Source organism: Apibacter sp. HY039, from assembly GCF_004023655.1.
GTDB lineage: Bacteria > Bacteroidota > Bacteroidia > Flavobacteriales > Weeksellaceae > Apibacter > Apibacter raozihei.
In genome coordinates, this window is sequence record NZ_SAYM01000006.1 from 57672 (window position 1) to 115342 (window position 57671).

Sequence of the window (57671 nt, forward strand, 5' to 3'; positions counted from 1 at the left end):
ATCATTTATTTCCCTAAGTAAACTTTTTCTAAAGATTCTTCTCTTTTGAGGTTTTTTGAAAACCCTTACCATCAAAAGAGAATATGAACCAATGTTTGATATCATCCCCATAACGGTGCGAAGTTACTACTTTTTTTTGTTTTTAATAATAATGTGATATTTTGTGAAAACAGAGTTATAAAATTTAAATTATTCGCAACAATTTCTTTTAGTTGTTTTCTGTTCTAGTTTTAAAGATTTATCTGAAGGAGATATCATATGTATACCTAATCCCATACCTCTTAGTATAAAAAGTATACCAAGCAATACTATAAAATAAGGAAATAGTCTCACAATTTTAGTTCTTATCTTAACTCCGATAAATTTTCCTGCTAAAACCGTAATAAACATAAATGGAAAAGTACCTATTCCAAATATAGTCATAAAGGTCATTCCCTGTATTATTCCTCCTGCAGCTATAGATGCAGCCAATGCAGCATAAACCGCTCCGCAAGGTAAAAAACCATTTAAAATTCCTGTAAAGTATCTGGATGTATTATCTTTTTTATGAAGGTATTGGCCTAAAAAAATTTTAACTTTAATCATTAGTTTGTTTACAGGCTTGAAGTTATTGCTTATTTCTGTTGTTTTACCAGGAAGTAAGACCATAAGAATTAGCAATACTCCTGCCAATATTGAAATATATTTTTGATAACCTGCTATATCAAAACTTTTACCAACTATTCCTAAAATACCTCCTAAAAGCGAATAAGTGGTTATTCTACCCAACTGATATAAAACATTTTGGGAATAAAACTTAAATTTATTATTAGCATCCAGTCCTAATGAAAATGCTATGGGTCCACACATACCTACACAATGAAATCCGGTCAACAATCCCAGAGATAATGCGTATATATAAATTCCTATTTCCATACGATAGGTATTTCCATTTGATATTTATCTTTATCTTTTTCCCAATATAGCTTTAAAACATAGTTACCTTTAACTAAGAGTTTAACTGGAATCAGAATTGAATTACCTGTCTCAAAGTCCAATGATTTTTTATTAATATCAAGGTCTTTTGAATTCGCTCTGAACAATTGAAACCTTCCAGTTGTATTTAATGAATTAAAATCTTTTGGAAAGGTTATTTTGATTCCCTGAGACTCTAAAATAGAAACCTGAGGTTTTTCTGCTAATTTTTGAGCCCTTTCTATGGCATCAATCTCCTTCTGAAAATAAATTTCGTCTTCGTAATAATCATCAGTTACTAAATCAAAGGAATTCTTTGAAAATTCTATGGTAAAAACCATATAGCTGATAAAAATAATAAAACTGGCTAATGCAATAATAATTCCATGAGCCCAGGTAAATTTAAATTTCATATGTTAAAATCTCTCTTTTAAAGGTCCTATAAAGTTGGTTTTATATTCATCTATTTTATTACCTTGGTCATCGAATACAGCAATAATTATTTCTTCCTTGGTATGCTTTAATAATGACTGCGGTATCTTGACTGTGGCTGTTCCTTTGATTGTCCTTTTAGAATCTATATATAAATGTGTACCATATCCCATAAGAAATATATCTGCATTTTCGGGCTTAAGTACTTTTACGTTTAATGTCTTTTTATCAGTAGTTTTATTTATAAATATAAATTGATATTCATTTATAACCTGATTATCTTCAATGGTAAACTGAGTACCTACTACTTTAAGAAATTTAGTTTCAACATTGGATCTTATAAACAGTAGGGACATACATACGGAAACCAAAATAAATAAGACAGCTGTATAAGCTATGATTCTAGTGTTAAATTTAAACTTGGTCCGTTTTTCAATCATGTCTTCTGAGGCATATCTGATTAGTCCTGTAGGCAGACCTATCTTAGTCATGACATCATCACATGCATCTATACAGGCAGTACAATTAACACATTCCAGTTGATTTCCATTTCTGATATCAATTCCTGTCGGACAAACTACCACACATTGACCGCAATCAATACAGTCTCCTTTGCCTAAAGCTTTTCTATCTTCATTTTTACGCCATTTTGATCTTCCGGCGGTTCCTTCTCCTCTTACAAAATCATAGGTAATATTGATTGTATCTTTATCTATTAATACTCCCTGAAGTCTACCGTATGGACAAACAAACGTACAAACTTGTTCTCTGAACCAGGCGAATACAAAATAAAAAAGTGCTGTAAATATGATCAAAGAAACAAATAGAGTCATATTTTTAGTTGGCCCTTCAACAATCATTTTTAGCATTTCCTTTTTACCAAAAATATAAGTAAGAAAAAGATTAGATACTACAAAGGAAAAAATGGCAAAAAGAGTCCATTTCAATAGTCTTTTTCTTATTTTCTCACTATCCCACTCTTGTTTTGAAAGGCGTATCTGCTTATTTCTATCTCCATCAACCAAAAATTCTATTTTCCTGAATACATGCTCCATGAATATGGTCTGAGGACAAATCCATCCACAGAATATTCGTCCGTAAATAACGGTAAAAACAATAATAAACACTACTGTAGTTACCAATCCAATCCCAAACAGATAAAAATCTGAGGGTGAAAAATAAGATCCGAATACATAAAATTGCCGGTTTAATATATCAAACTGGAAAATCGGATTACCTCCGGGAGTGGTAATAAATGGAAAAGCAAAAAGGAGTATAAGCAATGTAGCACTTACAATGTCTCTGTACCGTGTATATTTACCGTGTGGTTTTTTAGCAAATACCCATTTTCTTTTTCCGGATTCTTCGGCAGTGGCAAGACTTTCTCTAAAATCTTCAGTTTTCCCCTCTATAGTAGTTTTATTTTTATCTTCTGTTTCCTGAGACATTTTTTAAAATTTAAGATGTTGGGGTTCATACAAATTTACTGAACTTAAGTTTAAAATACAAATTATAAACCTAGTCAAATGTGATTGATTTTCAAACAGTCAGAAAGGTAAAAGGTCTGTTTAATTAGGAAATAAACAGACCTTCTTTTCCAAATATTTTATTATTATTTAGATGTAGATGCCGAATCAGATTTTGCTGTTCCAGCTGATTCAGATACTTTTACATCTTTTCCTTCAGATTTTGCTGCAGCAGCTTCAGATGATGCATTTTTAACCCACGGAGCAATGCTTCCCTGAGGAGCCTTCCCTGGAGTAGAACCGTCAGGATTTTTCTTAGTATTCGTATTTAAATAGTACAGATAACTAGCTACTTTAACAATATCATTCCCTTTAAGTTCACCTGTTGCGCCAAAAGGTCTCATGGTCGGATCGTTTTTACTCCCGTTCCATACCACTGAAAACATATTTTTGAATTCATCCTGTTCAACAATATTTATCCAATAATCATCGGTCTGATTAGGCCCTGATTGTCCGGTAGCACCTTCTCCATGACAAGTTTTGCAAACCTGTTCATATATTACTTTACCATCTTCCACCCAATCCGGATTATATTCAGCTGTTTCCAGAGTTGCTTGTGGAGCAATTTTTTCATATTCCGCAATCTCTGCTAATTGAGTTTTATATTCTTCGTCATACTCCGCATAGGGGTGTGCAAAATCCGTAAAGCTATATGCAATAAAGTATACGACACCGTATACAATGGTAACAGCAAATAACCCAATATACCACTTAGGAAGTTGGTTATCTAGTTCTTGAATACCATCATATCCATGATCCAAAATTCCGATTTCTCCAGATTCTTCTTCTTTACTTTTCTTAAAGGCATCTTTCCAGACTCTTGTAAAAAAAGGAGTTTTTAAAAGTTCTAAATATTCTTTTTTCTCCTCTTCAGAAAGTTGTTTGAACTTTTCCGCATCAATTAAAGAATTGAGGGAATTGTTAATTAGCAACAATACTATTGAAACTGAAATAGTAGCTAAAAATATAGGACTGGTTATAAAGTCAAAACTTTGCAAGAACATATTAAATGCTGCAGTAATTATAAAAACTGCAATCACCAGATTAACTACAAAGGGTGTTCTAGGTTTCATTTTTCTTATTAGTATTTTATTATTTTTCCTTATTATCTTCTTCTTCCAATGGCATATCGCTCATGTCTTTATAATAATCCTTTGGTTTTTTCATTACGACATAAGTCATGCCTATGAAAAAGAGAACAAAAAGCAGGAGTGCAGCGCTTTGATAAGCTACGGCATGGTCTGTTCCTGCAATTATTTTATTATAAAATTTGAGCATCCTTTATTTACTTGCTGTTTGTACTTCTGTTTTTTTGATATCAGTACCTAATCTTTGTAAATATGCAATTAAAGCTATTATTTCTCTCTTTTCCAATGGAACGAAATTAGCCCCATCTTCTTTCGCTGATTGCGCAAAACCTTCTTTGTAATCTGGCCTGTCAGCAAATATACTGGCAACAATTTCTTCTGCCTGAGTATTCATCCTTGATTGACAACTATCTATATCATTTTTCTGATCATAAGGCACACCAAACCAATTTTTCATTAATTCCAGTTTTTGCTTAGTTCTGGATACATCCAGTTTATTATAAATTAGCCAAGGATATCGAGGCATAATTGAACCTGGAGAAGTTTCTCTTGGATCCAACATGTGTGTAAAGTGCCATGAACTTGGGTTTTTACCCCCTTCTCTATGTAAATCGGGTCCTGTTCTTTTAGATCCCCAAAGGAAAGGTCTATCATAAATATATTCTCCGGCTTTAGAATAGTCTCCGTATCTAACAACCTCATCTCTGAAAGGACGAACCATTTGAGAGTGGCAGGCATTACAACCTTCTCTTATATATAAATCTCTACCTTCTAATTCTAAAGGTGTATAAGGTTTTACGCTAGTAATCTGAGGTATGTTTGATTTAACAAATATGGTTGGTAAAACTTCTACGGCTCCCCCTGCTGCTAAAGCAACAAAAGATAAAACAGAGAAAAATAAAGGCATTCTCTCTAACCATGAATGCGTTTTTTCATTAGCTCCTTTTTTATTAGAAAGCCTCAACGCTGGCGCTTCAGCGGCTTCATTTGCTTCAAAAGTACCTTTTCTGGCTGTAGCAATTATATTAATTACAAGCAATAAAGCTCCAGACAAATACAACAGTCCTCCAATAAATCTGAATATAAAGAAATATCTTAGTGAAGTTACGGTTTCCAAGAAATTTTTGGTAACCAAAGTTCCGTCCGGATTAAACTGTTTCCACATTAATCCTTGTGTAAACCCACTCATGTACATAGGGATTGCGTATAAAATAATTCCTAAAGTACCTAACCAGAAATGCCAATTCGCTAATTTAACTGAATATAATTTTGTTTTATATAATCTTGGAACAATAAAATAAATGATTCCGAAGATCATAAATCCATTCCAACCTAAAGCTCCTATATGAACGTGCCCAATTACCCAATCGGTAAAATGTCCTATTTTATTTAAAGTTTTTGTTGCTAATAACGGACCTTCGAAAGTAGCCATACCGTAACAAGTTACAGCAACTACAAACATTTTAAGAACCGGATCTTCTCTTACTTTATCCCAGGCTCCTCTCAGAGTTAACAATCCGTTAAGCATACCTCCCCAGGAAGGTGCTATAAGCATAATTGAGAATGAAGTCCCTAACATTTGAGCCCAACCAGGTAATGATGTATATAGTAAATGGTGAGGACCTGCCCACATATACACAAAAATAAGCGACCAGAAATGTATTATAGATAGTTTGTATGAAAACACCGGGCGATTCGCAGCCTTAGGCATATAATAGTACATTAATCCTAAAACCGGAGTTGTTAAAAAGAATGCTACCGCATTATGTCCAAACCACCATTGAACCATAGCATCCTGAACTCCTGAGTAGATTGAATAACTTTTAGGATTCAGAATATTTCCGTCTAATGGGATGGCTAAGTTATTAAACACCCATAATAAAGTAATACCTATCCATGTTGCTATATAAAACCAGATAGCAACATACATGTGGCTTACTCTTCTTTGAGCAATGGCAATAAACATTATTAATCCGAACAATACCCAGATAACAGCTACCAAAATATCTATCGGCCATTCATGCTCCGCATATTCTTTTGAAGTATTTAGCCCCATTAAGAATGTTACAACAACAAGAACAATAATTAACTGCCATCCCCAGAAATGTATCCAGGCAAGCAAATCATTAGTTCTGGTTTTCAGTAATCTCTGAGTTGAATAATAAAATCCTGTAAAAATTCCGTTACCTACAAAAGCATAAATTACTGCACTGGTATGCAGCATTCTTAGTCTTCCGTAACCTAGAAATCCGTGAGATTTTGCTAAATCGGAACCTCCACTTCCGAAAATAAATTCTGGTAATGTTGGAATAAATAACAACGCAGCAACTGTAAGCCCTACTATAAAACCAACAACACCCCAAAGTATTGTCGCATAAGCAAAAGCTCTTGTTATTTTGTTGTCATACGAAAATTTCTGTGTTTCCATCTTTATTGTGTAGTTACTTTAAATATTCTTTTTGTCTTCTTTTTTATCTGAATCTTCTTTAGGTTGATTTTCTTCCGAATCAAACAATATTCTAACTGCGGGAGATTCATCGTCATCAAACTGTCCTTTTTTCATCCCGTAAATAAAAAGAATTAAAAAAATCACAGCTAAAGACACACTGCATAATATCATTAAATATAATATTTCCATACCTATTGGACAAAAATACATTTTATTTGGTTGGAGTGATAATGATTTATATCATATTTGTGAATCTGGCACGAAATTTAGAATAATTCTAAATAATACATTATTAATGCTTTTGTTTTTTATTGACTTTTAAATGCCTTATAACCTACAAATAAAGTTGTTAAAGTCGTAAATGTAACTACGGATATAGAGCTTACAGGCATCAGAATTGCAGCTACCAGTGGAGATAATTTACCAGAAACAGCAAAACTTAATCCAATAATATTATAACAAAAACTTATAAAAAAACATAATACCACTATGGTCATTGCTGTTTTAGATAATTTTAAATAAACGGGTAAAAAAGTAAAGTTATTTCCATCTAAAATAGCATCTGAAGAAGGAGTAAAACTATTAACATCATCAGAAATAGCTACACCCACATTCGCTTGTTTTAATGCGCCCGCATCGTTTAATCCGTCACCCAGCATCATCACTTTTTCTCCTTTGAGCTGAAGTGCTTTTATGTATTCCAGCTTGTCTTGAGGTGATTGGTTAAATTCCATAGTGGTTCCTTCGGGAAATATATTTTCTAAAACCTGTCTTTCAGAACTATTGTCTCCGCTCAATAACGTAATAGGATATGAATGCAGGGACTGGATTGTCTGAGTTATTCCCGGTCTATATTGATTCTGAAAAACATAATATCCTTTGTTAACTCCATTGATACTTATATGAACGGAAGTTTCCTGCTGTAAGAGTTTTTCATCATTGACAAAACTCGATGAGCCTACCAACAAGTAATCTTTATCAATTTTCCCTTTGATCCCCTTCCCTAAAATTTCTTCATATTCTGAAACATTTGTATAGTCAGTAGCCACAGGTATAAAATCGTACAGACTTCGACTTAAGGGATGACTTGAATTTTGTAAAAGAGATTTTAATTTTTTTAACTCGGTTTCATTTAATTTTTCACCAATATAACTGATTTTAGCTGCTTTGTTAACAGTAAGAGTACCTGTCTTATCAAATACTATGTGACTAATTTTTGATAACTTCTCAATGGTAACAGCATCTTTGACGTAAAATTTTTTATTCCCGAATACACGCATCATATTTCCAATGGTAAAGGGTGCAGAAAGTGCAAGCGCACAGGGACATGCTACGATTAAAATTGCTGAAATCACCTGATACATTTGTGAAGTGTTTTTTTCTACAAAATACCAATATAGAGCACTTAAAACGGTAATAGTGAGAATTACTACTACAAAATACTTGCTAATATTATTGGTAATGGTATTAAGTACGGAATCTTCCTTTTTAAATGCTTCATTGTTCCACAAACGAGTAAGATAACTCTGATTCACTTCTTTAATGATTTCCAATTCTAGTGCTGTACCTATTTGCTTACCTCCGGCATAAATTTTCTCACCACTATTTTTCTCAATTAACCTGGATTCTCCTGTAATAAAACTGTTATCAATATAAGCCTGACCACGAATTAAGATTGAATCTGCGGGAATAATTTCATTATTCCTTATCAAAATTCTATCTCCAACATGCAGGTTTGATATTAAAACATTTTCTTGTTTACCTTTATCTATTCGGGTAACCGCTATAGGATAAAAAGATTTATAATCCCTGTCGAACGCCAAGGTTCTATAGGTTCTCTGCTGGAAATATTTACCTAGTAGCATAAAGAACAACAATCCGCAGAGCGAATCAAAATATCCGTTACTTAATCCTTCATATGCTTCATAACAACTTCTGAAAAATAATGCAAAGATCCCAATGACAATAGGTAAGTCAATATTTAAAATCCCATGTTTTAAGGCTCCCCAAGCAGATTTATAATAATCAGATGCACAATATAGCATCACGGGAAGGGAAAGTACAAACATCAAAATTCTGAAAAGATGATTGTATTGTTCTAACCAGGTATCTCCATTTTGCCCTAAAAATTCAGGAAAAGCTAAAAGCATAATATTTCCAAAGGCAAACCCTGCAATCCCTATTTTAATAATTAAAGTTCTGTCTATTTTTTCAGGTTTTTTATCAACTGTCTCCAGATTAATTATTGGTTTATATCCTAAATCAGTAAGAAAATTTGCAAGCTCGCTTAATTTGTAAGCCTCATGCCTGTAAGCTATCTGAACTGTTTTTGTAGTGAAATTTACAGTTGAATAAATAATATTTTTATTTATATTTTTAAGACTTTCTAATAACCATACGCAGGCGCTACAATGAATAACGGGAATTTTAAAAGTAACCAGTGTTATTCCGTCTTCAGAATAATCAATGATTTTTTCAAATATCTGAGGTGTATCCAGAAATTCAAAATGAGACGGAGCAGATTCAGGCTTGATTCCTGCTTTTGTATTCAGCTCATAGTAATTGGAAAGATTATTCTGATTTAAAATCTCGAAAACTGTTTTGCACCCATTGCAACAAAATATTTTTTGATCGAATTCAATTTTGACATCTTCAATTTTTTGTCCACAATGAAAACAATTCTCAGTCATAACTCTTTATACCATTAATAGATGTGTACAAAGTTATTGTTTTATTTAAAAATAAAACATTATTTTTGTAGTCAATTTTACTTAAAAATATGACTAATATCATGCCGAAACATTCAGTTGAGCTGATTATATCGGAATTGAAGAGCAAAGAAATTTTGAGTCAATTCACCAAAGAAGAACTTGAAATTCTTGACAAAGAGATGAAAGAAATTCATTATGAAAAAGGTCAGGAAATAATTCACGAAGGATACAAACCTACAGGAATTTACGGAATGCTTCACGGGACAGCCAAACTTTACAGAAGCGGTTTTAATGGAAAAGAACAAATTTTACGTTTTGTTAAGAAAGGAGATATTGTAGGATACCGCTCTTTATTGGGAGGGGAAACTTTCAGCGCATCCTGTACTGTTCTTGACGATGTTACGGTTGTTTACATTCCTGAAATAATTTTTCATAAATTATTAGAGGTAAGTTCCAAGGTATCTTTTGATGTTTTGAAAAAAATATCTCAGGATTTAGGAGAAGCCGGCAAAACTATTACCCTTCTTGCGCAAAAGACGGTTCGTGAACGATTAGCTGAGATCCTTTTGCTACTTGAGAACAAGTTAGGTATTGACAATGAAGGCTTTATAAAAATAAGCCTTACAAGGGAAGAAATGGCTAACTTAATCGGAACTGCAACTGAAAGTGCAATTCGTCTTATTTCCGAATTCAAAACCGATGGACTCATCGAGGTGGAAGGAAGAAGAATAAAAATTCTTGGCCACCGGAAATTGACCCGCTTGGGGCATGTTACCCTTTAACGGATTTAAAAAAAACTAACTGCGGAAAAAGAATTGCCTTTACTGAAGTGTAGAATATAATATTTACTAAATATCATTTAGTTCCAGCCATCGCATTTCTTTTTCCTCTAATTTTTCTACTACTTTTTCTAACTGCAAACTGATTTTCTGGATTTCTTTAAATTCTAAATCAGATATGGATAACTGATCTGTAAGCTTTTTCTTTTCATTTTCAAGTGATGGAATTTCTGTTTCTAAAGCCTCCATCTCTCTTTTTTCTTTAAAAGATAATTTTTTAGGCTTAATTTGCTCATCTTTAATTTTATTATCTTTTTTTACAGTTTCATTTTTATCTGTTGTTATGCTTGACTCATTTTCTTTTTTATCTAAAAAATATTGCGTATAATTACCTATAAACCATGATATTTCTCCTTCTCCTTCAAAAATCATTAATTCATCCACTACTTTATCCATAAAATATCTATCGTGACTAACTATTAGTAAACAGCCCTGATATTCGTTAAGGAAATTTTCAAGCACGGTTAATGTCGGTAAATCTAAATCATTGGTTGGCTCATCTAATATTAAAAAATTGGGGTTTTTATATAAAACAGCTAACAATTGTAATCGTTTTTTTTCTCCCCCGCTCAACTTTGAGATAGGAGTATATTGAGTTTCAGGCTTAAAAAGAAAAAGCTCCAAAAACTGACCTGCAAAAAGCTGTTTTCCATTTGAAAGAGGAAAATAATCCGCTATATCTTTAACAAAATCAATAACTCTCTGTTCTTCTTTAAATATAATACCTTCTTGTTTAAAATGACCGATATTAAGTGTTTCCCCCCACTCTATATTTCCACTATCAAACGACTCTTCTTGTTCCAGAATTTTTAAAAATGTTGTTTTTCCTACTCCATTTTTGCCAACAATGCCAATTTTGGCTCCTCTTGAAAAAACATGTGAAAAAGAGTTCAAAATCACTTTTTCTTTGAATTTTTTTGAGACTTTTTCCAATTCTATGATTTTATTCCCTAAACGGGTCATCTGTATATCCAAAAGTACCTGAGAATTATCAATCTTCTGCTTAGCTATATTTTCTGTTTTATAAAAATCAGATATACGACTTTTAGACTTGGAAGTTCTTGCCTGCGGCTGTCTTCTCATCCATTCCAGCTCTTTCCGGTACAGGTTTTTTGCCTTGTCTATTTGTGCTCCCTGATTTTCTATCCTCAAGGCCTTGTTTACAACATAAGTTTCATAATCTCCACTATGAACATAAATCATTTCATCTTCTAATTCCAGTATTTTAGTACATATTGCATCGAGAAAATATCTGTCGTGAGTTACTAATATAAGTGTTTTATTTTCCTTGTTCAGAAAATATTCCAACCATTCCACCATATCTATATCCAAATGGTTAGTAGGCTCATCCAGAATTAACAAAACATGACCTTTCTCAAAGCTTATGTCTATCAGAAATTTAGCTAATGCAATACGCTTTCTCTGACCTCCAGATAATTTTTTGATAGGCTGGGTTAAAAAATCTATTTTAAGTTTGGATATAATTTCCTGAATTACAGGCTCTACCTTCCAACCATCCCATTGATCCATTTTTTCTATCAAATCCATAAGTCCTGGATTCTCAGGATCTTGTTTTATCATTTTTTCATAATGATGAACCACATCCAAAACTGGATTTGAATGGGTAAATATATAATCTTCGGCAGTCAACTCTTCTTTGAAAGAATCGGATTGTTCGAACAAAATAACCTTAACATCTTTATTAATAATTACTTCTCCGGAATCCGGTTGTTCCTTTCCTGCCAATATTTTCAATAAGGTTGTTTTCCCACTTCCGTTTTTTGCAACTAATGCTATCTGTTCCCCTTCATTAACGTGAAAAGATACATCTGAAAATAAAGTTCTAATTCCGAAAGATTTACTAAGGCTATTTACTGATAAGTAATTCATAGCCCAAAAATAGAAAAAAAACTAATCGCTGCACCATATCCCATATAAAAAGAGTTATATCAATAAAGAAATCTAACATTTTAAATAAAATATTTGCACCCATTGAATGAGTTCGTGTTAAAATTCAAATCTTTACCTCCAATCAGTTTAAAGGCATTTTCTGCTATCAAAAGATTTATTCAATTTTTTTGAATGCTTGTTTTAGCATAACCGGAGTGGTAATAGTTGTAAATACTCCCATAAGAACCAAAATGGAAAATATCTCACTGGATATTAATCCTGCTTTATATGCAATGTTAGCTATAACCAGTTCCATTATCCCCCTTGCATTTAACCCTATACCTAAAGTCAAAGAAAAGTTTTTTCCATACCCTGCTAAAATGCCTCCGAAATATCCTCCGAATATTTTAGATACATAGGATACCAAAATGACAGAAACCAGCAAACCTATATTATGTATTGATGTAATTTCAAACTCCAGTCCGATTCCTGCAAAAAAAATGGGGGCTAAAAAGCCCATAGCCATATTACTGGTTGTTTTTTCAATTGATTTCAGATTACTTTTCCCTATCAGGGAATCGCTGATTAACATGGAGGCAAAAAAAGCACCGACTATGAAATGTAAGCCAAGTGTTTCCGTAAAAGTGGCAAAAAGTAAAACAAATACAAAAAATATAGCAAATAAAGGCTCTTTGCCTTTAAGTACAGATATAAGTCTGTCCAGTAAATCTTCTATATAATTGCTTTTATGAGTGAGCTTTTTAATCATTAAATAGGTGAAAGTCAGCAACCCTATAAAAACAAATAATTTAAGCAGAGATATTCCTCCTGCTTTGGTTACCGCAAGCATAGACATATCCGTATCTTTAATATTGAGCAAAACTCCTAAAACCGATAAGGCTAATACATCATCAAATATTGCAATGGATATTATTTTCTGTCCTACTTTCGAATTTATTTTCCCTAGATCCATCAAAATTCTTATACTGACGGGCAAAGCGGTTATGGCTACACACAGACCAATAAATACGCTGGTCATAGCTTGTAATCCAAAAAAATAACCGACTAAAAAACCGCTGAAATTAGGTAGGAAAAAAGCCATTATAGATATAATTATATTTTTACCTTTTAAAGATTTTATTATATCATCAATATTTATTTCAAGTCCAGCTATGATAACTAATAAAAAAATCCCTAATTCAGAAATGACTTTAATTTCTTCTGTCCGGTGAATGATATTTAATAAGCTTGGCCCTAATATTATACCAGCAAATATCTCTCCTATCATCGCTGGCTGCTTACAACGTTCAAATATTTCTCCAAAAATCCGTGCAGTAACCAGTAAAATCAACAAATTAGTAAAAAGAGGTAATTCCATAACTATAGCTTGTAAATATTTTTAATTTCTATCTAATTTTTTATCAGCCGGATAAAGATAGGTAAAAAAATAAGCTTTAAACGTAAATTTATCTACTCCACATTATTTAAATACCTGATTTGGAGACGAAATGTAACTAGTAATAAAGCTTTTCATATCACAATTTAACAGTAATACAATTTTAACTGTATTTTTTCAATAGTAAAAAACGTAATTTATCGTACACCCAGTTAAACACAATTGTATAGGGAAAAAAATATAAAAGCATACTTAATTCTAAAAAAAATGCATTCATAAAACTCATTTTGAGAATCCATGAAATCAGTGGTACGGTAAATATGATTAAACCTATCTCAAAAACTGCTCCATGCAAAATTCTTATAAACAAATTTTTATTAAACTGAAATTTCTGCTGTAATTGATCAAACAGCCAATTAAAAATGTAATTCCAAAGCATGGCAGTTATTGAAACTAATAAAGCTAAAAAAACTGAATCTTCAAGGGATTTATCTGTAAGAAAAGATATGATAGGCGCACTGGTAAGTATACCTACAGCTTCATACATTATAGCATGAAAAGATCTTTCATAGGGCGTGCGAAACTTTATATGTTCTATAAATTTCATACGTAAATGTATTCTAAAACCTTATACTATACAAATCAAACTATTGAGTTTTTTAGTTATATTTTGCATAACCGCTAATAAAATGAAAGCAGATTCAATCTTTTTGAATCTGCTTTAAACTAATTAATTGTAATGAATTACTTATCTGTATATTAATACTTGTCTTTTTCTTTTTTCAAAACTTCTTTCTCAGCTTTATATCTTTTTTCTAAGGTTTTCTTTTGAGCTTTTTTCTCTTTTTTAGTTAATGAAACACTTTTATCAATTCTGGATTTGTCTCTGTCGTATTGTTTATCCAGATGTTTTATTTTAGCTTCAATATCTTTTTTTATTACATCATTATTAGTTCCAGCGGTACTATTATGCTGATGATTATGCTGATTTTTATTATTGATATTTGCCTGTTTCTGTTTTAAAGCAAGTTCGCGTTTTTTTTGTCCTTTTTCATACCCGGTAAGAGAAGGATCTGTTCCAATTTTTTTGTATTCCTGCCCATATTCTTTATTTAATTCCTTAGAACTTTTCTGAGCATATGCTGTTGTTGCTACTGTTAACATTAAAGTTAATATTAAGAACTTTTTCATGATTATTAGATTTTTTAATTTAATACTTAGCCTTAATCTAAAAGCGTGCCATAATTCTAAACATACTTATAACAAATTAACATACAGATAAATAAGTCTAAAACAAAAAATTATCTGAAGAAAATTATTATTTCCTTAAAAATATTACTACGCATTTTCCCTTAGCTCTAAAAATTGAATCAAGAACATTTTAGCTTAAATTAGCTTTTTATTTTATTCCTATCAGTTAAAGAATTTGAAATATGAAAAAAGCAGTAAGTGAAAATTATGGTAAAATTAACCATACGCTGACAAAGGCTTTTGTAAACAATAAATCGGTGAATTATGTTTTAAAACAAAAAAAGATGCAATTGTAATAGAAACATCCACATTAAAAATATTTCATTTTATAAAAAAATGGTTTTAAAATCTATAGTGTAAATAAAGAAGATTTGGGATTTGATTTTTATTTTTTTATATATGAATATTAACAAAGTATAAAATGAAGAGTTTAACGTAAAAACAAATGATAGAAGTAACTCAAAAAGAAAAAAATGTAGTCCTTGAAATATTGCACAGTGCTTTTTATGATGTACTCATTCCTAATTCTATAAATTTTACTATAAAAAAAGACACAAAAAGATATGAAAGACTTATGGCTCTCATGGATTATCAATTTAAAATGGCAATGAAGTATGGCGAAATATATTTAAGTGATGATAAAAATGGATGCGTACTATATATTAACAAAATTTATCCGAGCATACAAAAAGTTTATTGGGAAACAGAACTACTACTAAAATGTATAGGTGTGCAAAATATTTTTAAAATTCTCAAACGAGAAAAACTCTTAAAGGCCTCTCATCCTAAAGAACCGTTTAAACATTTGTGGCTAATGGGCATTCGCAAGGAATATCAAGGGAAAGGAATTGGTAATAAATTATTAAAAGAGACTTTAAATAGATACCAAGGAGATGTAATTTATGTAGAAACCACTACTCCACAAAATATAAAATTTTATACCCGGTTAGGTTTCACCATTTTTCATGAAACAAATGAACTTAATTACCCTCTTTTTTTTCTTAAATTAAGAAATGTATAATATTAAATTTATTTTAAAGTTCATGCTTAAGTAACAAATATAAATTTTATATATTTTGGAATTACATACTTAAGTAAATGTAAATTGTACTTTTTAAATATATTTTTATGTTTATAATTGAGATTGTCCAACAAAACTTATTGTAAGATATATTAATAATAATGGGTAAATAGTTAGGAAAGTAAGTAAAAAACAAAAAATCCATAATCAAGTTGATTATGGATTTTTGAAGTGGTACCTCTTGGAATCGAACCAAGGACACAAGGATTTTCAGTCCTTTGCTCTACCAACTGAGCTAAGGTACCTCAGAATTGGATTGCAAAGATAGAGCTTATTTTTTAACTTCAAAATATTTTTCAAAAAATATTTATTTTTTTTTTTCGTTAAAGTCTTTAACATAATTTTTGTAATCAATTATTTTTATAATCGGTACATTATTAACATCTTTGCACATTGAAATAAATTTCACTGAATGAAAATTAAAATAATCAGAATATTATCAATTCTTGCATTCACTAATTGTATTTATGCACAGCAAACTTCTACTTCTGCCTATTCATCGATAGGATTAGGAGAAAGTAAAATTAATTCAGACTTAACCCTGTCCTCAATGGGAGGAATAGGTACCTCATACATTTCTGACTTTGCTAATGAAGCCAACTTTGCAAATCCAGCTGCTAATATGAATCTTCGTTTTACCAGCTTTAATCTGGGAGTTAATACAGATTATAATAAAGCGAAAACTTCAACGGAAAGCAGTGGACGATCGACGACTTACTTAGCCAACGTTTCAATTGCATTTCCTATAGGAGATAAATCCAGAGCCGGTTTAAGTCTACAACCCTACACCAACATGGGATATGACATGAACATTAATACTCAGACTACTTTAAACCAAAAATCAGTATTAAGTGGCCGGGGAGGTTTAAATTCATTCAGCGGATTTTATTCCTATAACATTACTGATGAATTAGCATTAGGTGCTAAAATAGGTTATGTTTGGGGAGAGCTTAAAAAAGAACAGGAAAATTCGGTTGAGGGCTCGACTCTTATTTCAGGAATATCCAATAAAAAACAATATGGTTTTTTCGATTACACTTTAGGAGCTGCCTACCTTAAAAAATTACCTAGTGATCATTTGTTAAAAATCGGTGCCACTTTTACCCTTGGTCATGATGTAAGCACCAGCGTTCACTATTTATATTCCAGTTACTACTACAACACTGACGGAGCTAAAACTTCCGTGGATACAATTCGATACACGCGAGGTGATCATGATACCAAGCTTCCTTCCTCTTTTTCATTAGGAGTTGCCTACGGGAAAGAGCAGAAATGGTCATTGGCAGCTGATTTCAAATATACCAATCAATCCAAGCTATCCATTCCTGAAGACATAAAAAATAACTTAGAATATAAAAATAAATACCGGGTTTCCTTAGGTGGCTGGATTTTACCTAATGTTAATGGTTTTAGGTCTTATTTTGAAAGAGTTATTTACAGATATGGTGTTTATTATGAAAATACCGGTATAGAGTTGTATAACAACACCATTAATCAGTATGGAGTTACAGCCGGTGTAGGTGTTCCATTAGGAAAAGCCGGAAGACAGGATCCTTCTTTACTGAATCTGGGAATAGAAGTAGGCCAACGCGGGACTACATCTAATGGATTAATCAAAGAGAACTTTTTTAACTTTAAAGTAGGATTCAACTTTGATGATCTTTGGTTTAGAAAAAGACAGTATGATTAAAAAATAAATCCTGCAATTACATAATAACATGAGAATCAGGTTGTTTTCTGCTTTTAATTTATTGCTTGCTGGCGTATTTTATATAGTTTCAGTATCCTGTTCCGATGATTCAACTAATAAACTGGGAAAAAAAAGCACTAATTTTGTCTCCCGTAAAATATTCAATGCGAAACTCATACTTTCGGATTCCATTTATACGACCATCACGTTGAGGGCTCCGGAAATTGAGGAGTACGAATATTCTGAAACCCCATATACTCTTTTTCCTAAAGGAGTTGATATGGATTTTTACGAAAAAGATAAAAGGCAACCCGGTCATTTAAAAGCAGATTATGCTAAAATTATTGAAAAAACCGGTTGGTATGAAGCCAGAAACAATGTGGTAATTATTAACTCAGATAATGACACTTTAAAAACAAATATTTTGTTTTGGGATAAAAACAACAGGAAAATATTTACTCACGATACGGTACGCATATATCGAGGTGATGGAGTTACTACTAATATTTCAACCCAAGGGATAGAAGCTTCTGAAGACTTTAAAAATTTTAAGCTTAAAAACAATTCAGGAACGCTCCCATACAATAATGATATGAAACAATAAATATTACAATGACTATCATTATAATATCCACCTTTTGTGTTTTCTTTTTTTCCGGTATGAAAGAGGCTTTTCTTAATTCCAACAGGATGCTTCTTGAATTAGAAAGAAAAAAAAATTCCTGGTTATCTAAGTTAAACGTTTACCTGGGCGATCATCCCAAACGTTATTTAGCAACACTTACAGCAGGATACATCATTTCTATAGTATTTTTAGGATATTTCTCTATTCTTCATTTGGGAGTTGGATCTTTCTTGATTAATAATTCTGAATATATCTCCCTTTTATTGACACTATTTTTAATTTTCAGCTTTTTATTAATACTAATTTTCGTTTCAAGAGTTATTTTCACTGCTTATTCTGATACACTTCTAAAAATTTTATCTCCTCCAGCTTTTCTATTTTACATAATTTTATCTCCATTAACGTTACTCTTATCCAGATTTCTGACTTTCTTCCTGATGACAACTGAGGAAAAAAACTCTGATACAGAAACTCCACTGGTTATAAAAGAAGAATTATCGTGTTTTATTGATGAAAAAATTGAAAATTCTTCTGATAAAGCTCACATTGATGCAGAAGTTCATTTTTTCAAAAATGCTTTGAAATTTTCAGATTTACAGGCCAGAGATTGTATGATTCACAGAAAAGAAATTATTGCCGTAAATGTGGAAGAAGAAATTGAAACACTCACTCAAGCATTTAATGAAAGTGGTTTTTCTAAAATTCTTATTTTCAGAAATGTGATAGACAATGTTATTGGATATGTTCATATATTTGATTTGTTTAAAATGCCTAAAAGCATCAAACACATACTATTGCCGATTGAAATTGTACATGAAACATCTTCCGTGCAGGAAATTATGAACCGTATGTTAAAAAAAAGCCGGACTATAGCGGTTGTTCTTGATGAATATGGAGGAACTTCGGGGCTTATAACTCTGGAAGATATTGTAGAGGAACTTTTCGGAAATATTGAAGATGAGCATGACAAATCAGATTGCACAGATAATCAAATTGATTCTCACCATTTTTGTTTTTCTGCCAAACTATCTATTGAGTATCTTAATCAAAAATATAATCTGAATTTACCGGAAAGTAACGAATATTCATCGTTGGGTGGTTTTCTTATCAGCTTAACAAGAAATATTCCGTTACAAGGAAGTGAAATTCAATTCGAAAATAAAACTTTCTCAATAACACAAGTTTCCAATTCTAAAATAGAAGAAGTATCTTTATCTCTTAATGCGAATTAAAATTGAAAAATTCGTTTTTTTTATAAAAAAATAACTGTTGCAAATAAAAAATATTTCAGTACCTTAGTACACTGAAATATTTATAATTGATTAATGCATAATGATTATGAAAAGAAACTATACTATTTTCTCATTATTAATAAGTTTTTCCATATTTGCCCAGAATAATAAGGTAAGACCTTCTTCGAGCGGGGACGTAGCTTTTAGAGAAGTAGACGGAAAAATAGAATTATTAGCGAGCAATTCACGTTCAGGTGTTCCTTCATCTTCTTCTTTTTCATCACCCAATGATGTCATTATGACTCAGGATGAATTAGGAAACAAATATTGGTATATTATTGACGGGACCATTGTAAAAAGCGAAATAGTTACCCGAACCGGTATCACTTCTTACGACAAAGAGAATTCTCAACCGGCAAAAGAAGCTCAATCATCCAGCGTACCTGAAAAAACTGTTATTTCTGATAGTAAAAAGACTGAATTAATTGAAGTTCCGGAAACAAAAGGGACTCAGGCTACAGATTCTCAAATAAAAATCATAACTACAGAAACTAAAAAAATTGAAGACGTACCTGTTCAAAAACAAATAGATAATCCTGTTGTTGATACTAAATCTTCGGATTCAGAAGGAAAAACCAAACAAATCATTATCGAAGAAATTGAAGAACCGGCTATTCAAACACAACCTGTCGAAACAAACCCTAAAGTAACTGAATCATCTGATAATCAATTGGACGAAACTATTCAGATTACCAAAGACGATGTTGGTAACACCTCAGATTTATTTGAAAAAAATTATGAGGATATGAGTAGAAAAGAAAAGAAGTTATACAAAAAGAACGAGAAAAAAATAATGAAACAACTTGAAAAAGAATTGAAAAATCAAAAAGATTCTGAATAAGTTGAATAAATAATCTAAAAAAATAACCCCTATTTACTACCAGTGAATAGGGGTTATTTTTTTAGCCTCCAATAACTGATTAGTCTGACTGAAAGGTTTAGAGCCAAAAAAGCCTCTGTGTGCAGATAATGGAGACGGATGTACCGATTTTATTATAAAGTGCTTATTTGTATCTATAAGATTTATTTTCTGCTGAGCGTAACTTCCCCACAGTACAAATACAATATTTTCTTTTTCATCTGAAATCTTTTCAATGACTGAATCCGTAAAAGTTTCCCAGCCCTTTTTTTGATGAGAGCCTGCTTCATGCGCCCTAACTGTTAAAGTAGCATTTAGTAAAAAAACCCCTTGTTCTGCCCAGGAAGTTAAATTCCCTGATTTTAAATCAATTTCTAAATCAGTTTTTAATTCGGACATTATATTTCTTAATGAAGGTGGAAAAGCAATTCCTTCTGGAACCGAAAAGCATAAGCCCATCGCCTGACCTACGCCATGATAGGGATCCTGTCCTAATATAACAACTTTTACCCGATTGAAAGGGGTAAGGTCAAAAGCTTTAAAAATATCTTTACCTTTAGGAAAGCAGGTATAAGTATTATATTCATTTTTAACAAATTCAATTAATGAAGTAAAATACGGTTTTTCAAATTCGGAAGCCAGAATTTTTTTCCATGAAGGTTCTATTTTTATATCCATACACTTTTATAAGCTAAAGTAAAACATATTTTTTTAAAAAAGTCAATTTATAGAATATGTATTGAAATTTAATAACTTAATCCTATCTTCTGATAGTAGTTCCTGCAAGTACTCTTGAATCTCGGCTACCGAATTGGAATCAAATTCTGTATATATATCTTCTCGGGTCCTTGGCTCAATACATATAAAATTTAAGAGTTCATTCAAAGATAATTTGGGTTTGTTTTTTTGTATGCAAACATCACATTTACCACAATCATGTTTAGCTCTTTCTCCGAAATATCCTAATATGAGCCTCATTCTGCAATGTTTTTTATTCAGAATAAAAAACTCAAGTTCCCTAAACTTATATAGCTTATTTTCCTGAATCTGGCGGAATTTATTCCAATAATCCTCTAAAATAAGTGTATCACTTCTGGGTATGAGGAAATATATTTTTTGCCTGTTTCCATCTACATAACTAATATCTCCCGTTAAATTGTATTTTATAAAGGTACTGTGAAGATGCTCGTAAGAAATCCCTAGTGTTTCAGATAATTTTTTTTCATTAATTTTAACCTGATATGAAAAAACACCGGTGATAATTCTGGCAATTTTTTCCATAAGAAATGAATCTTTACCAAATGAATGGTAATCTAATCTTTCAACAGGAAATTTCAACTGAATTAAACTATCGGATGTATCATACTTCCACTGCAAAACTCCGGAATTATTCAAATATTCCAAAACGGAAATAATTTTACTTTGAGAAAGCTCTGTTCTTTTCTGAAATTCCTGTAAATCAAAATCAAAAATATTTTCAGGCAATTCGTTAGGAGCTATACCGTAAAAGGAATACAGGTAACGGACAATCTTATTATAATCTGCACGTGTAGGTATTGAAGAAGTTAAAACCGATGAAATATCGGAAAATTCACTTTCTGACCAAAACAGGAAAGCAAAAGATAAATTCCCATCTCTACCTGCTCTACCCACTTCCTGGTAGTAATTTTCTAATGAATAAGGAGGAGAAAGATGGATAACTAGTCTTACATTTTCTTTATCAATTCCCATTCCGAAAGCATTAGTTGATATTAATACTTTTGAATCACTGCTCGTCCATTCTTTTTGTTTTTTCACTTTCTCGTGAGCAGGTAATCCAGCATGAAAAAAATCTACATCAAAACCTTTGCTTTTCAAAAGCTGAGATAAATTTCTGGTTTCATTACGCGTTCTGCAATAAATAATTCCTGAGCCTCTATATTTTTTTAATACCCTTTCAATCTGGCCAATTTTATCCTGAGTATTAACTATTTGCAAAGCCAGATTTTTTCTTTCGTATGACTTCTTATAAAGCTGTACATCTTTAAGATTCAACTTTTTAATAATTTCCCCTAAAACCTTTTCAGTAGCAGTAGCAGTTAATGCCATGCAAGGTGTCTGATAACCAATATATTTTCTAAAATCTTCAATTTGCTGATAAGAGGGTCTAAAATCATTTCCCCATTCCGAAATACAATGGGCCTCATCAACTGCCAAAAAAGAAATTTCAATATCCTTAACTATCTCAAGAAAAGTACGGTTTAGCAGTCTTTCGGGTGATACATATAATAATTTTAATTCTCCATTCCTTAAGCTTGTGAATGAAGCTGTCTGTTGTTCAGCCGTCTGATCTGAAGAAATGTAGGCGGCAGGAACTTTTCTTTTTTTTAATTGAAATACCTGATCTTTAATAAGTGCCAATAAAGGAGAAACTACTATACAGGTTCCCTGTCCCATCAGTGCCGGAACCTGGTAACAAATTGATTTCCCCGCCCCGGTCGGTAAAAGAGCTATGGTATCATTGCCTTCCAAAATACTTACAATAATTTCTTTTTGTGGATCTCTAAAATTCTGATATCCCCAATATAATTGTAATATTTTATTTGGCATTGAAAAATCCATCAAGGCAGACATTTAGTATTTACTCTCACAAATATATTAAAATCTTAACATTTACATTTTTTAAATTCATTTTTCTGTTAATTGATTACCTTATATTTTCGTAATTTCAGTTCAGGCTTCAATTCAAAAAATTGTCTAACACAATTATTCCCAAATAAAAAAATTATCTTTGCGTAACAAAATAATGAATTATTATACTTATTAATTATAGTATTAAAAAAACAGAAATAAACTGGTCATGAAAAATAAAGCTCTTAAGATTACTTTGCTAATTATTTTTTTGCTACTTTTAATCTACAGCCTATGGTATGTCATCAAAACCAATACCCAGGAAAATGCGGAGTATACAACTGAGACGCCAGTAATAACGACTATTGAGCAAAAAGCGATAGCTACCGGAAAAATAAATCCAAAAGAAAAAATTGATATAAAACCCAATATCTCCGGAATTATAAAAGAAGTATTTGTCAAAGAGGGTGATGAAATAAAAGTAGGAGAACTTATAGCCACTATAAGGGTAGTTCCTGTGGTAGCATCCGTCAATACGGCAATGCAATCAATTAATTCAGCTAAAATTCAGCTAAATAACCAACAAAGAATTTTTAACCGTCAAAAATTACTTTATAGTCAGGGAGTTATTTCTCAACAGGAATATGAAAGTTCGGAAACCGAGTATAAAATGGCTCAGCAAACTTTAAAACAAGCCCAACAGGAATATGAAATAGCCAGAACCGGTATTGCTCCCGGACTTGAAGATCTAGCCAGTATTCAAATTCGTTCCACAGCTAATGGTATTGCTCTTGAAGTACCTGTAGAAGTAGGAGACCAGGTAATTGAGGCTAATACTTTTAACGCAGGAACCACTATTGCGTCAGTAGCAGATACAAGTAAAATGATTTTTGAGGGAAAAGTTGATGAATCTGATGCTGGAAAAATGACAGAAGGAATGCCATTAAAAATTGTAATAGGCGCATTACGGGATAAAAGTATTGATGGTAAACTTTCTTTTATTTCTCCACAAGGAAAAGAAGAAAACGGGGCTGTTAAGTATGAAATCAAAGCCGATATTTTAAAACCTGAAAATGTTACCATCAGAGCAGGCTATAGCGCTAATGCTGAAGTAATATTAAATGAAAGAAAAAATATACTTGCTGTAAGAGAAGCTCTTATACAGTATGAAAATGATAAACCGTTTGTTGAAATTTTACAGCCTAATAATAAATTTAAAAAAGTTTTTATAAAACTTGGCCTTTCAGACGGTCTTTTTGTTGAGGTTCAGGGCATCAACAAAACCGATAAGATTAAAATATGGAATCCTAGCGAATCAGATACGGATAAAAACAATAATAATCAGCAAGAGTAATATTAAACAAAATATTTAAATCTCTATTCATAATCAGACAATGATCTCTGTTACTATAAATTTTCAGGCCATAGTTGTCAAAAATTTCACTTAGCCTTCTGGATAATTTATCCACTATAATTTAACTATTCTTGTATTATATTGAGTTTACTTATCAAATTTAGAATCTAATTATAAATGATGTATTTTTGTATTTATGATTTCTAAAGAAACTATAGATAAAATTTTCTCAACAGCCCGGGTTGAAGAAGTTATTTCCGATTTTGTAAATCTGAAAAAATCTGGAAGTAATTATAAAGGTTTAAGTCCTTTTGTTGATGAAAAATCACCTTCTTTTATGGTTTCGCCTGCTAAGCAAATATGGAAAGATTTTTCTTCAGGAAAAGGCGGAAATGTGGTAACCTTTATTATGGAGCAGGAGCATTATACCTATCCTGAAGCATTAAAATATTTAGCCAAAAAATATAACATTGAGATTGAAGATGATTTGGCAGAGCTTTCCGAAGATCAAAAGGAACTTCGGCTCAATAAAGAAAGTTTATACCAGTTATCCGAAGTAGCAAATGAATATTTTCAGGATCAACTTTGGAATTCGGAAGAAGGTCAAAACATTGCATTATCTTATTTTAATGAAAGGGAGTTAAGAGGAGAAATTATTAAATTATTTCAATTGGGATATTCTCCCAAAAATAAAAATTCGTTTTCACAATTTGCCTCAGATAAGGGATATAAAAAAGAAATTCTGGAACAATCAGGTCTTAGTATATTCAGAGAGGATTACACTCTGGGCATAGATCGATTTCGAGAGAGGGTTATCTTCCCTATTCACAGTTTTTCCGGAAGAGTTTTAGGTTTTGGTGGACGTATTTTACAAAATAATGCAAAAACTGCTAAATATCTTAATTCCCCGGAAAGTGAAATTTACCATAAAAGTAAAATATTATATGGTTTATTTCAGGCAAAATCGCATATAACTAAAGAAGACAATTGCTTTTTGGTAGAGGGATATATGGACGTAATCTCTCTTCATCAAAACGGGATAAAAAATGTAGTAGCATCTTCAGGAACTTCTTTAACCGTAGATCAGATACGATTAATTAAACGACTTACGGATAATATAACCATTTTATATGATGGAGATCCTGCCGGAATTAAAGCTTCGTTTCGAGGAATTGATATGATTCTGGAACAGAATATGAATGTTCGAGTTCTTCTCTTTCCGGACGGAGAAGATCCCGATAGTTTCTCACGTTCTCACACATCTGAAGAACTTTCTGAATTTTTTAAAGAAAATGTTAAAGATTTTATACAGTTTAAGACGGATGTATTATTAAAAGAAACTAAGGGAGATCCCATTAAAAAGGCAGGCCTTATCAGAGATATTGTTGGTAGTATAGCTTTGATTAAAAACCTTATCCAAAGAGAAATTTACGTTAAAGAATGTTCAAGGTTATTAGATATTTCAGAACAGGTTCTGTTTAGTGAACTTGCACAGATTACGCAACAAAACACTCAATCTCATACAAATGAGTTTCGAAAAGAGCTAAAACTTCAGCCTGTAGAATCTGCAAAAAAGGAAGAGGTTGATTTTACTTATAAAATCGAAGAAGACATTCTTGATTTAATGCTTTCTTTTGGGAATTATGAAATACTGATCAATTACATGGAAGATGAAGAACCTTATAAAACAACCATTATAGAGGAAATAGTTCAGCGTTTTCGTGAAGATGATATTCAGTTTTCCATAGATTTTTATAATAAAGTGTTTGCAGATATTGTTGAAGGAATAGAAAATAATGAATTACGAACAGGCGATTTTTTTGTTAAATCGGAAGACGAAGAATTTACAAGATTCGCAGCAGAAAAAATGTTAAAAAAACATTTCATTAGTGAAAACTGGCAGGTAAAGGAAATTTTTGTTCCTACACTGGAGCAAAATCTTTCCAAAAATACCAGAGATGTCGTTTTAAAATACAAAGCTCTGAAAATTCTCGAAATGAAAAAAAAATTGGCAGGAGAGCTTTCTGAAAGTGAACTCACAGAAGACAGAAGGGTTGATATATTTAAGCAGATTATGAATCTTGATAAGTTGCTGAAACAAATTCATGGATTGGAAAACCGAATCATCTGACAAAGTTCATATAAAGCTTAAATAAAATTAATTCTTGAGTTACAATTCTGTTAATATAAAAATCAATATATTTGCCACAGAAAAGAAAGTAAACTAAAAATAAAACTATGGGTATTAGTGCATTTTTTAGATTATTTCAACCGAAAGATAAAGTATTTTATAGTTTGTTTGAACAGGTTGCAGATAATTTAACCGCTATGTCGAAAGACATGGTGGAAGGAATGAAATCACCAGACACAATCACGGAAGCGTTCTACAAAAAAATGGAACACTATGAACATGAAAATGATAAATTAACACATAACATTTTTATTGAGTTAGGAAAAAACTTTATTACTCCTTTTGATAGAGAAGATATACATCAGCTAGCCTCTTCTTTGGATGATATTGCCGATTTCATATATGCTTCTTCCAAGTACACACTACTTTATAAGTCTCCTTACATCTCAGCTTACTCTACGTTTGCGAATCTTATAAATGACAGTACCTTGGAGCTTAAGAAAGCAATTTACAATATGCGTGATTTTAAAAAACCTAAAGAGGTTCTTGTCTCTTGTGTAGAAATCAATCGTATTGAAAATGTAGCAGATGATGTTTTCAGTAAGGAACTCAGTGCTTTATTTGAAAGTAAAAAAGATGTATTGGATATTATCAAGATAAAAAATGTTTTGGAATATTTAGAAGATGTTACCGACAAATGTGAAGAATCAGCTAACATTATCGAATCTATTTTAGTTAAATATTCTTAAGTATCTCCCATGACTTTACTTATTACTATCGTAGTATTAGCCTTAATATTCGATTATATTAACGGATTTCACGATGCGGCAAATTCAATTGCAACTATTGTTTCAACAAAAGTTTTAACTCCCTTTCAGGCAGTTCTTTGGGCAGCATTTTTTAACTTTGTTGCCTATTTTGTTTCCCTGCATATTATTGGAGAATTCAAAATAGGAAATACTATAGCTAAATCTGTGCACGAAAACTTTATTACACTTGAAGTAATTTTTTCTGGACTTGTAGCCGCTATCATCTGGAATTTATTTACCTGGTGGGCAGGGATTCCGTCTTCTTCTTCTCATACGCTTATTGGTGGCTTTATAGGAGCAGCTATTGCGCATATTGGAGGTTTCAGCGAAGCGGGTCAGGCCGTTATCAATTATCCGGTAGTTATTCCTATTATCCTGTTTATTTTCATAGCCCCTTTTGTAGGTATGGTTATGTCTTCCATAATTACTTTAATAATTATAAACATTTGCCGAAAGGCAAATCCTTTTAAAGCGGATCAATGGTTTAAAAGGCTTCAGCTGGTTTCTTCAGCCGCATTTAGCATAGGACATGGAGGGAACGATGCTCAAAAAGTAATGGGTATCATTGGTGCCGCATTTATTTTTTATGAAGTCAACGTGGTCCATGCCGCTGAATATGTTAATCTGTCTGCGACAGAACGCTTTCAACATTTTACTGCAGATTATTGGTGGGTACCCATCAGCAGTTTTATAGCTATCGCTTTAGGAACTATGTCCGGTGGCTGGAAAATTGTTAAAACTATGGGAACTCGTATTACTAAAGTTACTCCTTTGGAGGGTGTTGCAGCGGAAACTTCCGGAGCTATAACTTTATTTTTAAGTGAACACTTAGGCATCCCGGTAAGTACTACTCACACTATAACCGGCTCTATTATTGGAGTGGGATTGGTAAAAAGAGTTTCAGCAGTTCGCTGGGGAATTACTATAAAGTTATTGTGGGCTTGGGTCTTAACCATTCCAGTCAGTGCTGTATTAGCTATGATAGTATATTGGTTTGCAAGTCTTTTTATGTAATTACATTCTCTTAGATCTGAAAAAATCCTGTAGTAATTGTGAACATTCATCTTCAAGTATACCGAAAACATATTCTGTCTTAGGATGTAGTTGTATTCCCTGAGAAATAAATCCTCTTTTTTTATCTGAAGCTCCAGTAACTACCCGGCTGATTTGGGACCAGTATAATGCACCGGCACACATGACACAAGGTTCCAGAGTTACGTATAAAGTACAGCCGTGCAAATATTTTGCTCCCAAATAATTACTTGCCGAAGTTATCGCCTGCATTTCTGCGTGTGCAGTTACATCTGTAAGAATTTCACTTAAATTATGTGTTTTAGCCAGTATTTTATTATTTGCTACAATAACCGCTCCTACAGGAACTTCATCTTTTTCATAAGCTTCTTTTGCTTGCTGTAAAGCAATTTTCATATAATACTCATCCGTAAACATCTTTATGATTTTTTCTCTTGCTTTTTATTAACTTCATCCTCTGCCGGTTCATTTAGTAGGTGTCCGCAACGTTTACAATAAATGGCATCAATTTCATGATTTTCAGCCATACAGTAACGACATATCTGCGTATTCATGAGAGAGTTTTTATTCCGTCTGTATTCTACGGAAATTAAACCCGCCGGCACGGAAATAATAGAGTAACCTAAAATCATTATCCCTGAGGCAATAATTTTTCCTAATATTGTAACAGGCGCAACATCTCCGTACCCAACTGTAGTTAAAGTAACTATTGCCCAGTACATAGATTGCGGAATGCTTGAAAAGCTTTCCCGATTGTGCCCTCCTTCGATCACATACATTAATGCGCCTAATATCAGGGTGGTAATTAATATAAAATACAGAAACACAAAAATTTTTCTTTTACTGTTACGCAAAGAAATAAGAATCATGTTACTTTCGTCTACATAATTTCCTAATTTTAAAACTCTGAAAATTCTTAACAATCTTAAAATACGTATAATTGCTAGATAGTGAGATTGTATAAAAATAATGCTAAGGTATGTAGGCACAATGGATAATAAATCTATAATTCCATAAAAGCTAACCACATATTTTTTAGGATTTTTAACACTAATAAGCCTTAAGGCATATTCAATAGTAAAGGATATTGTCACCCACCAGTCCAGAATATAAAGCCAGAAACCAATTTTGTTATTTATCCCTCTTACACTTTCTAACATGATAATCAGTGTACTTAATGTGATAAAAAACAAAAGAAGTACATCAAATATTTTTCCTTTGTATGTGTCTGATTCAAAAATAATTTCATGAAGTTCAAATTTCCATTTGGCACTTCCCATTCTTTGTTTTGAATTAGATCCTTCGAAAAAAAATTTTATTCTTTTAAAAAATTTCATCACAAATCGGAATTATTATAATCAGTTCTGAATAAATTTATTATTTTTCATATTAAATAATAACAAATATAAAAATAAAATAATGTATACTTGGAAATATTCCTTATTTTTGTCTGATTGATGGTGATTTTGCTCATAATTTACATTATTTAGATAAAAACTTAAATACTGTCTAAATAAATTTCATATATTTGCAAAATAAGAACAAATTAATTTAACAAACAATAAATTTACTTCATCATGAAAGAAAAATTTTATATAGACGACACAGACAAACGCATTTTACAGTACTTGTCTATTAACACAAGAATGCCATTTACAGAAATCGCAAAAAAAATGGATGTTTCTGCGGGTACAATTCACGTAAGAGTTAAAAAAATGGAAGATGCAGGAGTTATTAAAGGAACTTCCTTAAACATTGATTATTCCATTTTAGGATATGGTTTTATTGCCTATGTTGGTATATTATTAACCAAATCAAGCAAAACTCAAAGTGTTCTTGAAAAACTTGCATTAATTCCAAATGTAACAACTGCTAATGTAATTTCAGGAAAATATAACATTTATTGTAAAATAAATGCTAAAGATGCTGAAGATGCTAAAAATGTTATTTACAAAATAGATGATATAGATGACGTTTTAAGAACTGAAAGTATGATTTCTCTTGAAGAGAACATCAACGATCAGAACAGATTAATGGACGCTCTATTCAAATAAAATTATGTCACCCGAAGAAAAAGAAATCTATTTTAATGTAGCTATTTCAACCTCTTTGGTTTTATTCGGGTTTGACGGGGAAAAACTACGTGTTTTACTCAGAAAGAAAAAAAACGACCCTTTTCTTGGAGCAATGCTTCTTCCTGCCATATATGTAAAAGCAGATGAAAGCATTGATTCCAAGGTTAAGGAGTTGTTATATTCTCACACAAACGAAGAAAAAATATACATTGAACAGCTAAAGGCTTTTGCTAAAGTTTTTAGAAATCCTTTAGGAAGAGTCATCAATGTTGCCTATTACGGCACTGTCAAACTGGATGAAAAGCTATTAGAGCATTCCAAAAGCAGGAAAGAAGAATGGATAGAATACTCTAAAATTCCCGATCTGGCTTTCGATCATAACGAAATTATTGAATATGCTAAAGAACGCTTAAAACGAAGGGTTAAAAGAAGACCTATAGGCTTCTATTTATTACCTGAACACTTTACCATTTCTCAACTTCAGAAATTATATGAAACTGCACTCAACCGGGAAATGGATAAACGAAACTTTAGAAAAAAAATATTCAACTCTCAATTAATTATAGAAACGGATCTAACTGACAATTCAGGTTCAAGAAAATCTGCCAAATTATTTAAGTTTGATGAAGAAAAATATGAAAAACTAAGCCTTAAAGGTTATGATTTTTTATTTTAAAACACTTAGACCTCCTGTTTTTAACTTTTATTGACAATTTATTTAAAATTTAATGTTCCTGTTTCGATTAAATATTTTTTTTACCTTTACTTTGCCTAAGGGTAGTAAAATAAAGAATAGTTATGAGCAGTGATGAAGAAATTTTTGGTAAACGTCCAAAAGAATATTTTGAAGTAAAAAATAAAAAATCTGTTGGATTTTTATTATCTTCCCTTTACATGGGCTTTATGGGAAGCATACCCATTCTTCTGGGTATATTAGGATTTATGAAAATATATTTCCCCGGAGCTCCTCAATGGTTTTTTGTTTCAAATATTATTTTTGGTATTTTAATGATCATTGGCTCCTACGGAACCTACAATTTTAAAAAAAACGGAATCTATTTATTTACCGCTTCTTTAATTATTGATATTCTTTTTCATCTTTCATTAGGTTTGGAAGAACTGGATGCCATACACGGGTTATATTTCTTTATCGGATTTGCTTTAGTACCAATTATTCCCCGATGGAAATTTTTTAAATAATTTTAATTTATGAACATTGAAAAATTGAAGTATCCGATTGGAAAGTTTAAAAAATCCCAAAATTTAACAGCTGAAGATCTATCAATATTGATTCAAAAAATAGAATCTTTACCCAAAAGATTGTTAATAGAAGTATCTGACTTGTCAGAAAAACAGTTAGATACTCCTTATAGAGAGGACGGATGGAGTATACGGCAAGTAATTCATCATCTGGCAGACAGTCACATGAATTCTTTTATTCGTATTAAGCTGGCTTTAACAGAAGAATTACCTACAATCAAGCCTTATAAAGAGGAACTATGGGCTGTACTGGACGACTCATTAAATGCTCCTATTCGACCATCTTTACAAATACTTGAAGGTGTACATCAAAGATGGGTAATACTACTCAATAAAATGTCTCCGGCCGAAATGAAAAAGGTTTTCAAACATCCTGACTTTGACGAGCCTGTTAAGATCGAAGATGCTATAGAGATGTATTCCTGGCATGGAGAACATCATCTTGCCCATATAATGACATTGAAAAATTTTAAAAACTGGAATTAATTCACCTGCTATTATAAATAAATTAAGAAATTCATGAGAATAGATATCATCAGTGCTGTTCCTGACATAATGAAAAGCCCCTTGCAGGAATCGATTATGAAGAGGGCTCAGGATAAGAAAGTAGTTGAAATTCACTTTCATAATCTAAGGGATTATGGTAAAGGCAATTATAGACAAATTGACGATACTCAATATGGAGGTGGTGCAGGCATGGTGATGATGGTGGAACCTATAGATAAATGTATTTCGCAATTACAATCAGAGAGAGTTTACGATGAAGTTATTTATATGACTCCTGATGGAGATACCTTAAATCAAAAAACCTGTAATCATTTATCCTTAAAAGAAAATATCATTATTTTATGTGGACATTATAAAGGGGTAGATCAAAGGGTAAGAGATTTATTTGTTACCCGTGAAATATCTATAGGTGATTATGTCCTGAGTGGTGGAGAATTGGGAGCCTGTGTCTTAGTTGATGCTATTGTTCGCCTGTTACCTGGTGTTCTTAATGATGAAACCTCTGCCCTTTATGATTCTTTTCAGGATAATTTATTAGCACCCCCTGTATATACCAAACCAGAAGAATATAAAGGAATAAAAGTTCCTGAGATTTTATTAAGTGGTAATTTTCCTAAAATTGAGGAATGGAGACATGAAATGTCCATAAAACATACACAGGAAAAAAGACCTGATTTATTTAATGAATAGCTCTAAAAATATGACAAATGGATGAAATTATAAATAAAGTAGAAAAAAGCGGTTTAATTACTTTTGATTTAGAAGATTATTATCCTAAAGAATCCCGGCATGTATTTGATTTAAAAATCTATTTATATGAAGAATTAATTTTAAGAGAAAAAGATTTTCGAAAATCTTTAAATGAACTTGATTGGACCCAATATCAGAATTCCTATGTAGCTGTACATTGCTCTTCAGATGCTATTGTACCCTCATGGGCATATTTACTTGTGGCCAGTTATTTAACCGGATATGCTAAAATGATTTCTTTTGGTACCTTACAAGATCTGGAAAGGGATATATATACCGAAATTATTCAAAGTATAAATGCAAATGATTATATAGATAAGAAAGTAATTGTAAAAGGTTGTTCAAATAAGCCTGTCCCTCAAAATGCATATTTACAAATCATTCAAAAACTAAAGCCTGTAGTTTCTTCTCTTATGTTTGGCGAGGCCTGTAGTACAGTTCCTATATATAAAAAGAAGAAAACTGAATCCTAATTAAGTTTGAGTTTTTGAAATTTGAGAATAATAATGGGCGCCAGCAATAAATATACCGGCTGTTTCCGTCCTGAGCCTATTTTCTCCTAAGCTTACTCCTCCTACGCCAGATTCGTATAAATCAGATATCTCTTTTTTTGAAAAGTCTCCTTCTGGACCTATCATAAAAGTAATGGCATCAGATATACCTAGAACTTCATGTATTGGGCTTTTTTCATATTCTTTATAACAATGGGCTACCCATATTTTACCTTTAGATTCTGTATGAACGAAATCTTTAAACGCTGTCAACGGATTCAATATTGGAAAAAAACGCTGCAAAGATTGTTTACAAGCACTTTCTAACTGTTTCTCTAATCTCTCTAGTTTAAGCGTTTTTCTTTCCGAATTAGCACATAGTAACGGCGTAATTTCTGTAACTCCCAACTCAACTGCTTTTTCTAAAAAAAATTCAAACCGATCAATATTTTTAGTGGGAGCTATAGCTATGTGTAAATTAGTTTTAGACTTTTCTGTATCCGGATAAATTTCAATAATTTCAACTTCAGTTTTTTTTCCTGAAATCATCAAAGTTCCTTTCGCTAATTTACCTGCTCCATCTGTAACATAGATTTCCTCTCCACTACTCATTCGAAGGACTTTAACAATATGATGAGCTTCATCTTCTCTAATCTCAACGTTATCTTTAAAAATACTACCTATAAACAACTTCATTAAAACTATAATTTACTATTGGTTAACAAAGATAAATAGAAATATGAAATTTTTTTATGTGTCAAAAATAAAAATAGCTCTTAAATTTTAAGAGCTATTTTACCAGTATACTTAATTATTATCATGAACGCTTAACCTACTGCTTCATAACATTACCTTTTGTATCAAAGTATATATTTCTGTGCCGTATGTTCCCATAATGATTATTAAATACAATACCTACGTCATAGGTAGTAACTCCACGCTCCACTTTCTTTTTAGTTCCAAGAATGGTTGCATTAGGATAGTTAGTTTTAATATAATCCTTTGCAAATGAAGGAGTATCTTTTATATGTAATTCTTCTTTAGAAGAGATAAGCTTGCCATTAGACTCTAATTCTAATTCAACTTCTCTACCCTCTACTTCAAATTCTACTTTGTAATAATAAAAAGTATTGTCTTTATCTTTATATTTCCATTCTTTATCTACAGCGTTAGGATAATTTTTAGTTACGTAATCCTTTACTGCTTTCGGAACCTGACTTTCATCGATGTCTTTAGCTAACAAAATTAAAGAAAACATCAAAAAGCTTAATAAGCTAAATACTATTTTTTTCATAACTCTACGATTTTAAATTTTTCTTATTATAATGACAAAATTAATATTCAATTCTGAAGCTATTCTGTAGCAAATAATGCATCCTAAAAAATTTACTTTTAAATTTAATATAATAAAAAAAGGCAAGTTAAATTTACTTGCCCTATATTAAAACTTTTAAATTAGTAATTGTTTATAGCAACCCTAACTCAAATTTAGCTTCTTCACTCATCATGTCTTTATCCCATGTAGGTTCAAAGGTTATTTTAACCTCTGCTTTAGTAATTTCATCAATTGATTCAATTTTTTCTTCAACCTCTAATGGCAAAGTTTCTGCAACCGGACAATTGGGAGTTGTTAAAGTCATTAAAATCTCAGCTTTACCCTCCGTACTTATTTGTACATCATAAATTAAGCCTAACTCATAAATATCAACAGGAATTTCCGGGTCGTAAACAGTTTTTAACTTTTCAACTATTTTTTCTGCTAATGCCTGTATTTGTTCTTCTGTTAGAGACATAATGTATTAATTAACAATATTCTTCAAAAGCGTGTTGTAAATTCTCAGCTATCATTTCAGCAGAATGTCCTTCAATATGGTGTCTTTCTAAAAAATGAACAAGTTCACCATCTTTAAACAGTGCTATAGATGGGGAAGAAGGAGGAAACGGAACTAAATGCTCTCTAGCAGTTTTAACAGCATCTACATCAAACCCTGCAAAAGTAGTAACTAGATGATCCGGTTTTTTTCCAGAGCCTTCAACAGATAATACTACACCTGGACGTGCAGCACCAGCGGCACATCCACAAACAGAATTAATGATCAGCAAAGTGGTCCCTGATTGTTTTAATGCGTTTGAAACTTTTTCTGCTGTATTTAAGTCTTCAAATCCTTTATTTGTTAATTGTGCCTTCATCGGCAATACCATTTCTTCTGGGTACATAATATCCTATTGTTTTATATATTTATACAAAAATAATTATTGTTTGTCATTCATACAAATACTCTATATCTTTGACAAACTATAATGCTTTACTTAAGCTCAAAAATAATACTGATAATTATTTTTTTAATCAATATTCGTTATAGTATTATTAGTTTTTATGAATCAGAAATATACGAAAAACGAACATTTAAAAGGTGAAAAACAAATAAAATATTTATTTGAAAAAGGTTTATGGGCAAGCAAATTTCCACTTAAAATAATTTACACACCACAATTGCAACCAGATAACCTTCATAAAGCCGGTGTTTCCGTTTCAAAAAGAAATTTCAAACATTCCGTTGATCGAAACTATATTAAAAGACTTTTAAGGGAGTGTTACAGGTTAAATAAAAATAAAATATATACTCTTTTCCCTCAGGCTCATTTGCTAATGATCATATATACGGGAAAGGATAAACCTACGTTTAAAGAATTAGAAAAAAATTACATTAAACTCTTAGAAAAAATCAGCTCTCTTAATAAAAACTAATGAATCTATTTTATTTTTTAGATAATACCCTCAATTGTTTAATAATAAATACTACTAGAATTCCTAAAACAGCTACTAATCCGGAATATAAAAATTTATCATTTGGCTCATGGGTCAAATTTAACTTATAGTTAATAAGACTTGCATTAAAAACCACAACGGCTAAAAAAACTATAAGGGCTATATTTAGAAAATTTTTCATTTTACTCATTTTTACAAATATAAGAAAGTTTTATAATCCATAATTTTAATTAATCGTTCCAATTAATGAAGCAATGTTTGCTGTAAAAAGCTTAATCGATATCGCTAATAATATAACTCCAAATATTTTTTTCATTACAGAAATAATTCCGGGCCCGAGTATTTGTTCCAATTTTCCGCTATATTTCAAAACTAAATAAACGACTAACATATTTAAGATAATCGCAAGAATTATATTTTCTGTGTGATATTCTGCCTTCAAAGCTAGTACAGCTGTAAGGGAACCTGCTCCGGCAATTAAAGGAAATGCAAGAGGGACAATAGATGCAGATTGTGGCTCATCCATTTTATTAATCTCAATTCCAAGTATCATTTCCAATGCGATTACAAAAAGAACGAAAGCTCCAGCTACTGCAAAGGAATAAACATCTATTCCGATTATTTTAAGTAATTTTTCGCCAATAAATAAGAATCCTATAAGAATACCACAGGCTACCAAAGACGTTTTTCTGGCTTGCAGGTATCCTACCTTCCCTTTAATTGTCACGATTATAGGTATGCTTCCTATTATATCTATAATAGCAAATAACACCATAAAGCAACTTACAATTTCTTTAATAGAAATGTTTGATAGCATTTTTTAATATTTATTCAACAAAGTTAATTAAATTTGAAAAAATAATAAAAATACGAATTAACCACTTTTATTAACTCACAAAAACAAATCTAATTTAATTTTTTTATTAAGTCTTCAATTTTCAGATAAACGGAATGTAACGAATCCTGATCTGTTAAATTTGAGTATTGTTCAATCTGGGATTTCAACAATAAATTTTTACATTCTTCTGCAAACTCATCTCCAAATTTATTGATTAACTTTTCTTCAATATCTACAGAAGTAATAAATTGTTGTTGTTCAATACCTAAATTCTGGTAAATTGCAGCCTGTATTATTGATTCTGCTAAAGAATAAAATGCTTTTTTATCATCGCCTTTCTCTGCTATTTTTTTTAACTGAAATAACTCGGCTTCAAAATTTTTCTTATCTGAAGGAGGTGGTGATAATTTGTTAATTTTATGAACTGAAGTTTTATCTATTTCATTTACAGTATTCACATTTTTTTTAATCCTTTTTTTCTTTTTATATAAAATAAAAAATAAAAATCCACTTAATAATACTACTCCTGCAACAATCAATAGAACAGCACTTTTTTCGGTTTTTACCGGTTTCCCTTCCAAAACTTCAGAAATAGTTTCTTTAACATGTAAATCTGGAATATACGATTTTAATTTGCCGGAGTCTCTGGATTTAATATTTGTTTCAATACTATCAGATTTCACATTTTTAAGAGTATCTTCTCTGACTTTAAAAACTACTGGTTCTGCTGAAATAGTTTTAAATTGCTCTTCCTTCGGATCAAAAAAAGTAAATGGTTTGACTTTAATTGAGAAACTCCCGCTCTTTTGAGGTACAAGAACTGTCGACATGACTATTTTCCCTACAACACCATCGGTTCCTGGTAAAGTTTCCATTTTATTCTTTGGACTATACTGCTCTATATTTTTAGGAATTATCAATTCTGGAGATTTCAATAATCCTATATTTCCTTTACCGGTAATTTCAACCGTAACGGTGGCTGCTTCAGATAAGTTTAAACTTTCTTTATTAGAATGTGCCTTTATTTTATAATTTCCTACAACTCCGTAAAATCCCTCCGGAGCATTGTCCGGTATTTTCTTAACCTGAAGTGTCACCGGAGCTGATTTTATATAAATTTCCTGTTCATCGAAAAAACCTTCTGCAACAGTTAAAGTCAAAGTAAATGGATATATGGTTAATGTTCCCGGTTTTGATGGAAAAATCACATAGGAACCTATAACTCTTGACAGATAAGCCTCACCATTAATAATTTCCTGTTCATAAGTGTTATTTCTTTCTTTGATAGGCTGTACAAATAATCCCTGAAAATTAGGAGGTGATAAATTACTCAAACTATTAATCAAATCGACTTTTTTTGTATAAAATTTCAGCTTACCTGTAATACCTTCATTCTGGAAAGGATTTCGATCTGAAACTTTAAACGCGAGAAAAGCATCTCCCATGCCCAACATATTAATTCGATCTTCCTGAATATCTGTTCGCTCTTCTTGTACCGAAATACTTAACGGTTTTGATGTATAAGTCTTTCCATTAACTGTTACAGATGCAGCTCCGATTTTTATACTTCCCGGTTTAATTGCTCTTAAAGTGATTTCTTCACCATAAAGAAGTATCATTTCATCATTTTCGTACCCTTGTTTTTGAATCACATTTCTGGCTACAACCTGGGAATTGGAAAAATTAGGCAGCTTAATAGTAGAGACAGAGTTAGCAGACGATTTACTTTTAATACTTAATATAAACTGAACGTGAATAGGTTCGTTAAGTATTACCTCTTTTTTTTGAGGAACAGCTTGAAACGTTACCTGAGCTCCCAGCCAGTATATTCCAAAAAAAATATTACAAAATAATAAAAATCCCTTCATTACCAATCTTTTCCTCTTGAATCCCCTGACGGAGGAATTCTTTTATTAATTATTTTTTGCTGAGCCCTTCTTTCTTGTTCTTTCATTGCTCCCAAAATACCTTCGTAATACTGCTCTTGCATTGAACCTGAAACATTCTCTTGTTCTCTGGAGTTAGAATTTTTAATTCCTTCGCGCCCTTCCTGGTTTCCTACTCCCTGACCCGACTGATTATCTCCCTGCCCTCCTGACTGACCTTGTTGACCTTCTTTATTTTCTTGTGGGGATTGTGATTTTTTATCTTCAGAATTATCAGGATTTTGATCCTTTTCCCCATCTTTATTTTCATTCTGATTATTAGAATCAGAATTATTATTTTTTTGTTGCTGTTTTTCCTGTTCTTTTAATTTCTCTTTTGTCACAGCATAATTATATCTTGCTTTATCGTCCCTGGGGTTAAGTTTCAATGCTTTTTTGAATGATTCTGCTGCTTTTTTATAATCCTTCTTTTTAAAATATCCATTTCCTGCATTGAAATAAGCCTGAGACTTTTCCAATTTTCCGGATGCAAATTTAATTGATTTTTCAAATTGAGATATAGCATCAGAGTATTTTTTCTGCCGATACATGGCATTTCCTAAATTAAAATTAGATTTGTAGGAATCGCCTCCTTCCTGAATGGCTCTAAGGTAGTTTGCAGCAGCTTCATCATATGACTGCACAACATAATTTTTATTCCCTTCAATTAAATATTTCCTTGCCTTACCCTGAGAAAACAAGATGTAAGGAAACAATAAAAAGATAAAACCTGCTATATTTATTCTCAGATACATTTTAACAAATTTACAAAGTTTATACGTTAAAATCTCGCTTATAGTTTGTTAAAGAAATAATAATTAACAGTAGTAATGCTATTCCTATAAAAAACTGAAAGTATTGCTTTGAATCATATGTATAGCTAAGAGACTGCTCTTTTTTACTCAGTTTTGACATTTCATCAAATATTTCTTTCGTAATTTGTTCTGATGGTCCTCCTCCGTAAAAGTAAGCGCCTTTTGTCTCAAAAGCTAAATTTTTTAATGACGTATCTACTAATCGGGTTAATACAACATTTCCTTCTTCATCTTTTTTATAACTGGTATACTCACTACCATCCTGTACTGGAATAGGAGCTCCCTGTGGTGTCCCGATTCCAACAGAAAAAATAGTTATATCATTTTTATTCGCTGTATTTACTGCTTTATTTACTTCTCCTTTATGAGTTTCACCATCTGAAACCAAGATTATTGCTTTTGATGTATTGGCTATATTGGAAAGCATATTTGAAGCTTCCAGTACCGCATCTGCTATATTGGTTCCCTGAGCCGAAATTAAATTAGTATCAACTCCACTCAAATATAATTCCGCTGCACCGTAATCGTTAGATAATGGCATTACAGAATATGCCTGACCTGCAAAAATTACGATTCCGACCCTGTCTCCTCCCAATTTGGTTATTAAATCGCTGACAATTTTTTTTGCTTTTTCCATTCTTGAAGGAATTACATCTTCCGCATTCATAGAATTAGAAACATCTATGACAAATACCATATCTATACCTTCTCTTTTTACCTGTTTTTTTTCCATTCCTCCCAGCCAGTTAACCAGACCAAGTACTATCATAAAAAAGGAAATAATTACCAATATATTATCTCGTATAAAAGCAGAAAAATTAATGTTTCCAAAAATACGTTTTTGCATTTCCGAATCAGCAAATTTATTTACAGCTGATTTTTTCCACTTATATAGGTATAAAACTCTCCATATAAGAAAGGGGAGCAATAAAAGCAGGTATAAATAGGATGTTTTTTCTAGTTCCCAGTTCATAATTTCAACTAATTAATACTTCTGATAACAAAACCTCTTAACATAAGTTCCAGCAATAAAAGGATAAGAGCTGGAAGAAGAAACATTCTGTACTTTTCCGTATAATTATAATACTTTAGATTATTAATGTCCGATTTTTCCAATTGGTTAATATTGTCGTAAATATCTTGTAAACTTTGAGTATTGGTAGCTCTGAAATATTCTCCTCCTGTTTTTTTAGCAATTTCTTTCAATAATTCTTCGTCTATTTCAACTCTCTGCTTTTCAAAATATATTTTCCCTGTAAATGCATCAATGGATGTAGGAAATAAAGCCCAGCCATTCGTTCCGATACCTATTGTATAAACCTTAATACCATTTTTTGCGGCAATATCCGCTGCTGTAGCAGGCTCAACAAAACCATCATTATTAACTCCATCAGTCATTAAAATAACTACTTTAGACTTGGCCTTACTATCTTTTAAATGATTCACAGCAGTCGCCAACCCAACTCCTATTGCTGTTCCCCCGTCGAGTGTCTGGGTTTTGAGATCTTCTAACTGTTGTTTAAGTATATTTCTATCAATAGTTAAAGGTACTAACGTTAATGCTTCTCCTGAGTATGCAATGAGTCCAATACGATCAATAGGTCTTTCCATGACAAACTTTACTGCCACTCCTTTTAGTGCTGTTAGCCGATCCGGATCCAGATCTTTGGCCAGCATACTTAAGGAAACATCTACAGTAAGCATTATATCTATTCCTTTTTCATTTTCTAAAGTTTGAGCTACATCAACTACCCTGGGCCTGGATATAGCTAAAATTAATAATATCAAGACTACTATTCTTAACCAATAAACTACAGGCCTGATAGTTCCCAACCAACTGCTATGAGTGCTTAATGCTGAAAGATTAGGTATAGCAATAGATTTGGGCTTTACTTTCTTTTTATATTTTAAAAACAGTAATATAGGTATTAGTATGAGCAGAACTAAAAACCACGGATTAGCAAATTCCAGATTAGTATTCATCAGGTTGTCTGTAATTTAAAAATTCTGTTTTAGTTTCATTGACAAATTTTTTCGCCATTTCTGTGTGAACTTTAGTTTCTGCTACAGTAGGTCGTGACTTTGCAAATTTAGCTAAATCTGCAGATTGAAATATTGTCGATAAATCTCTAGCTTCTTCTTCATCAACGTATTTATTTTCTTTTAAATAAACTAATAAGTCGTCTGACAATAATTTTGTAGCGGGAAACTTCCATCTGGCTTCCATATATTCTTTTAGTATCAAAATCATTTCAGAATAATATTTCTTACTTAATCCCTTGGTTAGATAGCCTGACTTTTCTAATTTTAATAGTTTCTTTATGGCTATTTTATCCGGATTAGCGTCTTTGAAGTTTCCGGATTTTTTCTTTTTCCTTTCCAAATAGTATAAAACAGCTAAAATTACAGCAACTAAAAGTATAGTCACTCCCATGACCATATATACCCAGTATTGTTCGAAATAGTCTTTAAATGTCTTTGGTTCTGAAATTATAGGATATATATCGTAAAGAGGTTGCTTTATAGTATCAATCTCCATTGAATCAACGGTAATATTATATTCAGGTGTACTGTATTCTCTTGAGTTAACCAGCACTGGCAAAGATGGTACTGTAAAAGTTCCTATTTCATACGCTGAAAACGTAATGCTGTCAGTATATATGTAATGATTAGCATCATTAATTAATGTATCTTTTTTATCTTCAATTAATTCTAAATGGTAAGTCAGGGTATCTTTAATAAAGGGAAAAATAACCTTATCCCTACCAGAAGCTTTAACTTCGATTTTCAATATTATTGGTTCTCCATATTTAATTTTATTAGTTGAAATATGAGTATTTATATTCTGAGAATAAATATAGAAGTTTACTAATATCGATAAGACTATGGAAATTTTTAATTTCATATTTTATGATGTCCTTTAAAATAATTAAATAAAACTTTACTATAGTCTGAGTCTACGGGTATGTTTAAGAATCCAGAACCATTTTTCATAAACCCGTTTTCTGTAAGTGAAGCCAATTGCTGATAGTATTTTGAATAACGCTCTCTTATTGAGGATGAGGATGTATCTATCCAACGTGTTTTTCCTGATTCCAAATCTTTAAGAAGAGCCAGACCTATATCCGGAAAAATTTTTTCAAGTTCATCATAAACTCTGATTCCTGTTACATCATGTTTTTTGGAAACAACATTTAAGTTTCTTTCAAAATTTGGAACATCAAAATCTGATATCAGGAAAACTGCAGATTTTCTCTTTATAGTTTTTAATAAAAAATCTATACCAACATTTAAATTTGCCGGAACTTCTCGTGGTTGTGTTTCTAGGATAGTTTTTATAATCCTAACTACATGCGAATTACCTTTAGCTGGAGGTATAAAAACGTCAATTTTATCTGAAAATAAAACTACTCCTACTTTATCGTTATTTTTTATTGCTGAAAAAGCAAGAGTTGCACTAATTTCTGCAACGGTTTCATTTTTAAATTGTTTATGAGTTCCAAAGTTCATTGAAGCACTTATATCTATAAGAATCATAGATATCATTTCCCTTTCTTCTTCAAATATCTTTATATAAGGTTCATTAAATCTGGCTGTTTTATTCCAATCAATTTTCCTTACATCATCTCCAAACTGGTATTGTCTGACTTCTGAAAAAGTCATTCCAATTCCTTTAAAGGAACTATGATACTCACCTAAAAACAGAGAATTTACTTTTCTCTTAGATTTCAGTTCGATCCTTTTTATCTTCTTTAATAATTCTTCTGTTGTCAAATTAACTATCTTTTTAACTATCCTTTTTAAGGCGCAACAATCGACTTAAGAATCTGATCTACTATATCTTCTGATGTTATATTTTCAGCTTCTGCTTCATAAGTTACACCAATACGATGGCGAAGAACATCTTTAGCAACTGATTTTACATCTTCCGGGATAACAAATCCTCTTTGATTCAAAAAAGCGTGCGCCTTTGCTGCCAAAGCCATGCTAATACTTCCTCTGGGGGATGATCCGAATAACATATAAGGTTTTAACTGTGACAGATTATATTTTTCCGGAAATCGGGTTGCAAAAACAATATCGAGAATATAGTTTTCTATTTTCTCATCCATATATATTTCTTTTACCAGTTTACGTGCTTCAAATATTTTATCCAGACTCAATATTTCTTTAACCTGGTGTTTTTGTTGTGACATGTTTTGTCTTAGTATGGTTCTTTCCTGTTCAAACTCTGGATAAGTAACCACACATTTAAGCATAAAACGGTCTATCTGAGCTTCTGGAAGTGGATAAGTCCCCTCCTGATCTATCGGATTTTGAGTTGCCAGCACCAAAAATGGCTCTTTAAGTTTGAAGGTTTCATCTCCTATGGTAACCTGCTTTTCCTGCATTGCTTCCAATAATGCCGATTGTACTTTTGCCGGAGAACGATTGATTTCATCTGCCAGAATGAAGTTAGCAAAAATAGGACCTTTTTTTACTGAAAAATCATTATCTTTTATATTATATATAAGCGTTCCCACAACGTCTGCAGGAAGTAAATCGGGAGTAAACTGTATCCGGGAAAAGTCTCCATCCAAAGCTTCCGCTAAAGTTTTTATTGCCAGCGTTTTAGCCAAACCAGGCACTCCTTCTAAAAGAACGTGCCCATTACTTAATAAACCTATAAGCAATCTGTTAATCATATAATGCTGACCAACAATAACCTGATTAATTTCTTTAACCAACAGTGTAAAGTCCTGACTTTTTTCCTGAACTTTTTCAATTAAAACTTTAATATCTTCTGATGCTGATGTATAATCCATTCCTAATTTTACTATTAACTTAAAACAAATTTCTATATTTTGGATGAAATGATGTATTAATAATTAGTTAAAATTTATACCAAAAATTGTGCAGTCTTTGTCTCCCATACTAAATTGATTAAATTAACTAATCAACTATTTTTATAATCCATATGACTGGTATACCAATAAAAGTTAGTAATTTTGTAAGATTAGTATCAATATTTATGGAGACTACAGCTGGTTCAAAACCAAAATGGATTCGGGTTAAACTTCCTACAGGAAAAAATTATAAAGAGCTTAGGGGGCTAGTAGATAAATACAAATTAAATACAATCTGCCAAAGCGGTAGTTGCCCTAATATGGGAGAATGCTGGGGAGAGGGTACTGCTACTTTTATGATTCTTGGTAATGTTTGCACCAGGAGCTGTGGATTTTGTGGTGTTAAAACCGGAAGACCTGCAGAGATAGATTGGGAGGAGCCTGAAAAAGTGGCTCGCTCCATTAAATTGATGAAAATCAAGCACGCCGTACTTACTTCTGTAGATAGAGATGATATTAAAGACATGGGTTCTATAATTTGGGCAGAAACTATAAAAGCGGTTAGAAGAATAAGCCCTGGCACTACAATGGAAACCCTAATCCCTGATTTTCAAGGCATTGAAAAACATATAGATCGATTAATAGATGCAGCTCCTGAAGTAATTTCCCACAATATGGAAACGGTCAGACGTTTAACACGAGAAGTTCGTATTCAGGCAAAATATGACAGAAGCCTTGAAGTTTTGAGATACATGAAGGAAAAGGGACAAAGACGTACTAAAACAGGCATTATGCTAGGTTTAGGAGAAAAACCCTCTGAAGTTTATGAATCAATTAAAGAAATTCATGACGCCAATGTTGATGTGATAACCATCGGTCAATATTTACAACCAAGTAAAAAGCATCTGCCTGTCAAAGAATACATATCATTAGAACAATTTAAAGACTATGAAGATTTTGCTAAAAATTTAGGTAATTTCCGTCATATAGAGAGTAGTCCTTTGGTAAGATCTTCCTATCATGCGGAAAGACATGTGAATTAGTCATTGTTACATAAAATTTTACAGGTTTGTTAACTTATAAAAACATATAGATATAATTTATATGTTTTTTTTTCGTTTAGACACTAACTACTATATAAATAATATTGAAAAAAATTTTTAAAATCATTGTATATACAATAAGTATTGCAATAGGAGCCACTGTTTTATATTTTTTATCTGCTATTATCTTATCCAGAATTCCTGTTCAAGGAGATAAAAACAATCTTACAGAAATACCTATATATATTTCTACTAATGGTATGCATACAGACTTTGTATTTCCAATAAAAACTGAAGAAATTGACTGGAGCAATGAAATAAAATTTGCTGACATTAAAAGTAAAGACAGTCTTCAAAAATACATTGCCATCGGATGGGGTGATAAGGGGTTCTTTTTGGATGTTCCGGATTGGGATCATGTTAAATTTTCGATTGCATTTAAAGCTGCTTTCGGATTGAGTACTACTGCAATTCATACGACTTATTTAAAAAAAGTTACAGAAGATGATCAATGTAAAAAAATTATGATTTCAAAAACGCAGTATAAAAAACTAGTTGAGTATATCCAAAGGAATTTTAAGCGAGATTCTAATGGAGATATAATACATATTAAGACCGATAAAACCTATGGCGCAACGGATTCTTTTTATGAAGCTAAAGGCTCCTACAATTTTTTATTTACCTGTAATACCTGGGCCAATTCCGGACTTAAATATGCCGGAATGAAAGCTTGTCTATGGACTCCTTTCCAACAAGGGATCTTTAATCTTTATTAAATTATCAATTTTTAACATATGGAAAACAAACAAACATCAATAGCTTTTGCCGGAGCTTCTTGGGTTATTTTAATCGTAGGGGTTGGAGGTTATTTAATAGGGCTTTGGAGAGCAGAAATGGAGTTAAATGAAAAAGGATATTATCTCTTAATTTTACTTTATGGATTATTTTCTGGTGTATCAATTCAAAAATCAGTGAGGGACAGATTAGAAGGCATTCCTGTAACTGATCTCTATTATGGGTTAAGCTGGGCTTCGCTACTTGCATCCGTTGCTTTACTCACAATCGGACTTATTAATGCCGATTTGCTTCCAAGCGAAAAAGGATTTTATGCATTTGGATTTATTCTTGCGTTATTTGGTGCTATCTGTGTTCAAAAAAATACACGAGATGCTGAATTTGAAAATAAGAAGATTTTTAGTCCTCAAACTAAAGAAGAATAAGAAAACTGTTTCGCATAATTTTTTTGATAATTTATGCGAAACACTTTTTATTGAGATATTTACCTGCTTTAATATTTTAAAGTATTCATGAAAAACGAAACTCGTTTCGACATTATAGAGGAGATGAAATTAGCCAAACATAGGCATCTATTGGGACATAAAAAACAACTCAATAAAAAGCTTAAGATTCAATTTAAACTACAAATTTTATATCGAATCTTTTAACTTTGTAGGTATATAATATTTTAGAACCACTAAAGATAGAGCTTAAACAGAAATTCCCATTACCTTTGCATGTCCAATAAACAATACCATTATGAAAATAGATTATACCATTGATGAAAACGACTTTTTAATTTACCAACTCTTCACTGCCTCAAAATCTCCAAATATTACCAAAACAAGAAAAATGTCTAAGTTTAGACTTCCTATATTTTTAATTATAATAGGAGTTCTATTTTATTTCTTAACCCAAATTTGGTATTACTTAATTTTTTGCTCTATTTTCGGACTTTTTTGGCTTCTTTTCTTCCCTAAATGGGAAAAAATTTATTATAAAAAATACTTTCAGAAATATATACAAGAAAACTTCAGCAACATATTTGGTAAAACTATAACATTAGAGCTTACTAATGATTTTCTCTTTTCTAAGCAAAAAGGATATGAAAATAAAATAATGACTTCCGAACTAAAAGAAATTACAGAAATTCCTTCTTTAATTTTAATTAAATTAAGTAATGGCGAATATCTTATAATCCCTAAAAATCAAATACCCGATATTAAACTCTTAAAATCACACTTGCAGGAACTTGCTTCTTATATAAATATTGATTATAGCGTGAACAATAACTGGAAATGGAGATAGAAGTAAGTCAACTAAGTATATTTTAATAAATAATTACTTATCAGATAAAACCACTATAGGATGATAAGCACAGCCATCCAGTAATAGTCTATTTATCCCTTCTTTAAAGTACGTATTGCCAAAATCAATCCTATTAAAACTAAAAATGCAGCAAAGGCAAAAGGCATCCCAGGAAAATATAACCCTCCAGACCTATCTGAAAACCAAGCAAATAACATAGTCATTATCGGCGGGCTAATGACTGCTGTAATACTTATTAAAGAACTCATACCCCCTTGTAACTCACCTTGTGAATCTTCTGGTACCTGATTGGTTACAATTCCTTGTAAAGCAGGCGAAGAAATTCCTCCTAAAGCATAAAATACACTGAAAAAATAAAGCATCCATCCTTGAGTTGCCATAGAAAATAAAACCAATACGATACATTCGATTATTAATCCGACATATACGGAACGCCGATCCCCTAATCTAGGCTGAATAAACTTCACTAAAACTCCCTGAACGAGAGCTAACATCAACCCCATAAAACCTATAGAATATCCAATTTGCTCTTCGCTCCAACCAAATTTTTCAATAGTGTAATACATCCATACACTTTCCATAGAATGACCAGCTGTATAAATAAAAGTATATGCCAGCAAAAGACCTGAAATAACTGGAAATTTTTTAAGTTGTATAAATGTTCCAATAGGATTAGCTCTATTCCAGTCAAAAGCACGTCGTTTGTCTTTACTTAAAGACTCTGGCAATACAAAGTATCCATATAAAAGATTTACAAAAGACAGGGCCGCAGCTACTAAGAAAGGTATATGAATTCCGTATTTCACCAACACCCCCCCTAAAACAGGTCCAATAATAAACCCTAAACCAAAAGCGGCATTAAGCAAACCAAAATTTCTTGAACGCTTTTCTGACGGTGTTATATCTGCAACGTATGCTGAGGCTACCCCATATCCTCCTCCAGTAAAACCTCCTATAATGCGACCTATAAACAACCAAAACATAGTAGGTGCGTACGCCATAAAAATACTGTTGATACCTAATGTGAAAAGCGAAATTAATAATATAGGCCTTCGCCCATATCTGTCACTTAAATTACCCCAAAATGGTGCAGACAGGAACTGCATTAGTGCAAAGACAAATATTAATGCTCCTCCATATTCTGCAGCAACCGTAATATCTCCTCCTACCATATTTGAAATAAGTTGAGGGAGAATTGGCAAAATAATTCCGAATCCCATTACATCCACTAATACTGTAATAAAAATAAAACCTAATGCAGCGTTTTGATTTTTAGAATGGCTCATAAAATGATAATCTCAACGTGTAAATATTAAAACTTAATCTGCAAATATACATTCATATATTTCATATTCTTAAGAATCATAATCTTATTTTATATAAATATTTATACTAATGATTTTAAATTTTAAACTTTAATAATATTTCAATTATATCCTAATTAAACAACAAATTTTATGAATGTATAGATATTTAGTTGCAAATAAATCTATTAAATATAAAAAAAAAAATTAAATATTTAATATAACATTATGTATTAAATATATAAAACCAATTATTTATTTTCAATATTCATTTATTTTACTATTTTTGCTTAATAAAAATATAAATAAGCGTTTATTTTATTAGGGTGATTAATTATTTAGCATACTATATTAAATATATTATTTAAGAATATCTATCTTAATAAATGCGCCAACATTATCATTTATTAATAAAGTATAGAGCATTTACATTTTAAGTAAAAGAATTAAAATAATATATATTTAACTTTTTAATAATTTTATAATGAAACAAAAAATTTTTATACTCTCAGCTATCTTGTTTTCAAGTTTTTCATATGGTCAGGTAGGGCTAAATAATCAAAATCCAAAAGCTACGCTTGATGTAAGTGCAATAAAATCAGATGGTACTACTGCTGAAGGTATTATAGCCCCCAGATTAAGTGGAGATCAAATTATGGCAGCAAACTCAAAATATGGTATTGATCAGACAGGCGCTATTGTATATGCTACTTCGAAGATATCTACAGCAGATCCAACCAATAAAACCACTAACATTACCATGGCTGGGTATTATTTTTTTAACGGCTCAACTTGGGAATTGTTAAACCCTCAAACTACAGATTCTGATGCTACTCGTTTTTTAGGTGGAACTGTTTATGTTAAATTTAATTCTATTTCCGGAGGAACACTAACCAGTACTAAAGTTATAGGAGGAGCATCAGGTGTCAGTTATACGGTGGGTGGTTCAACCCAACTATCATCCAAAGGTGGTATAAATTCATTAATTGGTAATGGATATACTATTTCTAATCCATCTAACGGTGTGTTCGATATTAAATTAGATACACCCATGACTGAAATATATGGTATTTCACTTAATATTGTTGATGCGTATGGCCCAACAAGCGGTAGTGTGTCTGCAGGCCAATCACCCGATCCTAGTACCCCGGGAATAAAATTAAAAACTAATGACAATTGTCAGGTAGCATATATATCAAATAATCTTTTCAGATTAAAAACAGGTGATGATACAGGTACTTTAGCGAACAGACCTTTTACTTTTTTAATTATCGGAAACTAGACTAGAACATTTGCATTACAAATTTAAATAGAAAAGAGCGAAATTTATCGCTCTTTTTTTATAATAGTATGTTATTCAGAATTACACGCAGGACATATACCTATGACTGTAAAATTAATATCTGAAATCTGATAACCTTCTGGTAATTCAAAAGAGGCCTGAACACCTTCCAAACATGTTAACGTATGACATTTTTCACAACTAAAATGTAAATGGTTATGCTGATGAGCCTTTTTACAGTTTTTACATTTTGCATATTTAACTACTCTATCAATGTCAATTACTTTATGCACTAACCCTTCATTAATTAATCGATCCAGCACTCTATATACTGTTGCACGATCACAAGTATCACCTAAAAAATTCTGTATTTCCGTTCCAGACAATGCTTTTAACGACGTTTGTAACAATGTTAATATTTCTACTTTTGCTTTAGTATTTCTTATCTTTTTCATTTATCTTAGTAATCAACATAAAAGTAAAAATTTATAAATATCTAATCAGAGTATCAATTTTAGTTTTACTAATATAATTAAATATCTTGCATATTTTACAAAAAGAGGAAAGCAATTTCATTACTTTCCTCAAAATTAAAACAAATAATATAATTTACTTTGCTCTGAAAATATTTATTTAGAAGCAATTATATATTTTAACACTAATTCATCATTTCCTATAAATGAAGTTTGATAATCTTCTCTGTTCCAATCTACTCTTTCAATCGATTTTTTAACATTTGTTACAAGTTTTCTCATTACATATTTTACGTTTTTAGCACCTTCAGCATTATCACTACCTAATGTAAAATAAGACAACACACCGGTTGTTTCATACTTACCACTTACAGCAGTTCCATCGGCATAGTTTAATTCTCTTGGTTGAAAAACAGCTCCAGTACCAGTTGCTGAATTAGAATTAAGTACAAAATTTCCTCCTATTATAAAAGCTTTGTAACTATCTGCTATGGTTTTGTTAGCAATATAATTTTGTTGTACTTCAGCACCGTTCTGATTCCATGATTTTAATTCTACTTTATAAATAGCCCCCGGTTTTAATTTAACAGGATTTCCCGAGATTGCATCTCCCTTAGAATTAAATTGAACCGTTGTTTTGTCTCCTTCAGTTGACCCTGCTATACCATGAAAATGATCTCCATGAGCATATAAACCTTCACCACTGACTTCTGTAAAAACCAATTCACTTTTCTGTATTCTATCAGTATCAATAAATTCATCATCATTGCTACAAGAAATAAGTGAAATTGTAATAACACACAATACAATTAATCTCAATAATAAATTTTCTTTCAGTTTATTTTTCATTTCTTTTAATATTTTATAGTTAATTTATGCTGACAAATATAAATATTTTTTTTATTAATGCAATTATGTCGCAATAAATTATTTAAAAAATAAATCCTTTTTGTATTATCCTTAATTAAGAAAGCCTGAATATGAAAATATTCAGGCTTTCTTAATTAAGACTATTAAATCTGTTTATTTTATATTAAATTCAACTTTATAAATTTTTGACCAAAGTTTTCCAGTAATCAGAAATGTGTTTCCTTCAACATGAGCAATTCCATTTAACACAGCTTCACTATTGGTTTTATTTTGTTTTACCAATTCTGAAAAATCAGCTTTAGCAACCACTGAACCTGTTGCTGGATTTATAACTAAAATAATGGGTGCATCAAAAACATTTGCATATATATACCCATTGGCATACTCTAATTCATTAAGATAGGTGTATATAGTATCATATCCTGCTGCGGTAACTGTCTTTTTTAAATTGAAATCCGAATCAAAAAATTTAAGATTTGAAGAACTATCAGAAACTACTATTTCTTTTCCCATTGTTGTAGCTCCCCAACCTTCTATTATACTACCCGGATAAGTAAATTGATTAGTTAGTTTAAAATCACTTTCATCAAAAACTAAACATGTTCTTTCCCTCCATGTTAACAGATACAACTTTTTATTAAGGACGGCGAAACCTTCTGCAAAAAATTTGGAATCTATATCAACCGACTGTGTATATGTAGTTGAACCCAACGGATATCTCACCAATTTAGATTTACCATATTGTCCTGAACTTTCTGTTATAACTCCATTTTGGTATGTGAAACCTTGTGTAAATAATTCAGGATTATGTGGATATTCTCCAACAATTTTGTAAGTCAACTCTTTTTCTTTTTCTTGAGAATAAACACTAAAGGTAGCATCAATAACTTTTTGATGTTTACCATTATAATTTAAGGTAAGAACTAAATAGTTAGTTCCGATTTGAGCATTTGTAGAATCTAATGTAATCTCTTTAAGATCAGAATACAACTTGTCATTTAATTTTATTGTATAAGAATTTATAGTCGCATCCGAGGAAGTAAACTCTAATGGGAGTTTATCTCCAATATGTAACCCCATCGTGTCAAGCTGCTCAAAATTAGTACTGACACTGATATCTGAATCATTTTTACAGCTTGTAACCCATGTAATAAATAACAAGGATAACAAAAACAGCTTGTATTTTATAAAAAATTTCATTATTGTTTGTTTTTAGGAATGTAAATTCTATTTTTTGCTGTAGCTAATATTATAAATCCGGCAATAATAAAAGGAACACTTAACCACTGACCTGTATTAAGACCTAACCAATTAATATATTCTTCTCCTTGTGGCTCTTTGAAAAATTCAACCATAAAACGTATACCGAAAAGAATTATTAAAAAGAAACCGAAAATCCAACCAAGATATTTCTTTTTATCCGTTTTAAAATATATAAATAAAAGCATTATAAATAATATCAGATAACCAAAAGCCTCATACAGTTGGGCGGGATGACGAGGAACAACTCCTCCATACTCTCCGGTGTCTTGTTGAACAAATAGAACCGCCCAAGGAAGATCAGATGGTTTACCTAAAATTTCTGAGTTAAAAAAGTTACCAAATCGTATAAACATCCCACCAATGGCAACAGGAATAACAATTCTATCAAGAATCCATAAAAAATTTCTCTTAAGATATTTTCTGGTAAATAAATAAAGAGAAATTAATATCCCTATAGCGGCACCATGACTTGCAAGGCCTGAAAATCCAGTAAATTCAAAATTAGGCTGTGTCCTTATAGGTAAAAACACAGCTAAAGGATCCTGTACAAATAATTCTTTTTGATAAAATAAAACATGACCAAGTCTGGCACCTAAAATGACTGCTACAAACATGTAAAGAAACAACGGATCCAGTAATTTTTTATCTTCATGGTCTGTTTTAAATATTAAATCCATAAGATAAAACCCTAATCCGAAAGCGATGACGTACATCAGGCTATAATATCTAAGAGTAAAACTACCTATGTGAATCCCCAAACTAGGATCCCATATAATTTCTAAAATCTGATTCATTTATTTATTATATTCTTTTTTGGTGGAACCGGATCATAGCCACTACCTCCCCATGGATGACATCGAAAAATTCTTTTTCCTCCCAACCATAAACCTTTTATTAGTCCATGCGTTTTAAGTGCTTCCAACATGTAGCTGGAGCACGTAGGCGTATATCGGCAATTTTTACCCAGCCATGGAGAAATAGCTAACTGATAGAATCGTATCAGCAGTATAAACGGAAATATAGCTATTTTCTTTACCATACATTATTTAGCTTACAAATATACAGTTTTCTCTACGATGCCATAATGAGTTAATAAATTTTTAACAGAATAACGATTTGACCAATTAAGAAAATCATATTAAAGGATTTAAATACTAAATGACAAATATCAGTTGGTATATGTTATATTTTGTATTTTTGCGCCAAATTTGAAGAATGACAAAAAGCGGAAAAATTGAGCTAATGGCTCCTGCGGGTAATTTCGAATCTATGCAAGCTGCTTTGGATAATGGTGCTGATTCAATATATTTTGGAGTAGAGCAATTAAATATGAGAGCCCGCTCATCAGTTAACTTTACTCTTGACGATCTGGAAGAAGTATCTAAACGCTGCCAGGCCAAAGGCGTAAGAACTTATCTTACCCTCAATACCATTATATATGATCATGATTTATCTATCATAAAAACTGTTTTAGACAGAGCAAAATCAGCAGGAATAACAGCTGTTATAGCGATGGATCAGGCTGTTATAGCTTATGCCCGACAAATTGATATGGAAGTTCATATATCAACTCAAATTAACATTACTAATATTGAAACTGTAAAATTTTATTCCCTTTTTGCAGACACTATGGTATTAAGTAGAGAATTAAGCTTGAGCCAGGTAAAAAAAATAACTTCACAGATTGAGAAAGAACAAATTAAAGGTCCTTCGGGAAATTTAATTGAAATAGAAATATTCGGGCACGGAGCCTTATGTATGGCAGTATCCGGCAAATGTTTTTTGAGCCTGCATTCACATAATTCTTCTGCAAACCGAGGAGCTTGCAAACAAAACTGTAGAAAAAAATATACTGTTATTGATCAGGAATCTGGTTTTGAAATTGAGATAGACAATGAATATATGATGTCTCCAAAAGATTTATGCACACTCGACTTTCTTGATCAGGTCGTAGATTCCGGTATTAAAGTTCTTAAAATTGAAGGACGTGGAAGAGCTCCTGAATATGTTGCTGAAGTAACCCGTTGTTATCGTGAAGCTATAGACTCTGTTGCAGACAACACTTTTACCAAAGATAAAATCAATGTTTGGATGAAAAGGCTTGAAACAGTATATAACAGAGGATTCTGGAGCGGATATTATCTGGGGCAGAAACTTGGAGAATGGTCTGACAATCCAGGTTCTAATGCAACACAAAAAAAAGTGTATGTTGGAAAAGGGAGACATTATTATCCAAAAACACAAATTGGTGAATTTGAAATAGAGGCTTATAGCTTAGCCATAGGAGATAAAATCTTGATTCAAGGCCCTACCACAGGATCTCAGGAAGCAGAAGTAGCTTCCATGATGGTTGATGATTTACCGGCTCAGGAAGCTAAGAAAGGAGATATTCTTACCCTTCCTATAGGTTTTAAAGTACGCCCATCAGATAAATTATACAAGATTGTTAAAACAGAATATTCAAATTAATGGTTATCATTACTCTTCAAAGAGATAAATGTATTGGATGCAATTATTGCGCAGAATTCGATCCCGAACACTTCCGCATGTCCAAAAAAGATGGAAAATCGGTACTTTTACGCTCACAGGAGAAAAAAGGTTTTTTTACTATTAAGAATCCTGACGATTCTATTTTTGATTCTTCTGATAAAGCGGCTAAAGCATGCCCTGTAAAAATAATTTCCGTAAAAAAAATCTAGATGACCAAATTACAGGCCCGGAACTACTTTACAAATCTTAGAAAAAAATTATCCGAAGATGAAATTAATGAAAAATCAGAAAAAATATTTAATCAATGGCTCGTTTCAGGATTGAATTATTTTCAAAGTTTTCATATTTTTCTTTCGATCATTGAAAAAAAAGAAATTAATACTTCTTTTTTTTTACAATACTTATGGCTAAATAACAAAAATGTATACTGTTCTAAAACTAAAAAAAATCAATTAGAACATTTTAAACTCACTTCTGACACTTCGTTGAAAATAAGTAAATGGGGTATTCCTGAACCTTATAATGAAAACCCTATAAATCTTAATACGATAGATTGTGTTTTTATACCTCTATTAGCTTACGATACTTCTGGAAATCGAATTGGTTATGGTAAAGGATATTACGATAAATTCCTGTCATCGCATCCGAATGCAACAAAAATAGGATTATCATTTTTCAATCCAGTAAGCAAGATTGAAGATTTAGAAGTTACTGATATACCTTTAGATTATATTATCACTCCGGAATTTTACTCTGCTTTTCCTATTGAAGAAAAATAAAATTTAAATTCTGCCTTAAATTTTTCAGGATTTTTTTTCAAAATATAATCTGCTTGCTGTTCCTGTGTTGAAAAATATTTTTTATTTCTATCGTAATAATGGGCTTTAAATTGAACTTTTCCAATAGAATCGTTGAGAATAGCAGTATCTGAAAGCATTTGTTTATTTAGCTCAACTTTGACATATTTAACTTTAAGGGAATCTAGCGTATTTACAATTTGAGCAACATAAAGTGTATCACCTTTAGGAAAGTACCCTTGTAGCTGTGAAAGAAGGAGTGTATCAATATCTTTATTAGATTTATTTTCAGCTGCAAGAATTGCTAAGTCATAGACTTCCTGTAATTTTTGCTCGGTTATGTGAGCAATTACCTGGGTAGAATCCATTTTTCCGGACGTATAATAATTCTCATTTTTATATCCTTTTATTTTATCCGGATCTTTTTCTCCTTCGTAATACTTCCCTTTATTGCAAGCCATAAAAAAAAGTACGAGCATAACGCTAATACACTGAATAATATATTTAATTTTCATTTTTCTGGATTTTAAACTTAATTAAATTGATTTTATTTTTATTATTGACCTGACTGGTAATTAATACATAATTTTTAAGAGAGGTAGTAGGAGTTGTCATAAAATCAATATACTTTTTTTTGTCTAATACTTCAACTCCGAATAATTCACTATCATACACTTGGTATATTAAAGCATCATCAGATATTAACTTATTCAATTCTTCTTTTCTTTGTTTGATTAATTGCGCTTTCTGTTTTTCGTCTGTACTATTTACAGCGGTTGAATAATAATAGAGCATGATAGCATAATCATCGGGTCTCAATTTAAAATTCTTATGATTATCTTCTCCTTTTTCTCTGATTTCTTTTAAACCTACTACAAAAGTTTCTTTTTTATACATTGGTGAACTTACAATCATCTTTAGTGTATCTGACGATGACCGATAGGAGAAGCATCCATTATTAATAGTATAAAACTCAGGTGATACCCCCTGTTTCTGAATAACTATCTCCAATCGAGACTTTATCAGGGAGCCTCTATCTGTATCATAAAAACAAAAATCGTAGGTATTTTTATTTTCAAAATATTTAGCTATTCCAAAAATTAAACCTAAAATCAAAATTGCTGATAAAACAATCAAACTTATCTTTTTATAATTTGATTTTCTAACTGCCGGCAACTTTGATTTATTTGTATCTTCGAAAGGTTTGTTATAATCGATAGATACTGATTCTTCCGAGTTTGGATTAATATCGACCTCTTTTTCTTCAGATCCTCCCCCAATGACGTCATTGTTTAGAGCTATATACGGGTGATGATTTTCTGTAAATTCTGCCCAACCTCTTCTATAACCACAGTACTGAGACAAAAGATTAAGCATATCAATTCTTGGAAGTTTTTCAAAAGAAGATTTGAAATAGGTATAAAACCATTTCTCACTTACATTTCCTCGAACTTTCTGACGAAGATGTTCCTGAAAATATATAATATCTAAACCTTTCCACTTAGAAATATCAGGATTTGAGGAAGGGAAGTCCTGTAAAAAAGTCTCCGTAACCTCCTTTTTAAGCTGTTTAAACAGTATTTCTTCCTGATCTGTCATTTGTAAATTAATTATAACTCACTGAATACCAGTATATATTTTTTGTAAAATAACTTTTCTTGATTTACAAGAGTGTTACAACACAATAAATGTTTTAACCGGATTATCTCTTCTATATTTGCAGTGTAAACTTATAACAAAAATATTAAAAATTAAAAAACACATGAA

The 57671-nt window shown here is 31.5% G+C and carries 64 protein-coding genes and 1 tRNA gene (2 of these 65 cut by a window edge); 26 read left to right on the forward strand and 39 right to left on the reverse strand.

The window, feature by feature from the left end:
• From EQ921_RS11660 to EQ921_RS11700, 9 genes are all read right to left on the reverse strand, one after another.
• On the reverse strand, positions 1-111 hold the 5' end (the start) of the coding sequence (locus tag EQ921_RS11660) for an ABC transporter permease (RefSeq protein ID WP_164875236.1). Its footprint begins 636 nt before the window's first position; the window shows 111 of its 747 coding nt (coding positions 1-111); its start codon is at positions 109-111; the stop codon falls past the left edge of the window.
• 78 nt (positions 112-189) lie between these two features.
• On the reverse strand, positions 190-915 hold the full coding sequence (locus tag EQ921_RS11665) for a sulfite exporter TauE/SafE family protein (RefSeq protein ID WP_128149661.1): 726 nt from the start codon (positions 913-915) through the stop codon (positions 190-192).
• The gene (locus EQ921_RS11670) at positions 906-1367 is read right to left on the reverse strand and encodes a FixH family protein (protein ID WP_128331782.1); all 462 of its coding nucleotides are present in this window, start codon (positions 1365-1367) and stop codon (positions 906-908) included. Before EQ921_RS11670 ends, EQ921_RS11665 begins: the two co-directional genes overlap by 10 nt.
• A gap of 3 nt (positions 1368-1370) precedes the next feature.
• Positions 1371-2834 carry a cytochrome c oxidase accessory protein CcoG gene (gene ccoG, locus EQ921_RS11675; RefSeq protein ID WP_128331783.1) on the reverse strand — a complete coding sequence of 488 codons (1464 nt, stop codon included), beginning with the start codon at positions 2832-2834 and terminating at the stop codon, positions 1371-1373.
• Positions 2835-2998: 164 nt separating this feature from the next.
• Positions 2999-3985, reverse strand: a complete 987-nt coding sequence (locus tag EQ921_RS11680) for a cbb3-type cytochrome c oxidase N-terminal domain-containing protein (protein WP_128149667.1) — start codon at positions 3983-3985, stop codon at positions 2999-3001.
• 19 nt (positions 3986-4004) lie between these two features.
• The gene (locus EQ921_RS11685; RefSeq protein ID WP_128331784.1) at positions 4005-4190 is read right to left on the reverse strand and encodes a hypothetical protein; all 186 of its coding nucleotides are present in this window, start codon (positions 4188-4190) and stop codon (positions 4005-4007) included.
• Positions 4191-4193: 3 nt separating this feature from the next.
• Positions 4194-6428, reverse strand: a complete 2235-nt coding sequence (gene ccoN, locus EQ921_RS11690; protein WP_128331785.1) for a cytochrome-c oxidase, cbb3-type subunit I — start codon at positions 6426-6428, stop codon at positions 4194-4196.
• Between the two features lie 18 nt (positions 6429-6446).
• Positions 6447-6638: a cbb3-type cytochrome oxidase assembly protein CcoS gene (ccoS, locus tag EQ921_RS11695; RefSeq protein WP_128149673.1), complete on the reverse strand. Its 192-nt coding sequence runs from the start codon at positions 6636-6638 to the stop codon at positions 6447-6449.
• A gap of 119 nt (positions 6639-6757) precedes the next feature.
• Entirely contained in the window at positions 6758-9139 is a 2382-nt protein-coding gene (locus EQ921_RS11700; protein ID WP_128331786.1) for a heavy metal translocating P-type ATPase metal-binding domain-containing protein, read from the reverse strand.
• A gap of 101 nt (positions 9140-9240) precedes the next feature.
• Here EQ921_RS11700 and EQ921_RS11705 point away from each other — a divergent pair, with 101 nt between their 5' ends.
• Positions 9241-9942 (forward strand): Crp/Fnr family transcriptional regulator, encoded by a 702-nt coding sequence (locus EQ921_RS11705; protein ID WP_128331787.1) that lies wholly within the window; start codon positions 9241-9243, stop codon positions 9940-9942.
• Positions 9943-10008: 66 nt separating this feature from the next.
• Here the strand turns inward: EQ921_RS11705 and EQ921_RS11710 are convergent, their stop codons facing one another.
• From EQ921_RS11710 to EQ921_RS11725, 4 genes are all read right to left on the reverse strand, one after another.
• Positions 10009-11889 carry an ABC-F family ATP-binding cassette domain-containing protein gene (locus EQ921_RS11710; RefSeq protein WP_128331788.1) on the reverse strand — a complete coding sequence of 627 codons (1881 nt, stop codon included), beginning with the start codon at positions 11887-11889 and terminating at the stop codon, positions 10009-10011.
• 175 nt (positions 11890-12064) lie between these two features.
• Entirely contained in the window at positions 12065-13267 is a 1203-nt protein-coding gene (locus EQ921_RS11715) for a cation:proton antiporter (protein WP_128331789.1), read from the reverse strand.
• Positions 13268-13448: 181 nt separating this feature from the next.
• On the reverse strand, positions 13449-13892 hold the full coding sequence (locus EQ921_RS11720) for a PACE efflux transporter (protein WP_128331790.1): 444 nt from the start codon (positions 13890-13892) through the stop codon (positions 13449-13451).
• 152 nt (positions 13893-14044) lie between these two features.
• The gene (locus tag EQ921_RS11725) at positions 14045-14476 is read right to left on the reverse strand and encodes a hypothetical protein (protein ID WP_128331791.1); all 432 of its coding nucleotides are present in this window, start codon (positions 14474-14476) and stop codon (positions 14045-14047) included.
• Between the two features lie 505 nt (positions 14477-14981).
• On the opposite strand from EQ921_RS11725, the gene EQ921_RS11730 reads away from it, so the two are divergent.
• Positions 14982-15557, forward strand: a complete 576-nt coding sequence (locus EQ921_RS11730; protein WP_128331792.1) for an N-acetyltransferase — start codon at positions 14982-14984, stop codon at positions 15555-15557.
• Positions 15558-15789: 232 nt separating this feature from the next.
• On the opposite strand, the gene EQ921_RS11735 is transcribed toward EQ921_RS11730, so the two are convergent.
• A tRNA-Phe gene (locus EQ921_RS11735) sits at positions 15790-15862 on the reverse strand.
• Positions 15863-16029: 167 nt separating this feature from the next.
• Between EQ921_RS11735 and EQ921_RS11740 the strand changes: the two genes are divergently transcribed.
• The 4 genes from EQ921_RS11740 to EQ921_RS11755 all read left to right on the forward strand — a co-directional run bounded on the left by EQ921_RS11740 (position 16030) and on the right by EQ921_RS11755 (position 20065).
• Positions 16030-17307, forward strand: coding sequence for an aromatic hydrocarbon degradation protein (locus EQ921_RS11740; RefSeq protein ID WP_128149705.1), 1278 nt, complete (start codon positions 16030-16032; stop codon positions 17305-17307).
• A 28-nt stretch (positions 17308-17335) separates the two neighbouring features.
• Positions 17336-17911: an LPS export ABC transporter periplasmic protein LptC gene (gene lptC / locus EQ921_RS11745; protein WP_128331793.1), complete on the forward strand. Its 576-nt coding sequence runs from the start codon at positions 17336-17338 to the stop codon at positions 17909-17911.
• Positions 17912-17919: 8 nt separating this feature from the next.
• Positions 17920-19164, forward strand: coding sequence for a hemolysin family protein (locus EQ921_RS11750; protein ID WP_128331794.1), 1245 nt, complete (start codon positions 17920-17922; stop codon positions 19162-19164).
• A gap of 106 nt (positions 19165-19270) precedes the next feature.
• Positions 19271-20065: a hypothetical protein gene (locus EQ921_RS11755; protein ID WP_128331795.1), complete on the forward strand. Its 795-nt coding sequence runs from the start codon at positions 19271-19273 to the stop codon at positions 20063-20065.
• A gap of 36 nt (positions 20066-20101) precedes the next feature.
• Here the strand turns inward: EQ921_RS11755 and EQ921_RS11760 are convergent, their stop codons facing one another.
• Both EQ921_RS11760 and EQ921_RS11765 read right to left on the reverse strand, forming a co-directional pair.
• Positions 20102-20761, reverse strand: coding sequence for a uracil-DNA glycosylase (locus tag EQ921_RS11760; protein WP_128149713.1), 660 nt, complete (start codon positions 20759-20761; stop codon positions 20102-20104).
• A 42-nt stretch (positions 20762-20803) separates the two neighbouring features.
• Entirely contained in the window at positions 20804-22684 is a 1881-nt protein-coding gene (locus EQ921_RS11765; RefSeq protein WP_164875633.1) for an ATP-dependent DNA helicase RecQ, read from the reverse strand.
• A 238-nt stretch (positions 22685-22922) separates the two neighbouring features.
• Between EQ921_RS11765 and EQ921_RS11770 the strand changes: the two genes are divergently transcribed.
• The 4 genes from EQ921_RS11770 to EQ921_RS11785 all read left to right on the forward strand — a co-directional run bounded on the left by EQ921_RS11770 (position 22923) and on the right by EQ921_RS11785 (position 28001).
• On the forward strand, positions 22923-24047 hold the full coding sequence (locus EQ921_RS11770) for an efflux RND transporter periplasmic adaptor subunit (protein ID WP_128149717.1): 1125 nt from the start codon (positions 22923-22925) through the stop codon (positions 24045-24047).
• Between the two features lie 196 nt (positions 24048-24243).
• Positions 24244-26178 (forward strand): DNA primase, encoded by a 1935-nt coding sequence (gene dnaG / locus EQ921_RS11775; protein WP_128331797.1) that lies wholly within the window; start codon positions 24244-24246, stop codon positions 26176-26178.
• Positions 26179-26285: 107 nt separating this feature from the next.
• Positions 26286-26927, forward strand: a complete 642-nt coding sequence (locus EQ921_RS11780) for a DUF47 domain-containing protein (protein ID WP_128331798.1) — start codon at positions 26286-26288, stop codon at positions 26925-26927.
• 9 nt (positions 26928-26936) lie between these two features.
• Positions 26937-28001, forward strand: coding sequence for an inorganic phosphate transporter (locus tag EQ921_RS11785; RefSeq protein ID WP_128331799.1), 1065 nt, complete (start codon positions 26937-26939; stop codon positions 27999-28001).
• Here EQ921_RS11785 and EQ921_RS11790 read toward each other — a convergent pair whose 3' ends face one another.
• Positions 28002-28436 carry a nucleoside deaminase gene (locus EQ921_RS11790; protein ID WP_128331800.1) on the reverse strand — a complete coding sequence of 145 codons (435 nt, stop codon included), beginning with the start codon at positions 28434-28436 and terminating at the stop codon, positions 28002-28004. It abuts the gene before it with no gap.
• A 2-nt stretch (positions 28437-28438) separates the two neighbouring features.
• The gene (locus EQ921_RS11795; protein WP_228427700.1) at positions 28439-29356 is read right to left on the reverse strand and encodes an ion transporter; all 918 of its coding nucleotides are present in this window, start codon (positions 29354-29356) and stop codon (positions 28439-28441) included.
• A 240-nt stretch (positions 29357-29596) separates the two neighbouring features.
• Here EQ921_RS11795 and EQ921_RS11800 point away from each other — a divergent pair, with 240 nt between their 5' ends.
• From EQ921_RS11800 to EQ921_RS11825, 6 genes are all read left to right on the forward strand, one after another.
• Positions 29597-30073, forward strand: a complete 477-nt coding sequence (locus EQ921_RS11800; RefSeq protein WP_128149727.1) for an Lrp/AsnC family transcriptional regulator — start codon at positions 29597-29599, stop codon at positions 30071-30073.
• A 4-nt stretch (positions 30074-30077) separates the two neighbouring features.
• A complete protein-coding gene (locus EQ921_RS11805; RefSeq protein ID WP_128331801.1) occupies positions 30078-30770 on the forward strand; it encodes an NUDIX hydrolase in 693 nt (230 codons plus the stop codon).
• Positions 30771-30892: 122 nt separating this feature from the next.
• On the forward strand, positions 30893-31294 hold the full coding sequence (locus tag EQ921_RS11810) for a hypothetical protein (protein ID WP_128331802.1): 402 nt from the start codon (positions 30893-30895) through the stop codon (positions 31292-31294).
• 9 nt (positions 31295-31303) lie between these two features.
• Positions 31304-31840: a YfiT family bacillithiol transferase gene (locus EQ921_RS11815; RefSeq protein ID WP_128331803.1), complete on the forward strand. Its 537-nt coding sequence runs from the start codon at positions 31304-31306 to the stop codon at positions 31838-31840.
• A gap of 33 nt (positions 31841-31873) precedes the next feature.
• Positions 31874-32551, forward strand: coding sequence for a tRNA (guanosine(37)-N1)-methyltransferase TrmD (gene trmD / locus EQ921_RS11820; RefSeq protein ID WP_128331804.1), 678 nt, complete (start codon positions 31874-31876; stop codon positions 32549-32551).
• A 17-nt stretch (positions 32552-32568) separates the two neighbouring features.
• Entirely contained in the window at positions 32569-33084 is a 516-nt protein-coding gene (locus tag EQ921_RS11825; protein WP_128149737.1) for a DUF2480 family protein, read from the forward strand.
• On the opposite strand, the gene EQ921_RS11830 is transcribed toward EQ921_RS11825, so the two are convergent.
• The 4 genes from EQ921_RS11830 to EQ921_RS11845 all read right to left on the reverse strand — a co-directional run bounded on the left by EQ921_RS11830 (position 33085) and on the right by EQ921_RS11845 (position 35319).
• Positions 33085-33798 (reverse strand): 16S rRNA (uracil(1498)-N(3))-methyltransferase, encoded by a 714-nt coding sequence (locus EQ921_RS11830; protein WP_128331805.1) that lies wholly within the window; start codon positions 33796-33798, stop codon positions 33085-33087.
• 136 nt (positions 33799-33934) lie between these two features.
• A complete protein-coding gene (locus EQ921_RS11835; protein WP_128331806.1) occupies positions 33935-34396 on the reverse strand; it encodes a PepSY-like domain-containing protein in 462 nt (153 codons plus the stop codon).
• A gap of 172 nt (positions 34397-34568) precedes the next feature.
• Positions 34569-34895, reverse strand: a complete 327-nt coding sequence (locus tag EQ921_RS11840; protein WP_128149743.1) for an iron-sulfur cluster assembly protein — start codon at positions 34893-34895, stop codon at positions 34569-34571.
• A gap of 10 nt (positions 34896-34905) precedes the next feature.
• Positions 34906-35319: a BrxA/BrxB family bacilliredoxin gene (locus EQ921_RS11845; protein WP_128149745.1), complete on the reverse strand. Its 414-nt coding sequence runs from the start codon at positions 35317-35319 to the stop codon at positions 34906-34908.
• 160 nt (positions 35320-35479) lie between these two features.
• Here EQ921_RS11845 and rnpA point away from each other — a divergent pair, with 160 nt between their 5' ends.
• The gene (gene rnpA, locus EQ921_RS11850) at positions 35480-35851 is read left to right on the forward strand and encodes a ribonuclease P protein component (protein ID WP_128149747.1); all 372 of its coding nucleotides are present in this window, start codon (positions 35480-35482) and stop codon (positions 35849-35851) included.
• Between the two features lie 10 nt (positions 35852-35861).
• Here the strand turns inward: rnpA and EQ921_RS11855 are convergent, their stop codons facing one another.
• From EQ921_RS11855 to EQ921_RS11895, 9 genes are all read right to left on the reverse strand, one after another.
• Positions 35862-36053, reverse strand: a complete 192-nt coding sequence (locus EQ921_RS11855; protein WP_128149749.1) for a hypothetical protein — start codon at positions 36051-36053, stop codon at positions 35862-35864.
• 45 nt (positions 36054-36098) lie between these two features.
• Complete coding sequence (locus tag EQ921_RS11860) at positions 36099-36689, reverse strand: MarC family protein (protein ID WP_128331807.1); 591 nt, start codon at positions 36687-36689, stop codon at positions 36099-36101.
• A gap of 89 nt (positions 36690-36778) precedes the next feature.
• Entirely contained in the window at positions 36779-38578 is a 1800-nt protein-coding gene (locus EQ921_RS11865) for a BatD family protein (protein ID WP_128331808.1), read from the reverse strand.
• Complete coding sequence (locus EQ921_RS11870) at positions 38578-39390, reverse strand: tetratricopeptide repeat protein (protein ID WP_128149755.1); 813 nt, start codon at positions 39388-39390, stop codon at positions 38578-38580. Before EQ921_RS11870 ends, EQ921_RS11865 begins: the two co-directional genes overlap by 1 nt.
• Before the next feature lie 19 nt (positions 39391-39409).
• Complete coding sequence (locus tag EQ921_RS11875; RefSeq protein ID WP_128331809.1) at positions 39410-40423, reverse strand: VWA domain-containing protein; 1014 nt, start codon at positions 40421-40423, stop codon at positions 39410-39412.
• Positions 40424-40431: 8 nt separating this feature from the next.
• A complete protein-coding gene (locus EQ921_RS11880; RefSeq protein WP_128149759.1) occupies positions 40432-41433 on the reverse strand; it encodes a VWA domain-containing protein in 1002 nt (333 codons plus the stop codon).
• Positions 41423-42355, reverse strand: a complete 933-nt coding sequence (locus tag EQ921_RS11885) for a BatD family protein (RefSeq protein ID WP_128331810.1) — start codon at positions 42353-42355, stop codon at positions 41423-41425. Before EQ921_RS11885 ends, EQ921_RS11880 begins: the two co-directional genes overlap by 11 nt.
• Entirely contained in the window at positions 42352-43224 is an 873-nt protein-coding gene (locus EQ921_RS11890) for a DUF58 domain-containing protein (protein ID WP_128149763.1), read from the reverse strand. Before EQ921_RS11890 ends, EQ921_RS11885 begins: the two co-directional genes overlap by 4 nt.
• Before the next feature lie 26 nt (positions 43225-43250).
• Positions 43251-44255, reverse strand: a complete 1005-nt coding sequence (locus EQ921_RS11895) for a MoxR family ATPase (protein ID WP_128149765.1) — start codon at positions 44253-44255, stop codon at positions 43251-43253.
• A 206-nt stretch (positions 44256-44461) separates the two neighbouring features.
• Here EQ921_RS11895 and lipA point away from each other — a divergent pair, with 206 nt between their 5' ends.
• The 4 genes from lipA to EQ921_RS11915 all read left to right on the forward strand — a co-directional run bounded on the left by lipA (position 44462) and on the right by EQ921_RS11915 (position 47404).
• Positions 44462-45319 carry a lipoyl synthase gene (lipA, locus tag EQ921_RS11900; protein ID WP_181951006.1) on the forward strand — a complete coding sequence of 286 codons (858 nt, stop codon included), beginning with the start codon at positions 44462-44464 and terminating at the stop codon, positions 45317-45319.
• A 104-nt stretch (positions 45320-45423) separates the two neighbouring features.
• The gene (locus EQ921_RS11905) at positions 45424-46095 is read left to right on the forward strand and encodes a TIGR02117 family protein (protein WP_128331812.1); all 672 of its coding nucleotides are present in this window, start codon (positions 45424-45426) and stop codon (positions 46093-46095) included.
• An 18-nt stretch (positions 46096-46113) separates the two neighbouring features.
• Positions 46114-46539 (forward strand): inner membrane protein YiaA, encoded by a 426-nt coding sequence (gene yiaA / locus EQ921_RS11910; protein ID WP_128331813.1) that lies wholly within the window; start codon positions 46114-46116, stop codon positions 46537-46539.
• Between the two features lie 316 nt (positions 46540-46855).
• The gene (locus EQ921_RS11915; RefSeq protein ID WP_128331814.1) at positions 46856-47404 is read left to right on the forward strand and encodes a YcxB family protein; all 549 of its coding nucleotides are present in this window, start codon (positions 46856-46858) and stop codon (positions 47402-47404) included.
• A gap of 92 nt (positions 47405-47496) precedes the next feature.
• On the opposite strand, the gene EQ921_RS11920 is transcribed toward EQ921_RS11915, so the two are convergent.
• Positions 47497-48711 (reverse strand): TCR/Tet family MFS transporter, encoded by a 1215-nt coding sequence (locus tag EQ921_RS11920; RefSeq protein WP_128331815.1) that lies wholly within the window; start codon positions 48709-48711, stop codon positions 47497-47499.
• A 502-nt stretch (positions 48712-49213) separates the two neighbouring features.
• On the opposite strand from EQ921_RS11920, the gene EQ921_RS11925 reads away from it, so the two are divergent.
• Positions 49214-50011 carry a hypothetical protein gene (locus tag EQ921_RS11925; protein ID WP_128331816.1) on the forward strand — a complete coding sequence of 266 codons (798 nt, stop codon included), beginning with the start codon at positions 49214-49216 and terminating at the stop codon, positions 50009-50011.
• Positions 50012-50082: 71 nt separating this feature from the next.
• Here the strand turns inward: EQ921_RS11925 and EQ921_RS11930 are convergent, their stop codons facing one another.
• From EQ921_RS11930 to yidD, 5 genes are all read right to left on the reverse strand, one after another.
• Entirely contained in the window at positions 50083-50466 is a 384-nt protein-coding gene (locus EQ921_RS11930) for a Fur family transcriptional regulator (protein ID WP_128331817.1), read from the reverse strand.
• 174 nt (positions 50467-50640) lie between these two features.
• A complete protein-coding gene (locus tag EQ921_RS11935; RefSeq protein ID WP_128331818.1) occupies positions 50641-51333 on the reverse strand; it encodes a hypothetical protein in 693 nt (230 codons plus the stop codon).
• 174 nt (positions 51334-51507) lie between these two features.
• On the reverse strand, positions 51508-52554 hold the full coding sequence (locus EQ921_RS11940; RefSeq protein WP_128331819.1) for a glutaminyl-peptide cyclotransferase: 1047 nt from the start codon (positions 52552-52554) through the stop codon (positions 51508-51510).
• Positions 52554-53411 carry a prolipoprotein diacylglyceryl transferase gene (lgt, locus tag EQ921_RS11945; protein ID WP_128149783.1) on the reverse strand — a complete coding sequence of 286 codons (858 nt, stop codon included), beginning with the start codon at positions 53409-53411 and terminating at the stop codon, positions 52554-52556. The genes EQ921_RS11940 and lgt overlap by 1 nt, the downstream gene beginning before the upstream one ends.
• The gene (yidD, locus tag EQ921_RS11950; RefSeq protein ID WP_128331820.1) at positions 53408-53656 is read right to left on the reverse strand and encodes a membrane protein insertion efficiency factor YidD; all 249 of its coding nucleotides are present in this window, start codon (positions 53654-53656) and stop codon (positions 53408-53410) included. Before yidD ends, lgt begins: the two co-directional genes overlap by 4 nt.
• A 176-nt stretch (positions 53657-53832) precedes the next feature.
• On the opposite strand from yidD, the gene EQ921_RS11955 reads away from it, so the two are divergent.
• Genes EQ921_RS11955 through EQ921_RS11965 form a run of 3 tightly spaced genes read left to right on the forward strand, consistent with a single transcriptional unit; the run spans position 53833 to position 55886 of the window.
• Positions 53833-55086, forward strand: a complete 1254-nt coding sequence (locus tag EQ921_RS11955) for a U32 family peptidase (protein WP_128331821.1) — start codon at positions 53833-53835, stop codon at positions 55084-55086.
• On the forward strand, positions 55086-55316 hold the full coding sequence (locus tag EQ921_RS11960; protein WP_128149789.1) for a ferredoxin: 231 nt from the start codon (positions 55086-55088) through the stop codon (positions 55314-55316). The genes EQ921_RS11955 and EQ921_RS11960 overlap by 1 nt, the downstream gene beginning before the upstream one ends.
• Positions 55317-55886, forward strand: coding sequence for a 5-formyltetrahydrofolate cyclo-ligase (locus EQ921_RS11965; RefSeq protein ID WP_128331822.1), 570 nt, complete (start codon positions 55317-55319; stop codon positions 55884-55886).
• On the opposite strand, the gene EQ921_RS11970 is transcribed toward EQ921_RS11965, so the two are convergent.
• Together EQ921_RS11970 and EQ921_RS11975 are read right to left on the reverse strand one after the other, a co-directional pair.
• Positions 55856-56419: a hypothetical protein gene (locus EQ921_RS11970; protein WP_128149793.1), complete on the reverse strand. Its 564-nt coding sequence runs from the start codon at positions 56417-56419 to the stop codon at positions 55856-55858. The genes EQ921_RS11965 and EQ921_RS11970 overlap by 31 nt on opposite strands.
• Positions 56409-57503, reverse strand: coding sequence for a hypothetical protein (locus tag EQ921_RS11975; protein ID WP_128149795.1), 1095 nt, complete (start codon positions 57501-57503; stop codon positions 56409-56411). Before EQ921_RS11975 ends, EQ921_RS11970 begins: the two co-directional genes overlap by 11 nt.
• A 163-nt stretch (positions 57504-57666) precedes the next feature.
• Between EQ921_RS11975 and EQ921_RS14780 the strand changes: the two genes are divergently transcribed.
• Positions 57667-57671 carry the 5' end (the start) of a hypothetical protein gene (locus EQ921_RS14780; protein ID WP_164875238.1) on the forward strand. It continues 241 nt past the right edge of the window, so 5 of the gene's 246 nt are visible here — the first part of the coding sequence; the start codon lies at positions 57667-57669; the stop codon falls past the right edge of the window.

Coding starts and splice junctions, on each gene's coding strand:
- EQ921_RS11665 (WP_128149661.1), bottom strand. CDS start 915: ATGGAAATAGGAATTTATATATACGCATTATCTCTGGGATTGTTGACC.
- EQ921_RS11670 (WP_128331782.1), bottom strand. CDS start 1,367: ATGAAATTTAAATTTACCTGGGCTCATGGAATTATTATTGCATTAGCC.
- ccoG (WP_128331783.1), bottom strand. CDS start 2,834: ATGTCTCAGGAAACAGAAGATAAAAATAAAACTACTATAGAGGGGAAA.
- EQ921_RS11680 (WP_128149667.1), bottom strand. CDS start 3,985: ATGAAACCTAGAACACCCTTTGTAGTTAATCTGGTGATTGCAGTTTTT.
- EQ921_RS11685 (WP_128331784.1), bottom strand. CDS start 4,190: ATGCTCAAATTTTATAATAAAATAATTGCAGGAACAGACCATGCCGTA.
- ccoN (WP_128331785.1), bottom strand. CDS start 6,428: ATGGAAACACAGAAATTTTCGTATGACAACAAAATAACAAGAGCTTTT.
- ccoS (WP_128149673.1), bottom strand. CDS start 6,638: ATGGAAATATTATATTTAATGATATTATGCAGTGTGTCTTTAGCTGTG.
- EQ921_RS11700 (WP_128331786.1), bottom strand. CDS start 9,139: ATGACTGAGAATTGTTTTCATTGTGGACAAAAAATTGAAGATGTCAAA.
- EQ921_RS11705 (WP_128331787.1), top strand. CDS start 9,241: ATGCCGAAACATTCAGTTGAGCTGATTATATCGGAATTGAAGAGCAAA.
- EQ921_RS11710 (WP_128331788.1), bottom strand. CDS start 11,889: ATGAATTACTTATCAGTAAATAGCCTTAGTAAATCTTTCGGAATTAGA.
- EQ921_RS11715 (WP_128331789.1), bottom strand. CDS start 13,267: ATGGAATTACCTCTTTTTACTAATTTGTTGATTTTACTGGTTACTGCA.
- EQ921_RS11720 (WP_128331790.1), bottom strand. CDS start 13,892: ATGAAATTTATAGAACATATAAAGTTTCGCACGCCCTATGAAAGATCT.
- EQ921_RS11725 (WP_128331791.1), bottom strand. CDS start 14,476: ATGAAAAAGTTCTTAATATTAACTTTAATGTTAACAGTAGCAACAACA.
- EQ921_RS11730 (WP_128331792.1), top strand. CDS start 14,982: ATGATAGAAGTAACTCAAAAAGAAAAAAATGTAGTCCTTGAAATATTG.
- EQ921_RS11740 (WP_128149705.1), top strand. CDS start 16,030: ATGAAAATTAAAATAATCAGAATATTATCAATTCTTGCATTCACTAAT.
- lptC (WP_128331793.1), top strand. CDS start 17,336: ATGAGAATCAGGTTGTTTTCTGCTTTTAATTTATTGCTTGCTGGCGTA.
- EQ921_RS11750 (WP_128331794.1), top strand. CDS start 17,920: ATGACTATCATTATAATATCCACCTTTTGTGTTTTCTTTTTTTCCGGT.
- EQ921_RS11755 (WP_128331795.1), top strand. CDS start 19,271: ATGAAAAGAAACTATACTATTTTCTCATTATTAATAAGTTTTTCCATA.
- EQ921_RS11760 (WP_128149713.1), bottom strand. CDS start 20,761: ATGGATATAAAAATAGAACCTTCATGGAAAAAAATTCTGGCTTCCGAA.
- EQ921_RS11765 (WP_164875633.1), bottom strand. CDS start 22,684: ATGGATTTTTCAATGCCAAATAAAATATTACAATTATATTGGGGATAT.
- EQ921_RS11770 (WP_128149717.1), top strand. CDS start 22,923: ATGAAAAATAAAGCTCTTAAGATTACTTTGCTAATTATTTTTTTGCTA.
- dnaG (WP_128331797.1), top strand. CDS start 24,244: ATGATTTCTAAAGAAACTATAGATAAAATTTTCTCAACAGCCCGGGTT.
- EQ921_RS11780 (WP_128331798.1), top strand. CDS start 26,286: ATGGGTATTAGTGCATTTTTTAGATTATTTCAACCGAAAGATAAAGTA.
- EQ921_RS11785 (WP_128331799.1), top strand. CDS start 26,937: ATGACTTTACTTATTACTATCGTAGTATTAGCCTTAATATTCGATTAT.
- EQ921_RS11790 (WP_128331800.1), bottom strand. CDS start 28,436: ATGTTTACGGATGAGTATTATATGAAAATTGCTTTACAGCAAGCAAAA.
- EQ921_RS11795 (WP_228427700.1), bottom strand. CDS start 29,356: ATGAAATTTTTTAAAAGAATAAAATTTTTTTTCGAAGGATCTAATTCA.
- EQ921_RS11800 (WP_128149727.1), top strand. CDS start 29,597: ATGAAAGAAAAATTTTATATAGACGACACAGACAAACGCATTTTACAG.
- EQ921_RS11805 (WP_128331801.1), top strand. CDS start 30,078: ATGTCACCCGAAGAAAAAGAAATCTATTTTAATGTAGCTATTTCAACC.
- EQ921_RS11810 (WP_128331802.1), top strand. CDS start 30,893: ATGAGCAGTGATGAAGAAATTTTTGGTAAACGTCCAAAAGAATATTTT.
- EQ921_RS11815 (WP_128331803.1), top strand. CDS start 31,304: ATGAACATTGAAAAATTGAAGTATCCGATTGGAAAGTTTAAAAAATCC.
- trmD (WP_128331804.1), top strand. CDS start 31,874: ATGAGAATAGATATCATCAGTGCTGTTCCTGACATAATGAAAAGCCCC.
- EQ921_RS11825 (WP_128149737.1), top strand. CDS start 32,569: ATGGATGAAATTATAAATAAAGTAGAAAAAAGCGGTTTAATTACTTTT.
- EQ921_RS11830 (WP_128331805.1), bottom strand. CDS start 33,798: ATGAAGTTGTTTATAGGTAGTATTTTTAAAGATAACGTTGAGATTAGA.
- EQ921_RS11835 (WP_128331806.1), bottom strand. CDS start 34,396: ATGAAAAAAATAGTATTTAGCTTATTAAGCTTTTTGATGTTTTCTTTA.
- EQ921_RS11840 (WP_128149743.1), bottom strand. CDS start 34,895: ATGTCTCTAACAGAAGAACAAATACAGGCATTAGCAGAAAAAATAGTT.
- EQ921_RS11845 (WP_128149745.1), bottom strand. CDS start 35,319: ATGTACCCAGAAGAAATGGTATTGCCGATGAAGGCACAATTAACAAAT.
- rnpA (WP_128149747.1), top strand. CDS start 35,480: ATGAATCAGAAATATACGAAAAACGAACATTTAAAAGGTGAAAAACAA.
- EQ921_RS11855 (WP_128149749.1), bottom strand. CDS start 36,053: ATGAAAAATTTTCTAAATATAGCCCTTATAGTTTTTTTAGCCGTTGTG.
- EQ921_RS11860 (WP_128331807.1), bottom strand. CDS start 36,689: ATGCTATCAAACATTTCTATTAAAGAAATTGTAAGTTGCTTTATGGTG.
- EQ921_RS11865 (WP_128331808.1), bottom strand. CDS start 38,578: ATGAAGGGATTTTTATTATTTTGTAATATTTTTTTTGGAATATACTGG.
- EQ921_RS11870 (WP_128149755.1), bottom strand. CDS start 39,390: ATGTATCTGAGAATAAATATAGCAGGTTTTATCTTTTTATTGTTTCCT.
- EQ921_RS11875 (WP_128331809.1), bottom strand. CDS start 40,423: ATGAACTGGGAACTAGAAAAAACATCCTATTTATACCTGCTTTTATTG.
- EQ921_RS11880 (WP_128149759.1), bottom strand. CDS start 41,433: ATGAATACTAATCTGGAATTTGCTAATCCGTGGTTTTTAGTTCTGCTC.
- EQ921_RS11885 (WP_128331810.1), bottom strand. CDS start 42,355: ATGAAATTAAAAATTTCCATAGTCTTATCGATATTAGTAAACTTCTAT.
- EQ921_RS11895 (WP_128149765.1), bottom strand. CDS start 44,255: ATGGATTATACATCAGCATCAGAAGATATTAAAGTTTTAATTGAAAAA.
- lipA (WP_181951006.1), top strand. CDS start 44,462: ATGGAGACTACAGCTGGTTCAAAACCAAAATGGATTCGGGTTAAACTT.
- yiaA (WP_128331813.1), top strand. CDS start 46,114: ATGGAAAACAAACAAACATCAATAGCTTTTGCCGGAGCTTCTTGGGTT.
- EQ921_RS11915 (WP_128331814.1), top strand. CDS start 46,856: ATGAAAATAGATTATACCATTGATGAAAACGACTTTTTAATTTACCAA.
- EQ921_RS11920 (WP_128331815.1), bottom strand. CDS start 48,711: ATGAGCCATTCTAAAAATCAAAACGCTGCATTAGGTTTTATTTTTATT.
- EQ921_RS11925 (WP_128331816.1), top strand. CDS start 49,214: ATGAAACAAAAAATTTTTATACTCTCAGCTATCTTGTTTTCAAGTTTT.
- EQ921_RS11930 (WP_128331817.1), bottom strand. CDS start 50,466: ATGAAAAAGATAAGAAATACTAAAGCAAAAGTAGAAATATTAACATTG.
- EQ921_RS11935 (WP_128331818.1), bottom strand. CDS start 51,333: ATGAAAAATAAACTGAAAGAAAATTTATTATTGAGATTAATTGTATTG.
- EQ921_RS11940 (WP_128331819.1), bottom strand. CDS start 52,554: ATGAAATTTTTTATAAAATACAAGCTGTTTTTGTTATCCTTGTTATTT.
- lgt (WP_128149783.1), bottom strand. CDS start 53,411: ATGAATCAGATTTTAGAAATTATATGGGATCCTAGTTTGGGGATTCAC.
- yidD (WP_128331820.1), bottom strand. CDS start 53,656: ATGGTAAAGAAAATAGCTATATTTCCGTTTATACTGCTGATACGATTC.
- EQ921_RS11955 (WP_128331821.1), top strand. CDS start 53,833: ATGACAAAAAGCGGAAAAATTGAGCTAATGGCTCCTGCGGGTAATTTC.
- EQ921_RS11960 (WP_128149789.1), top strand. CDS start 55,086: ATGGTTATCATTACTCTTCAAAGAGATAAATGTATTGGATGCAATTAT.
- EQ921_RS11965 (WP_128331822.1), top strand. CDS start 55,317: ATGACCAAATTACAGGCCCGGAACTACTTTACAAATCTTAGAAAAAAA.
- EQ921_RS11970 (WP_128149793.1), bottom strand. CDS start 56,419: ATGAAAATTAAATATATTATTCAGTGTATTAGCGTTATGCTCGTACTT.
- EQ921_RS11975 (WP_128149795.1), bottom strand. CDS start 57,503: ATGACAGATCAGGAAGAAATACTGTTTAAACAGCTTAAAAAGGAGGTT.